Source organism: Acinetobacter sp. ANC 4558 (assembly GCF_002135375.1).
In the GTDB taxonomy this organism is placed as follows: domain Bacteria; phylum Pseudomonadota; class Gammaproteobacteria; order Pseudomonadales; family Moraxellaceae; genus Acinetobacter.
This window is the reverse complement of the sequence record NZ_NEGH01000008.1, coordinates 57,672-115,342: the sequence shown is the minus strand read 5'-3', so window position 1 is coordinate 115,342 and position 57,671 is coordinate 57,672. Positions and strand designations below refer to the sequence as shown.

The window sequence follows — 57,671 nt, the reverse complement described above, 5'->3', positions numbered from 1 at the left end:
GCCACCAGCTGTTTTTTCATTGCTTGCTAAAACAATACGTGTTGGAATTTGTGCTGATAAATCATAATATTGCATTAAGCAGCGAGCAAGGTTAGGTTGATCTAAGGGAACGATTCCTTGATAACGTTCACCAAACTCTGGTTCAATATTAATAAATAATACTGGACTAAGTAGCGTAGATAAAATCGTGCTACTGTCTTGTGCTTCATTAAAGCGTGTATCTAATTCATAGTCTGCTAGAGCACGAACTTCGCCTAAGTGGTTACATTCTGCCATTGCCCATTTAAAGCTGCCAGAGGCTTGAATTTGTAAACTAATTCGACCTTTAATTTTAAGTGTACTTGCAAGCAAGGCTGTCGCGCTCAGCATTTCACCTAATAGAATTTTTACAGCAGGAACATAATCTCGTTGTGCTAAAATAGTTTGTAAAGCTTCTTCTAAATGAACGACTTCACCACGAATAGGGCTATCTTCGATAAAAAAGCGTTGGCGTAAATCAGACATAAAATTCTCCATAACCCTGTATAAATGGTGGTAGTTTAATAAAACACAAGTTATTTTATTTCATCTTGTGCGATATCAACTCGTTGCGAGTTTAAATGACGTTTTAAATCTACTTCAGGGAGTATATCGCGTCGCTGGGCATCACTTTCAAAAAGATGTTCAAGTTCTGCGAGTGAATTGCGGTACGTGGTATAAACTTTTTGTTCATCTGTATAAACAAGCTGCTGTTCTGCCAGGAGTTTCTCATCATAATCTCGAAATAACTCAATACTTTTGTAGACATCTTCTGGGCTTATGCCTAACTGGCAAAGAGTTTGATATGCCATACCTAAAGATGATAGATAAGTTTCGCGCCAAATATATTCTATGCCAAGATCACGTAATAAGTGTACATGATGACGATCACGTGCTCGAACCAAAAGTTTGAGTTCTGGATAATTGAGTTTGATATGACGTGCAACATTCATACAATCTTCTATATCATCTATGGCTAGTACAAATAATTTAGCCTGTTGAATTCCAGCAGAACGTAGAATATCGGGATGTGTTGCATCACCATAGTAGACTTTCCCCCCATAATTTCGTACAAAATCGATTTTTTCTAAATTGTTATCTATTGCCGTAAATTTAAGATGTTGTAAATATGCAACGCGTGCGATAATTTGTCCAAAACGACCAAATCCTGCAATAATGAGCGGATAATGTGCTTCAGATTCGGGAATATCATCGTTATTTTTAGTTTTTTCTTGATTGAAAAAAATATGAATAAGTTTTGTGCTTATCCAATAGAGTAATGGAGTAAGCACCATGGAAAGTGTCACAATGAGAACCAATGGTTCAAGCATTGTTTGGCTAAGAATATTTTCACTTTTAGCAACGGCTAGAACGATAAAAGCGAATTCACCACCTTGAGCTAGACACGCGCCTAACAATAAGCTATTACGCCAAGAAAACTGCATATAGCGTGCAATAGCCGTCAGCACAAGCATTTTGATGGTGAGTAAAGCAAGTGTTCCTCCAATAATCAACCACGGTATTTCAATCAATAAATTCAATTGTGTGGTCATGCCCACAGCCATGAAAAATAAACCTAGTAATAAGCCTTTAAAGGGCGCAATGCTGGCTTCAAGTTCATGTCTAAATTCAGAATCAGCAAGAAGTACGCCTGTTAAAAATGCGCCAAGAGTTGTACTAATGCCAAGAATATCCATCAGCATGACAACACCAAGAACAATAAAGAGCCCAACGGCTGTAATAAGTTCATGCGCCCCACTTTTTGCGACAAAGCGAAAAAAAGGTCGTATCAGATAACGACTGAATAGAAAGAGCCCCGTAAATGCAGCGATAATTGCAGCAAAGTAAGCAATACCATGATGAGCAGATGCACCTCCAGCAAGTAAGGGGAGCATGGCAATGAGTGGGATAGCGGCAATGTCTTGGAACAGTAAAATAGAAAAAGACTGTTGCCCATAGTGCGTATTGAGTTCTTGTTTTTCGGTCAGTAGTTGTAATACAAATGCAGTGGAGGAAAGGGCCAGTGCACTTCCAATAACAATACTAGATGCAATGCTTTGTTGTAAGAGAATGAACACTAAAATAATGAGTAATAATGCTGTAATACCAACTTGTAGGCTACCCATTAGAAATATAGATTTTCGCATTTCCCATAAACGCTGTGGTCTGAGCTCTAAACCAATGAGAAACATTAATAAGATGACACCTAGTTCGGAAATTTTTTGAATTTCTATCGGATTGCTTGCAAAATTAAATACACTGGGACCCAGTAATATACCTGTGAATAAATAGCCTAATACTGTAGCAATTCCAAACCGCTTGAGTAGAGGAACAAGAAGCAAAGCAGCACCAAGAAAAATTGTGATTTGCAACAGTAAAGGCATGTACGGAGTCCTTAAAAATTTCCTTGTTATTTTGGAATATCAATTATTCAACTTAATTCTTGTGGATCTATGTCTAAACTTAGTTTCATATTAGATGGCTTTTGATGCAACATATTTAACCACCATTGTCGAATATAAAAATGTAATTTAGCTCTATCTTGTGATAATAAAACCATATGTGCTTGATATCGACCTGCTTTGCGTTCCATAGGTGCTGGAATTGGTCCCCAAATATCAATTAAATTTTCAGAGGAAAGACGTAAAGCATGTGCATGATGTTGTAAAAAATCTTGGTTTAATTGCTGATTTTTAGATTCACAACGAATCAGTGCAGTATAACGATAAGGGGGCAATAATGCTTCTTTGCGCTCTTTCAGTGTTTGTTTCGCAAAGGCACGATAATCATGATTGACTAAGGTGGTTAATAAGGGGTGATCTGGGCGTAATGTTTGCAGGTAGACATCCCCTTTTTTTTCACCACGACCTGCTCGTCCAGAGACTTGTACAATGAGCTGTGCTGTTCGTTCTGGTGCTCTGAAATCTACACTCAGTAAACCTGCATCTATATCTAAAATTGCGACTAAGGTGACATAAGGAAAATGATGCCCTTTGGCTAGCATTTGTGTACCAAGTAAAATAATTGGTTTGCTCGTTTGGATGCGATCATAAATTTTTTGCCAACTCCCCACTCGGCTTGTTGAATCTCGATCAACACGAACGATATCTACATTCGGAAATAATTCATTGAGATGTTCTTCGACTTTAGCTGTTCCCATTCCAATCGGTTTGAGTTCATGATGATGACACTGCGGGCAAGTTTCTGGTTTACGATGAATTGTTCCACAATGATGACAATTTAAATGAGGATAAGGTTGCTGATGCAGGGTAAAATTAGCATCACAATTTGGGCACTTTGCCTGCCATGCACAACTTTCACAGATCAAAACTGGTGAATAACCACGTCGATTTAAGAAAATTAAAACTTGTTCTTGATGTTCTAATCGTTTTTTAATCTCATTAATAAGCAGTTGACTGATTCCATATTGTTTTTGATTGGTTTTTAAATCTAAAACATGCATCTTCGGCATAACAGCTGAACCAGCGCGCTGATTGAGTTCCAAGCGGGTTAATTTTCCTTGTTCTACAAGCGCATAACAATCAATACTTGGGGTTGCTGAGCCTAGAATAATCGGACATTGCTCTAAATGTGCTCGATAAAGCGCAACATCTCGCGCATGATAACGAAAGCCTTCTTGTTGTTTAAACGAAAGATCATGTTCCTCATCTAAGATAATTAAACCTAGATGTGGAAGTGGTGTGTAAATTGCAGAACGCGTGCCTAAAATAATTGAAGCCTTACCAGATTTTGCATACTGCCAAGCTTGTAAACGCTTTGAATCATTCAAGCCAGAATGGAGCAGCACAATGTTGCAATGAAAGCGAGATTGAAATCGACTAATCGTTTGGGGGGTTAAGCCAATTTCAGGCACGAGAACCAAAACTTGTTTACCTTGTTTTAGTACCTGTTCCATCACTTGTAAATAGACTTCAGTTTTTCCACTGCCAGTTAATCCATCAAGTAGAAATGCTTGATATTTATTTCGAGCTTTTAAAATATGTTCAATGGCTTTTTTCTGATCTGTATTTGCTGTTAAGGGCATTTGAGCCAAAGTTACAGGGATGGGGGAAAGATCTTGTTTTTCTTGAACACATTTACAGATTTCTTTTTTTGCTAACGCTTTTAATGTTGCAGTTTCTATACCAGCTAAATTCAAAATATTTTCCGCTGTACCTTGAGGATGTAATTTTAAAATTTTATAGGCTTCTTGTTGTTTTTCAGATCTTGTGATTTTATTTTCAGCATGCTCATCAAGAAGAACCCACATTCTGGTGAGTAAATCTGCGGGCTTTCCTTGGCGCAGCAATGTGGGTAGGGCACTTTGCATGACTTCGCCAATTGGAAATTGGTAATACGAAGATGACCATGTCAACAAACTTAAAACTTTATGATCTAGAATCGCCTCGTGGTCTAACAACTCAGTAATATATTTGAGTTTAAAAGTACTATTAATGGGTGAGTGAAGCGAGAGTTTCTCGGCAACAATTCCCACTAAGTTCTGTCGACCAAAAGAGATCGCAACACGCGCACCAACATGAATTTGAGGATATTGATCTTCAGTGACTAAATAATCGAAGGTATCAAATAAATGTACAGGAACTGCAACACGAATGCGAAAATTTGTAGTGGGGAGTTCTTGGGTAGTTTGCATAGCGATGTGGGAACTCCTCGGCCTGTCTAAATATCGTCGTGCAATAGAATGCATTATGTTAGAGTGAGTAATATGAATGATTTTAGTGCTGCAGTGCAACTGTACTAAAATAATAATGAGGATGAAAAGAGCATAACAATGCCAGCATATCAATTTACAGCAATCAATGGATTAGGTAAGCAACAAAAAGGCGTACTTGAGGGAGATTCTGCACGTCAAATTCGACAACAATTGCGTGATCAAGAGTTAATTCCCATTTCCGTTGAACCAGTTGAGCAAAAAAATAGTCAGGCTTCACATGCATGGTTTCAAAAGAAACTGACTGCTTATGATTTGGCATTAATGACTCGACAGTTATCTGTGTTGATTGCAGCTGCTATTCCTTTAGAAGAGGCGGTGAAAGCTGTCGCAAAGCAAAGCGAAAAAGCACATGTACAAAAGATATTACTGTCTATTCGTTCTAAAGTGTTAGAAGGATATTCATTTGCCAATGCATTACAGCATTCGGGGCGGTTTCCAGATTTATATATTGCGACCATTGCAGCGGGAGAGCGTTCTGGACATTTAGATTTAATTTTAGATCAGCTTGCTGAATATACAGAAAATCGATTTGCCATGCAGAAAAAAATTCAAGGCGCAATGATTTATCCAATGATTTTATTGTTGATGTCATTTGCAATTGTGATGGGGCTCATGACCTATGTTGTACCAGATATTGTGAAAACGTTTGATCAAAATAAAGATGCATTGCCGTGGATTACAGTTGCCTTAATGAAGATGAGTGATTTTATTCGAGCAGCATGGCCTTACATGGCAGTCGGAGGAGTGTTGGGTATTATCCTCTTGATTAAGTTTTTAAGAACAACTGCTGGACATTACACATTTGATCGTTTAACACTCAAACTGCCATTATTTGGTAAACTATCACGTGGTATAAATGCAGCACGTTTTGCCAGTACTTTATCTATTTTGACGCAATCAGGTGTTCCTTTAGTCGATGCTTTGAAAATAGGTGCGGCTGTAAGTAACAATTGGGTTATTCGAGATGCTGTTAATCTTTCTGCTGAAAAAGTCATGGAAGGTGGCAACTTGTCTACTCAGTTAGAACGAAGTGGTTATTTTCCAGCAATGATGGTACAAATGATAAAAAGTGGAGAAGCTTCTGGTGAGCTAGATCGGATGCTGGATCGAGCATCGACAATGCAAGACAGAGAAGTAACAACCTTGATCTCAACATTATTGGCTCTTTTAGAACCATTAATGTTAGTTTTCATGGCAGGGATTGTTCTGGTTATTGTGATGGCTGTCATGCTACCAATTGTAAATATGAACAATATGATCTGATGATAAAAATAGGCGAGAAAGTGGAATGGAAATGAAAAGGCTACAGCAATCAGGTTTCACCCTCATTGAAGTCATGGTTGTGATTGTCATTTTAGGTGTGTTAGCGGCGTTAGTTGTTCCAAATGTGATGGGGAAAGTAGACTCATCTAAAATTAAAACAACAGAAATTACCTTAAATAGTGTGGCAAAAGAACTAGATGCATTTAAGATGGATAATAATCGATATCCGACTACTCAGGATGGTGGTTTAGAAGCTTTAGTTACTCAACCTGCGAATGTAAAAAATTATCCTATTGGTGGGTATTTAAAGAAATATCCGAAAGACAGTTGGGACAATGATTTACAGTATGTGAACCCAGGTTCAGAAGGTCGACCATTTGACTTATATTCATTGGGTGCAAATGGTAAAGAAGGCGGTGAAGGTGCAGATGCTGATATTTTTTATAAGCCATAATTTAACATAGATAAAAATGAAGATGACCAGTTTTTTAGAAACTGGTTTTTTTATATATTTGGGTTGATTTATGCTTGAAATAAAACTTTAAAATATGAAGAAGAAAATATTGTCATACATGAATTTAATAACCTTTCGCGATATTCTAGTGTAGTATTTAGCGATGAATTATTGATGTAATATTGAACTGATGTCTGAAATTAAGCCTACTTTATCTTTACGATATATTTTAACGCTTGAGGAATCTCAAGATGGTTTTGCTTTAGCAACATTTGGAAAAAAGCAATTTACACGTTTTATCACTCCCGTCATTAGTATTGGTATTATTATTTGGGGCTTTTATCTCGGCTTCGATGGTGTGGGGCGTTATTACATTGCGTTAGGAACATTTTTCTTTATTTTACAAATTTTAATGCGTTATTGGTTTTTACCACTCATGTTTAAACGCCAATTTGTCAAATACCAAATTGGAAAAAGTGAGCAAGGAATTGATTTATATCAGGCACATGCTGAAATTTTTAGCAATGGTCATAAAAAAGTATTTCAATATACAGATGTTCAAAAGTTTGCCATTGGTCGTGTAAGTTATATGCTGGAATTGAAGGTTGGACCAGCAAAAAGTCCAACAGCAGTGATTGTGCCTAAAAGTGCATTTAAAGATGTGGCAGATCAAACACTATTTGAAAATACATTTAAAAAGTAATGATTTAAATTATTTCGATCACAAAAGGAAATATGATGAGTACTCGTCCATCTAAAATAGTTTGCGTCGGTCGTAGTTATGCAGATCATGCAAAAGAATTGGGTAATGCTGTTCCTGATAGTCCTGTTCTTTTTATTAAACCGCCCAGTAGTTTAGTTTCTTTGACGGATGGGGTTTCTTGGAATGCAGATTGGGGAAATTGCCATTATGAATGTGAACTTACCTTACGAATTGATCAAACGCTAAAAGCAGAAACTGATCCACAGAAAGCGTTGGCAGCGATCGGTGCAGTGACTTTAGGTTTAGATTTAACACTTCGCGATTTACAAGATCAGTTAAAGACCAAAGGGCATCCGTGGGAGCGTGCAAAAGCATTTGATGGTTCTTGTATTATTGCGGACTGGGTTGATGTATCTGAAGTGCAAGCTTGGAACAAAATTAACTACACATTGCATGTAAATGATGAATTACGTCAACAGGGTGATACGGCATTTTTAATTTTCGAAATTGGTGCTTTATTAGCTGATATTAGTCAGGTTTTTACTTTAGAACCAGGTGATGTAGTCATGACAGGAACACCTGCTGGCGTTGCTGCACTTCATGCAGGTGATCAGTTGAAAATGACATTGCAAGGTCAGACAAAAGAACATATTTGGACGACATTTGTTAAAGCATAAATCCAAATAAAAAGGACTGCTTGTGCAGTCCTTTTTATTAATCTTTAAGAAGATGTTGAAATTTACTATGTAATTTTAACAACTTTGGCGGAATTGCAAAATTGCAATATCCTTGGGTTGGGTTTTTCGCAAAGAAGTTTTGATGATATTCTTCAGCAGGGAAAAAAGTAGGTACTGCTGATAGCTCAGTTACAATATTTAAATCATCTGCTTTTAGCGTATTAATGGTATTTTGAGCAGCTTGTTTCTGTTCATCATTAAAATAATAAATCACAGAACGGTACTGCGTTCCAATATCATTACCTTGGCGATTCAGTGTTGTAGGATCATGGGTTGCAAAGAAAATATCTAATAAATGCTCATATTGAATTTGTGATTCATCAAATTCAATTGCAATCACTTCCGCATGATTCGTTTCACCTTTACAAACTTCTTCGTAACTTGGATTAAGTGTATTTCCACCGGCATAACCACAAGTCACCTTTTGAACACCAATTAAACGTGAAAATATCGCTTCTGTACACCAGAAACATCCTCCACCAAATAGTGCTTGTTGCATGGCTATATCCTAAAAAATACTGGACCCTATATATATTGTAATTTAGCTTAAATTACAATTATCATGAACAAAAAGCTGACCTAAGTTTAGGCTGCTAAAAGCTTAACGTGGTTGAATGACGCTCTCAAACTCAATGACAGGGTTTCCTTGGCGATCAAGAAGTTTTAATGTTCGACCAAAAACTTGGTAATTTGTTACTTTTGCTAATGCTGTATTAAATTTTTGATCTAAATTGTCATTATTCATACACGCCATTCGTGTAGATGCAAGTTGATCAAGAACTAAAGTATCTTTACCTGCTTTATATGCACCTGTAAGTCGATTACAACCATCAGTTCCTGTTACACGTTGATTGGCTTCATCAAATTGAAGGCTTGCACGATTCGCTGCATCATTATTATAAACAATCGTTGAGTTTCCAATTTTTGTTGCAACCCACGTTGTATTTTGTAAAAGTGTTAAATTTGTTGTTGTCATATTTGTCGATGTACTAGGAGTAGATTGACAACCCACAATTGCCAATGTTGAGCTTAGAATTGAAATAGCGAATAATTTTTTTAACATTTTTAGGTCACTTTTAAGTTGATATATATCTAATATAAACAGAAAAATAGAAAACAGATAGCACTATTTGTATCGATAGATTATTGAATGATGAGTTTATTGTAGTTCGGCTTGAAATTATGGAAGTGGTATGAGTCCTTGACGAATTAAAGTTGAATATTCGTGACTATTTAAGTTCGTTTGATTTTCCATTTTGGGATTAATGTGAGCATGTTCATACCATTGTTGGATGGTCCACTGGTGACTGAATGCATGAAGATCATAAAGATAATTAGGTAAATATCCAGATAAAAGTAATCTATAATCAGATGGATATTGGTTTTGGCTAATGGCTTGTGCCATGTCAAATACGATGGTGGTACAGTTACTGGTCAATGTATTGTACCACTTTGGTTTTGTTTGTAAGTCTTTGGCTGTTAATAAATATTGTTCAAATAATGCACGTATTTCTGTTTTAGGCATATTGATTGGGAAAAAGTAGACTTGTTCCTTACGAATATTACTTCGAGTAAAAATAATATCTTTTTCATCTGCTGCAATGAGGCTTAATTCAAATTTTCTAAAAAAACCGCCTAATGCTGAAAATGATTCGCCTTTTTCTTTGCGAATTTCTATTGAAAATGTAATGGGCGAACTATTTTCAAAGTCAAAACTGACCAGCGTATGTGCAATTTGAGGACCCATCCAATAGGATGTGATGACATTCACACCCGTAATTTTACTTAAATCGACAGTCCGTGTTTCCCACTTTTCGTCATAGTCACTTTCGGTGCGCCAATTAAAATTTCGTACATTATATAAAGTGACTAAACTTCCATGCTGTTTATAGGTGAGGACATGGGAAACATCAGGTTCCCATTCACGGTCTTGCCGTGCTTCGATATTAAAATACCAAATGAGACTGCATACAAAAGCAAGACTATAGATTAGGCAGCTTTTATTAGAACTAAGAAAATGTTGGGTGAGATAAGTACATATGCATATAATTGAAAAGATCACCCACAGCGCGATAAACAGAATAGTTAAGCTATCGTTGATAGGTTGTTGAAACCATATAGCTAAGCATGCCCAAATAGAAGAGCAAACAACAAAAAAAACGAAAAGAAAAGGCTGAAGCTTTTTCCCCAATAAACGTATTTTAGCTGTTAATTTCTGCTTCACTGGCGCCATTATTAGCCTATGCCTATTGTCTTTTATTTTGTATAGGTTGCGAATTCAAACGCAATTCCTGTTTTTTCATCAACCTGTTGTTCAGATGCAACCTTTTTAAATGTATTTGGAATTTGAGGATAATAAGCATCTCCTTGGACATCAAGTTCTACGTGAGTGAGTTCAAGTCGATCTGCAATATCAAGGGTTTGCTTGAAGATTTCGCCACCACCAATAATAAAAATTGAAGTTGGTTTTTCGGATATCTCTACATCTACAATCGCTTGATTTAATGCATCTTCTATACTATATGCAACTTTAGTACCTTCAAATGTCCAGTTGGAATCACGTGTAATGACCCAATTGACACGTTTAGGTAAAGTTCTACCCATAGATTCAAGTGTTTTACGTCCCATAATGACCACACCGCCTTGGGTAATTTCTTTAAAATGTTTGAGGTCAGCAGAAATATGCCAGGGTAAATCATTCGCTTTACCAATACAGTGTTGTTGATCCATCGCAACAACGTGCACAACTTCTAAATTTTGAAAGGTCATAAAAAACTCAAATTACTTATTTTTGCATATTTAATTTTACTCATCTCTTGCTTATTTGAAAGGAGATGAGCAAAACGCTTTAAAATTAAATTGCTACAGGGGCTTTAATAGCAGGATGAGATTCATAATTTACAATTTCAATATCTTCAAATTTAAAAGCGAAAATATCTTTGACCTCTGGGTTTAATTTTAATTGGCAAAGTGATAATGGATTGCGTGTCAATTGTAGCTGTGCTTGTTCAAAATGATTGGCATATAAGTGTGTATCACCACCCGTCCAAACAAAATCTCCAACTTCTAAATTGCAAACTTGAGCGATCATATGTGTTAATAATGCATAGCTGGCAATATTAAATGGCACACCGAGAAATACATCTGCACTACGTTGATAGAGCTGACATGATAATTTTCCATTTTGTACAAAGAATTGGAATAATGTGTGACAAGGAGGGAGTGCAACTTGCCCAGCTTCTTGAGGATTCCAACCCGATACAATGAGTCGACGTGAGTTGGGATTGGTTTTAATTTCATTAATCAGCCATTGAATTTGATCAAAACCATCTTGTTCATATAAACCATTTTCTTTTTTAGTCGCACCAAAGTTTCGCCATTGATGTCCATAAACGGGTCCAAGTTCACCTTCAGGACGACCAAAACGAGCAGTTTGTTCAGCCGTTGCCCATTCATCCCAAATAGTGACTTTATTGTCTTGAAGGTATTTTACATTTGTGTCACCTTTTAAAAACCATAAAAGTTCGACTACAATTGAGCGAAAATGTACTTTTTTAGTGGTTAAAATTGGAAAACCTTTGGATAGGTCAAAACGCATTTGATGACCAAATACAGACCGAGTACCAGTTCCCGTACGGTCACCTTTATCTCCGCCGTGATCAAGAATGTGTTGTAAAAGGTCTAAATACGCTTTCATAAATATCCTATTATTTTTCCATATCGCAAATTGATTTTTCTATCAATGTGGGAAATGAAGTAAATTAACTAATGACGATGAGTTTATACCAAACTGACGTTATATTTAAGTGAAAGGCAAGGAAAAGTTATGGGGGAAATACAGCATCGTATCTTAAAAACATTGTATTATTTAATATAAAACAAAGTTTTATGTTTTTGTTTTGTAGGCATTATCATTTGCTTTGACTAAAAATAAATTAGTCTTTGTTCAATGCATTGTGAGAAAGGAAATTTTAAATATTAACTTATTCTATAAAGTTACTTATTTTATAAAAATGATAAATTAGATTTATATGATATTGGCGGTATAATGAATCAATGAAATAGAAATTACCCAGTCCAGTGGAGCAAATCGACATGGCAGGCGAAACCCAAAAAGCAAAAACATTGTATGATAAATTATGGGATGACCATTTAGTAAAACAACGAGATGATGGTTCTGCATTACTTTATATTGATCGTCATTTATTACATGAAGTGACTTCACCACAAGCCTTTGAAGGATTACAACTTGCGGGTCGCAAGCCTTGGCGCTTAAGTGCAAATATAGCCACACCTGATCATAACGTACCGACGTCTAAAAATGAACGTGCACAGGGTGTTGCAGGTATTGAAGATGATGTATCTCGTATCCAAGTACAAACTTTAGATGATAATTGTAAAACATTTAATGTTGTACAGTTTGATATTAATGATATTCGTCAAGGTATTGCACATGTTGTCGGGCCTGAGCAAGGCTTAACATTACCAGGTATGACAGTGGTTTGTGGTGATTCTCATACCGCGACACATGGTGCTTTTGGTTGTTTAGCGCATGGTATTGGTACGTCTGAAGTTGAACATGTATTGGCAACACAATGCTTAGTACAAAAGAAAATGAAAAACATGTTGGTACGTGTCGATGGTCAATTAGGTCAAGGCGTAACCCCTAAAGATGTTGTTTTAGCAATTATTGGTAAAATTGGAACCGCAGGGGGAACAGGTCACGCCATTGAGTTTGGCGGTCAGGTATTCCGTGATATGTCAATTGAAGGTCGTATGACTGTATGTAATATGGCAATTGAAGGCGGTGCACGTGTAGGAATGGTTGCTGTTGATGATAAGACCATTGAGTATGTTAAAAATCGCCCATATGCACCAACTGGCGAGCAGTGGGATGCTGCAGTAGCGTATTGGAATACTTTGCATTCAGATGATGATGCACATTTTGATACGGTTGTTGTATTACAAGGTGAAGAAATTGAGCCACAAGTTTCTTGGGGAACTTCGCCAGAAATGGTGATTCCAGTGTCTCAAGCTGTTCCAACATTAGAACAAGCAAAAGATGATGTACAACGTAATGATTGGACGCGTGCGTATCATTATATGGGTTTAACGGGCGGTCAAGCATTGGCTGATATTCAATTAGACCGTGTATTTATTGGTTCGTGCACAAACTCTCGTATTGAAGATATTCGTGCTGCTGCTGAAATTGCCAAAGGCAAAAAAGTAGCAAGTACCATTAAACAAGCAATGGTGGTTCCTGGTTCTGGTTTAGTCAAAGCACAAGCTGAAGCTGAAGGTTTGGATAAGGTTTTGATTGACGCAGGTTTTGAATGGCGTGAACCTGGTTGTTCAATGTGTTTAGCAATGAATGCTGATAAATTACAACCTGGTGAGCATTGTGCATCAACCTCAAATCGTAATTTTGAAGGGCGACAAGGTAATGGTGGACGTACGCATTTAGTTAGTCCAGCGATGGCTGCTGCTGCTGCAATTGCAGGTCATTTTGTTGACGTACGTTCATTTTAATGGGAGCAAGAAGATGAAAAAATATACCACTGAACAAGGTATCGTTGCGCCATTAGATCGTGCCAATGTGGATACAGATTTAATTATTCCAAAACAATTTTTGAAATCGATTAAGCGTACAGGTTTTGGTGATAACTTATTTGATGAATTGCGTTATTTAGATGAAGGTTATCCTGGTCAAGATAATTCTATTCGACCTAAAAATCCTGACTTTGTTTTAAATCAAGAGCGTTATCAAGGTGCGACAGTACTAATTTCACGTGCGAATTTCGGTTGTGGATCTAGTCGTGAACATGCGCCATGGGCATTAAGTGAGTATGGTTTTCGCACAGTAATTGCACCAAGTTATGCTGATATTTTCTTTAATAATAGTTTTAAAAATGGCATGTTACCTGTCATTTTATCTGAAGAAATTGTGGATCAACTATTTAAAGAATGTACTGAGACTGAGGGTTATCAATTAACCATTGATCTTGAGGCTCAGGAAGTCAAAACACCTTCTGGTGAGCGGTTTAAATTTGAAGTTGATCCATTTCGTAAACATTGTCTATTAAATGGTTTTGATGATATTGGATTAACTTTGGAAGTTGCAGAAGATATTCATGCTTTTGAAGAACGAACCAAGCAAACTCGTCCTTGGGTATTTAGTGAAATAAAAGCATAAGTTCTGCACGATTCAGTCATAGATATACGACTAATCTCCTGATAATATCAAAGCATAATAATATTGATTGCTCTGTAAAGTCTAAGGTTGGGCTGCTCCATGACTAAATCTGTGTATAAAATCGGGATTTTTAGTCTGGTTGTATCTGTATTGACGGGTTGTCAAGTATGGGATACAGCCCGAATTAAAAATGTAAAAGAAACTGAAAGCACTCAACAGAATGCTTTAGTTTTTTGTACAGGAACTGAGACTTGTGAATTTGAGCGTTTAGATTTAATCAAAATTGTTGATGAAAATCGGCATCAGATTGGTCACGAAGCAATTGAACAAGGCGTTGTTCGATTAAAAGGGACTTCATTAAATAAGCCAAATACACTATATCTTTCGGTTTCTCCTCAACAACATGAAATTGTTATTCGCTTTTATCCAATTTCTAAAGAACGCGCAGAAAAGCTGTTTGTCATTCATAAGTTTGAAGCCAAACGAAATTATACCTTTAAAATGTATCGCAACCGTGGAGTGGGTACAGGCTCATTATTAAATGTGTCAGCGCCAGAACCATTATGTGTCGATTTAATAGAAGGTCAAAAGACAATACGTCGTTTTTGCAAACCCTATAATGTCCTCAATGGTTTGGGTGAGTTTGTGGAAATGAAACTTAACAAACGTCAGTAATGTTACTGATTTAAAAATGGAAAAATTCATGTCTAAGCATATTTTGATTTTACCTGGTGATGGTATTGGCCCTGAAATTATTAAAGCAGCGGAACAAGTGCTAACACGAGTAAACGAAAAATTTAATTTAGGCTTGACGTGGGAACATGGCTTATTAGGTGGCGCAGCAATTGATACACATGGTGAGCCGTATCCTGCAGTGACTGCCGCTCAAGCACAAAAGGCAGATGCAATATTATTGGGCGCAGTTGGTGGTCCTAAATGGGATTCCATTGAGCGTTCAATTCGACCAGAGCGTGGTTTGTTAAAAATTCGTAGTGAACTAAATTTATTCGCTAATTTACGCCCTGCAATCCTTTACCCTCAGTTGGCAGATGCATCTAGTTTGAAACCAGAAGTAGTCGCTGGCTTAGATATTCTCATTGTACGTGAACTCACTGGGGGGATTTATTTTGGTCAACCACGTGGTATTCGTGAACTTGAGAATGGTGAAAAGCAAGGCTTTAATACAGATGTTTATGCTGAATCTGAAATTAAACGTATTGCAAAAGTTGCATTTGAATTGGCAAGCTTACGTGGCTCTAAGGTGTGTTCAGTGGATAAAGCCAATGTCTTAGAAGTGACAGAGCTTTGGAAACAAACGGTCACTGCACTAAAAGAAGAACAATATCCGAATATTCAGTTATCACATATGTATGTCGATAATGCAGCAATGCAATTGGTGCGTGCGCCAAAACAATTTGATGTGATTGTTACGGGTAATTTGTTTGGCGACATTTTATCGGATGAAGCAGCAATGCTTACAGGTTCTATTGGCATGTTACCTTCTGCATCTTTAGATGAAAATGGTAAAGGAATGTATGAGCCATGTCATGGTTCAGCACCAGATATTGCAGGGCAGAATATAGCAAACCCATTAGCAACAATTCTTTCGGTTGCCATGATGCTCCGTTATACATTCCGTGAAGAAGTTGCTGCAAAAACAATTGAAGATGCAGTTGGTATTGTACTTGATCAAGGTTTACGTACAGCAGATATTTTCTCTACAGACTTAACTCGAGTTGGTACGATTGAAATGGGACAAGCGGTTGTCGCTGCATTGAACTAAAAATACTTCACGCTAGACTGGAAAACGCAGCAATTATGCTGCGTTTTTTAATTTTGTTTGAAAAGATCAGTTCATGTATAAAATTCAATATAATAATATTACCGTAATATAATATGAAGAGGGCTAAAATGAAAAAATGGTCAATGATTTGTTTGTTGGGTTTATGGACGACAATGAGTTATGCGGGTAGTTGTGAAAACCCAAGAAATACATATGATGATATTTATTGTACAAATAAAGTTTTTGAAAGTGCTGATCGTGATTTAAATAAGAGTTATGGCGAACTTCGAAAGTATCTCAATAGTGAACAAAAAACGATATTGAAACGCTCCCAAATTGCATGGATTAAGTCACGTGACGAAAGTTGTTCTAGCGAAGAGCGAGGTACAGTCTACGTAAATTGTAATACGCAGAAGACAATTGAGCGTAATTTTTGGTTAGGTGAGCGTATCCGCGAATGTAAAACAATCGGATGTAAAACGAACAGTCTAAGATAGTAATGAGCAGAAAAGCCACTTATTTAGTGGCTTTTGCTTACTAACACTTAGCGTGCACGATAAGTAATACGACCTTTAGTCAAGTCATAAGGTGTCATTTCTACTTTTACACTATCGCCTGTTAAAATACGAATATAGTGTTTACGCATTTTACCAGAAATGTGTGCAATAACTTCGTGACCGTTTTCTAAACGTACACGGAACATAGTATTAGGAAGCGTTTCGGTGACAACGCCTTCGAACTCGATGAGTTCCTCTTTATTGGCCATAGCCTACCTGAGTATCAAATTGGAAAGGCGCAAATTATAGTCAATTTTTTTGTAAATTACAAGATTAGAGGGCTTCTCTAATGATCATCTGTCAGTCAAATAGGCAGATTTAAGCGTTAAATAATTTAAACAAATAAATGATGTATTTTGTTGTCAGTTCGGTCAATCGCAGTTAATCTAAATTTGGAATATAAATTCAATTGCGCAAGGAAGGTTTTGAGTGGGTCAGCTAACAGATGCATCCGTTGTTTTACGACTTGGTTATCAAGCTATTCGACGTTCAGGCTTGCCGACAGAAGAAATTCTAACTAAAGCAGGCGTTGCCTTGACTCAAGTTGAAACCAATGATCGAACTCCATTGAGTGCACAATACGCATTTTGGATTGCTGCCGAAGAAGTGAGTAAAGACCCAGATATTGGCCTGCATTTAGGTGAGTATTTACCTCTTTTTAGAGGACAGGTCATCGAGCATTTATTTGTATCTTCTGAAAACTTTGGTGAAGGATTAAAAAGAGCGCTAGCATATCAACGTTTAATTAGTGATGCTTTTTCAGCTAAATTGGTGATTGAAGATGATCGTTGCTATTTAACAAATGGTCTTCAACATGCATCAGAAAATATTGTGAATCGACATTTTTCTGAATGTGCAATGTCCGGCATTATTCGTTTTTTTAAGTTTATTACAGAAGGTCATTTTCAACCGCTTTATATTGATTTTAATTTTAATATAGGTGCGCCAGATGAAGAATATCTTCGTATTTATGAATGTCCAGTGAGTTTAGGGCAAAAAGAAACGCGCTTATATTTCGAGCCTGCAATTTTAGAACACCCACTTTGGCAAGCTGAACCAGAGTTATTGCATTTGCACGAACAATTGGCATTAGAGAAGCTCCAAGAGCTTGCTCGCTATGATTTGGTCGGAGAGGTGCGTCGAGCAATTGGAGCAACGCTAGAGAGCGGAGAAACGACTCTTGATACAGTTGCATCACAGTTGAATATCACACCTAGGCGTCTGAGAACACAATTGAGTGAAGCACATACGAGCTTTCAACAAATTCTATCAGACTATCGTTGTCGATTAGCCAAACGATTACTTGCCAGTACCACAGAAAGTGTAGAACGAGTCGTATATTTAACTGGATTTTCTGAACCAAGTACCTTTTATCGTGCATTCAGACGTTGGACAAATGAAACACCAGTCGAATATAGAAAAAGAAAACAGCGCTAAGATGATTCTTTTAAATATTTCTATTTAATTCATCAACGTTGTCATTATGATGAAAAGATAATTACTCCGGCATGTTCAACCAATGTGGGCCAAGTGGTACTTGTGGTAAATTAAAGTGCTCTGGATAGTGTGCTTGAATAAAATATAAACCATCTGGTGGGGCAGTGATTCCTGCAGCTTTTCGGTCTTCGGCTGCAAAAATTTTGTCAATATGATCAATTTCATACATTCCTTGACCAATTTCAAGTAAGCATCCCACAATATTCCTCACCATATGGTGTAAAAAGCCATCTGCTTGAATATCTAAAACCAAATAACAACCATGTTGAATTAATCGACAATGACTCACATGACGCACAGGCTGATTCGACTGGCATGCAGCAGCTCGGAAACTTTCAAAATTATGTGTTCCTTCAAATTTTTGTGCTGCAGCAATCATTTTATCGATATCGAGCGGATAGAAGGCATGTGTCACTTGCTTATGTAAAAGCGCTGGGCGTTGAGGGTTACTATAAATTACATAGCGATAACGTCGTGCTTGGGCTTTAAAGCGAGCATGAAACTCCGAGCTTGTTTCTTTGATCCATTGAATTGAAATGTCTTTAGGTAGTGTACTATTCGATCCCATTAGCCATCCTCGTATAGGACGAACGGCATGTGTGTCGAAATGAGCGACCATATTGGTTGCATGGACTCCTGCATCTGTTCGACCTGCACCATGTAAAATAATAGGTTCATCTGCAATTTTTGAGAGAACTCTTTCAATGGTTTCTTGCACGCTTGGCACGCCATGTTGTTGAGTTTGCCAACCTTTATAGCGAATACCACAGAACTCAATGCCGACTGCAAAACGTTGCATATTCACCTCAAATTAAAAATCACTGCCCCAATGTGTATGCCATTGGTCTATAGCATCGTATTTTAAATACATTTTAAGGGTTTTTGCATAAAGATCAGCATGACTTTTGGTATTACTGACTAAAATTTTTGCGGTCTGTACCCAATCACTAATCGCATATCGCTGATCGATTTCTCCAAAAGGCACTTGTGTGGTGAGAATGACGGCACAATTCTTAGCTTGTAAACTGTGTATTATTGAAAGTATTTCGGAATTAATTGCAAGATTCCCGATACCAAAGCCTTGAAGAATTAAACAGTGTGGAGGTGCTTCTAATATATTTTTTAAATTCAACGAGAGTAAGTATTGTTCAATGGGTTGCATCATCCAGTTGACACAGTTAAATTGTGCAGCTTTTTCAATATGTATGTTTTCAATGAGAAATGCGTTTGAAGCTTGTTGGATATCTTGTGATACAGAAATGCCATGAAAAGCATTTAAATCTGTTGTATGTATTTTTAAGGCTGTTTGTGCGTGAATAAGTTGATAATGAAATGCGAGATAAACTCCAGCAGAACACTGATTAATCGCATTGAGTGCAAAATTTAAATTTTCTAAAGCATCTGTGAATTCACGAGTATCCCCTCCAGTTACTGTGAGTAAAGGATATTGGCTGCCTGTTAAAATAACATGGGCAGATTTTGCCATAAATTGAGCAAGTACAGCACTTGCATAGCTGAGAGTATCTGTACCATGAATAATCACAAAGTGTTGAAAACCATCGCGTTGTAATACTTGCAAATATTGAACGAGTTTTAGCCAGTCTTTGGCGGTACAGGCACTACTATCTTTAATTACAGGTGCGATAAAACATTCAATATTTAGGTGAAGAGGTAAAACTTTTTTGAGCTGTGGAATAAATGCTTCTGCGGGCATTGGGCTTAAAGAATCACCAATACATCCGAATGTTCCTCCCATATAAATGAGTCCAATTTTTTTCATGATTGCGCTTATCCTTAAAATCATTCGATAATGGTTAAATCATAGATCTAAAAAAGTTAAGAAGCGATTTTTTTTAAAATTTGATCAGCGCGTAAACGCTGTTCAGTTGTATATATTTTTTCGAATTCTGTCAGTAATTCCCTGACTTTATCATAAGTGCCTAATTCGATATATTTTTCAGCAAGTTCAAAATTCAAAGTAATTTCATCTGTTTGAATGTCATCAGCATCAGGGGGGGGAATGATGGGGTGCGTGGAAGTAGAAAGAAATACCTCAAGATGATCCATTGTTTCTTCTGGGGTATCAAAATTTATTGAATATTCATCTAAATTGACAGTCGTCTCTGATGTTGTTGGTTGATGTACTGAATTTGTGGGTCGGTTGATAGCATGTGAAGATTGTTGGGGGGTAAACTCAATGGTATCTACATGATTGAGATGCTCTTGGAGTTTACTCTTTACTTGATTTAAAATTTCTTCTTGGTCTAATGTACGTAGCAGTTGAAGTAACTGATCACTTGCAAATGTATCATTTTTAAAGATATAAATGTCTAATAGAAGAAGATAGAGCTCATGCTGCGATTTATCTTGTTTGAGGGCATGATGAATTTGTGCTTCAGCAGCAAAAAAATTGCGATCATTAATTAATGCAGTAATATTTTGATAAATTTCACGTGTAGATGATCGATTATTTTCTTGTTTTAGTGTTTTGTATGTACGATTAAATTTACGTGATTTTAAATGGTTTTTTTTAAATTTGATGAAATAGATTAAAACCATGGTTAATATCAGAATAAGTAGAAAAATATACTTCAACATAGTGGCATTCACTCCGAGATTTTATGATGGCTTTTTTTTGTTTAGCAAATTAACTCGATTTTAAAAATTACGAATCTCATTCATTCATTTAATTTTTTGCAGAGCTGTCATGTTGAATATGTCTCTTGTGTCAACATTTGAAAATGATAAGAAGCATTTCGAGTCATTAAATTAAGTTGAGATAAATGCCCTGAATATTTGATTTCACTTTTTAAGTAGTTTTTAATATTTTTTTGTGCAAGTACATTATTTTCAGTAGTTTTTATATTTTGATATGACGTATTAATCGCCAAAATAGCACCTTTTTTAAGTTTATGAATATCTCCATGAATGAACGCATGTTGATTATCCACTTTAATTTGGGTCATGATTTTATGAATCGAGTGATTTTTTTTCGTTAAGATTTGAGATGCTATTTTCCACAGAGAGTCATTTTTTTGAACCGTATATTGTACTGTTGTGTGGGTTAAAGGGCTTTCTACATTGAGATGTGTCAAAGAAGTTTGTATGTGACTGGAAATAGAAGGATTACTCGTGAGTAGGTCAAAAGGATCGATGATTGGCTCAATATACGGTACTGTCGAAATATTATTTAAGGTAGGTGGTGGATTATTCGAGATTTTCAATGAGCGTTCAGTTGTTAATTGAGTTAAGAGCATTTGATTTTGTAACTGAGAAATGCGTGGTATGGTTTGTTGGTCTTTAGATGAAGAGAATTTGAGTGGTTGAGATGGATTTCTATTTCCTATCGCTAGAATTTTTATCTGATTTGTCTTTGGTTCTGTAGGTTCTCTTTGTAACTCACTGTTGAGTACGGGTGGGAGAGCCTTTGAAATAACTAAACTTTGTTCTGGAAAATGTACAGATGCTATTTCATGATTAGAGGTGGTTGAGAGTTCATTATTTTGATTTGATCTCGGTAGATTTAGGGCAATGTCTTGTTCATTAATCACAAACATCGGAGAGAGTAGTTTTTCCTGATTAGACTGAGTAAGTTGATTCTTGTTTTCAAGAGAATACTTTGATAGAGCGAGTAAGAGGTGTTGTAAGCGTATATTTGAGCCCTCTTTAATTTTAATGACGATGTTAAGATGAGAAGATGTCATCGGTTTAGAAGAGGTGATGGTAATCACACCAGTGCCATCATTAAGTTTGCGTACAAAAAAATTTAAATCATTGAGTGGAGCATGTTGTATTCCAATAAATTGTAAATCTTCAGGTTGGGCTAGACTGACATTAATGGGCATATTGATATTGGCTTGTTGGAAATTAATTTCCGCATACAAAAGCTCTCCTATGGAAGAATGTAATTGTATTGGCTCTATAGAGATAGAGTGCGAGTGCTGTGTACAGATTACAGTCATGATTGCAAAGTAAAGTTTATTATATAATTTCATTTTACTTTTTCTCTGAATTTTAAATTATTATTAATCTAGAGAGTATCTTTTTGTTAGTTATTTGTAAATATATTGTAATTAATCAAAATAAAAAAAACCGATCAAATTTGATCGGTTTTAATTTTAAAAATAAGGACTAGCTATTTTTAAATTCAATCAGAATGCGTAACATGCGACGTAAAGGTTCTGCTGCACCCCATAATAACTGGTCACCTACGGTAAATGCACCTAAGTACTCTTTACCCATGTTTAACTTACGTAAACGACCAACAGGAACCGTTAATGTACCAGTGACTGCAACAGGTGTTAAATCAGTCATTGATGCTTCACGTGTATTTGGAATTACTTTTGCCCATGGATTTGCATTTCTAAGCAAATCTTCAATCTCATCAAGCGGTATATCTTTTTTCAATTTCAAGGTTAATGCTTGAGAGTGGCAACGCATTGCACCAATACGGACACAATGCCCATCAATAGGTACAATTTGCTGATTACCTAAGATTTTATTGGTTTCAACTTGACCTTTCCATTCTTCTTTAGACTGACCACTGTCCAATTGTTTATCAATATAAGGAATTAAAGAGCCTGCTAAAGGAACACCAAAGTTTGCAGAAGGAAAGCCTTCGCTACGCTGTAATGCAGCAATTTGAGCATCAATATCTAAGATCGGAGATTTAGGATCATCAAGTAAATCTTTGGTATTGTTATATAAATAACCCATTCCATTGATGAGTTCACGCATATTCTGCGCGCCAGCGCCAGACGCTGCTTGATAGGTCATCGATGTTGCCCATTCCACTAAATTATTTTGGAATAAACCACCTAAGCCCATCAGCATGAGTGAAACTGTACAGTTACCGCCAACGTATGTTTTAGTACCTTTGACTAAGCCATCTTTGATCACATTCATGTTGACTGGATCAAGTACAATGATTGCTTCATCATCCATACGTAATGTAGATGCTGCATCAATCCAGTAACCATTCCAATTTTCAGCTTTTAACTTAGGAAAAACATCAGATGTGTAATCGCCACCTTGACAGGTAATAATGACATCCATTTGCTTCAGACTGGTAATGTCTGTTGCATCCATAAGTGCTGGGGCAGTTTTACCGCCAAATACAGGAGATTCACCGCCTGCATTACTGGTAGAAAAATAAAATGGCTCAAAGTGAGCAAAATCATTTTCTTCAACCATTCGTTGCATAAGGACGGAACCGACCATCCCGCGCCAACCGACCAGACCTACTTTCATGTCATTTTGCCTCGGTGCGTAAAATAAAAAGGGGACTTGAGTGTATCAAAAGGGTAATTATCTGCAAGTATTACACGATGAAAACATCAAGAATATTATGCAATATATCTTGTTTGCCTTAGATACAAAACTGATATAAATTTATGAGTAGATAAAAAAATAAGAATATAAAGAGCTATATGTAGCTAGCGTGAATATAAAAATGATTATTTAAGCAGTTGTAGTTTAATGCTTACAACATAATCAGTTTACGGAACTATATCGATACAAAAATGTAATGTACATTGATTTAGTCAGCTTTGAAGGTGGAAAGGAGTTCTACGCCAGAGTTGGTCAAAAGAAAAAAGGAAAGGAAGGTCCGAGAAAAAAAGTTTGAAAAGCACAACCATATAAGCCCGATTTATGTAGGATGCAAATTTCGGGCTTAGCTTTTTTATGATCACTTGTGATGTATTTAATAAATGCTATTCCAGCCATTTGGACGTGTTTTAAATCGTCTGTGAAACCACATATATTGAGTCGGTGCAATACGTAATTGACGTTCAATAATGAGGTTCGTTAATGTGGCATCTGCTAATTCATCATCACTTGGGAAGCTTTGGAGTACAGGTTCGATTAAAATTTTATATTTTGGATTACGAATATCACCATCACGATAAAAATAAAGTGGAATAGCATCCGCTTTTGTCATTTTGAGCAAACGTCTATGTGCGGTTACCGTGGCAGCAGGAACACCAAAAAATGGAGCCATTACTCCTTGTTTTAAGCCGAAGTCTTGATCTGGACTATACCAAATCGCACGACCATTTTTTAAATGACGAATCAAACCTCGCATATCATCATGATCGATTTGATGAGTATAAATTGTTGCACGACAACGATAGATAAGCATATCGAGTAAAGGGTTGTTTTGCGGACGATAGACAACATCTGGATCAAAATATTGTGCGCAGGCATATCCTCCAGCATCAAGTAATGTGGAATGTGTACCTAATAGTAAGACACCTTTACCTTGCGCTTGTGCTTTTTGAAGATGTGCTAAGCCTTCAATTTCCACACGTCCTTTAAACCACTTTGGGCAATACCATGCATTTAATGTTTCAAATACACCCAGTATTTGATCAATAAATACGTGTTCGGCATTTTGATAGATTTGTTCTTGAGACCATTCAGGAAAACAAACTTCTAAATTACGTAATGTTGTTTTTCGTCGAGACTTTAAACGTTTAAAAGAGAAACGACCCAATGATGTTGCAAGACGATATTGAACGCACCAAGGTAATATTGCCAGAATCATCAGGAAGATAATGCCAATCCAGATCCCCCAGTATTGAGGTAGCAAAAAAGACCATTGAAACTCACCGGGTTGATATTCTGGTTTTTGACTCATAGGGTTTGTTCATTCCTTAATTATTATCAGTTTATCAGTATTTTTTATGAAATAAAAAGCATCTACATATGAGTATGTAGATGCTTTTTAAAAGGTTTATGCTTTTGTTAGATTCTCTAAGGTATCCCAACGATCTAACTTTTCAAGTAAAAGCTCTTCAATTTCTAAAAGGCGTTCGGATGCTTTTGTCGCTGCATCCGCATTTTGAATAAACCATGAACCATCAGCAAGTTTGTTGGTTAGCTCAGTTTGTTCAGCTTCTAAAGATTCAATTTCAGCAGGTAAACTATCTAACTCACGTTGATCTTTATAACTTAACTTGGCTTTTTTTGGCACAATAGCAGCCTCAGCTTTCGCGAGTGCTTTTTTAACATCACTTTTTTGATCTACAACAGTTTGGTCTGGACGTTGTTCTAAATAGTCTTGGTATCCACCAATATATTCATCAATATTGCCTTTTCCATCAAAGACCCAAGTTGATGTGACGACATTATCCATAAATGCACGGTCATGTGAAATCAAAAGTAATGTACCTTTGTAGCCGCCAAGCATCTCTTCAAGTAACTCTAAGGTCACCATATCTAGATCATTCGTTGGCTCATCCATGACAATTAAGTTAGATGGTTTCAGTAATAGTTTTGCCAATAGAATACGATTACGTTCACCACCAGATAATGCTTTTACAGGTGTTCGAGCACGTTCTGGTGAAAACAAGAAATCTTGTAAATAGCTATAAATATGACGACGGTGACCATTTACATCAACATGATCTGAACCTTCTGAAACGTTATCTTTTACCGTTTTTTCAAGATCAAGTGCATTGCGCAACTGATCAAAATAGGCAACTTCGAGTTGTGTTCCTGTTTTGACTGAACCAGTATGTTCAAGTTCACCAAGAATAGCTTTAATTAGGGTAGTTTTTCCTACGCCATTATCACCGACTAAACCAATACGGTCACCACGAAGGACTAAGGCAGAGAAATCTTTAATGATTGGTGCATTGTCACCAAAAGCAACACTGAGGTTTTCAATGTCAAAGACTAATTTGCCTGAGCGATTGGCATCTTGAGTTGCCATGCTTACTTTACCTTGTTGTGAACGACGTGCTTTAGATTGTTCACGTAACTCTTTAAGTGCTCGAACTCGTCCTTCATTACGGGTACGACGCGCTTTAATTCCTTGGCGAATCCAGACTTCTTCCTCAGCTAAACGCTTATCGAATAAAGCATTTTGCTTTTCTTCAGCTTCCATTTGTTGTGCTTTAAGGTCTAAATAGCGTGAATAGTTACCCTCGTAACTTCGTAAAGTTCCACGATCTAGTTCAACAATACGAGTGGCAATGCTATCTACAAATGAACGGTCATGAGAAATAAATAAAAGTGTTAAATTATTTTGATCGAGCAAGAACTTTTCAAGCCATTCAATACTTTCAACATCTAAGTGGTTAGTTGGTTCATCCAGAAGTAATACATCAGGTTGAGTAAGAAGCGCACGAGCCAAAAGTACACGGCGTTTACGACCACCAGATAAGTCGGCTAAATCTGCATCTGGATCTAAGCTCATTTTACTAAGAATAGAGTTAACTTTGGTTTCTAATGCCCAACCATCAAACTGATCCATTTTATGCTGCAAGTGACCCATACGATCACATGCTTCCATATCACCAAGCACACAGGCATCGCTTGCTTCATGATAAGCGCGTAATACTTCAGCTGCTTCTCCCGCACCATCTGCTACAATATCAGAAACTTTTCCTGAATCCATGGGTACATCTTGTGCAAGCATGGAGATTGTGATGCCATTTTGTAGTGAAACTTCACCTGCATCTGGCAGTAAACTACCGTCAATGAGTTTAAGTAAGGTAGACTTACCTTCACCATTTCGGCCGATTAAACACACTCTTTCGCCACGTTCTAAGTTAAAATTCGCGCCGTCGAGTAAGGCAGGTCCGCCAAAAGCAAGTTGGACATCCCTTAACGTAATATAGGCCATATTGGTTTCCTAAAATCTCAAGTGAGGACTTAAAATGACTAAACAAAATATAAATGATCAGGCGTCATTTTCCGCACCTATTGAAGATTTGCAAGTGCGAATTGCTTTTTTAGATGAATTAGTTGATCAATTAAATATACAAGTGGTTCAGCAAAGTGTGGAAATAGCTGATTTAAAAAGACAAATGCAGTTTTTGTATCAACGCGTAGATTCTGCAGATTTATCGGAGGGAATTGAAGTATTTGATCCGTTGACAAATATTCCACCACATTATTAAAAGTTAAATACCCCAAACCTAGCTGTTTAATGTATTTTTACTGCCACTTTATTGAAATAGTCATTCTATGTATCCCAAAGTTATTTTATTTGATTTAGAAAAAAATGTTCCAACGGCTCAATTTTTTCGAGAAATATTGGAACATTATTCAGTTATTTATTTATTTAATTGTTCTGGAAAGTTTGAATATAACTTAGAAGATTTAACTGAGTTTTCGAGTTGGATGAGTAGTGGACAAATCACTATTTTGGAAACACCTAAAATTGCTCAAAAAGAATATGAGTATGCGATGCTTGTAGGTCAATTATTGGCTTTACTTGAGCCAACTACGCATGTTGAAGTTATTTCTGCGATGGAAAGTAGTTTGATGCTTGTTTCTATGTTACAGGAGTCAAATATTTCGAGTCACTTAATTCAAACAGATATTTTAAGTGAAAAGCGATCAGCGAAAATTAAAATTCCAAATGTTGAAAAAATTATAAATAGTCCAGACTTACGACATGTTAAGCAGTATTGTGATACTTTGATTCATATGAAAGGAAAGCCTAATAAGCTAGAAAAATTAAAAAACTCTATCGGGAATATTTTAAAATTAGATGCAAGAGAAGTACAAAAAATTGTTGGGATGTTAATTAATTTAGGAATAATTAAAAAACTTGATCAGCAAATTATCATCCGTAAAAAAGTATTGAAACAATGGCAGGAACTTGATTTAACGCATCCAAAACAACTTGATAACAAAACGCCCTATTTTTCAATACATGAAAGTTTAAAAATACAAAGCCATAATAGTGAAAAAATAGTACAGCAAAATGATCATGACGATGCATTATTAAAAAATTTTGCGTTAATTGATCCAGTTCAAATGGAAGTGATTAAAAAGCTCCATAGCTTAAAGTCTGAAAAACCCAAAGATATTTATGCTTTGCGAGATTTATTAGAGCAAATGTTTCCTAAATCAGATGTGCGTTTATTACTCAAAGAATTGATCGAAAAAGGATATATTTATTGGAATGGACATGAAATTTTGTATAGTCATGAAATGTTTTTGAATTAATTTTATTATTCAAACTTGCGTTTTATATTCAGCTTATGCAACTCTAATATAAGAAAAGATAGGTTGTACTATGGAAAATACTGGAATTTGGGTTGCAGTCATCATTGTAATTTTTGTTTTAGGCTCAATCTTTGGTTTGCGTGTCAGTCCAAGAGAAAAAGCGTTAGGACTTATGCGTGATAAAGCAAGAAAGATTGGATTGCATCCAAGATTGGTAAAAGCACCAGATTGGACAAAAATTCCAATGGCATCTGAAGACCGTGCCAGTATGGTTGCGTATTATAGTATTTTATTGCCAAATGCTCAGCTTCCATTAATGCGAACGCTGGTCATCGATCAAAAACTACAATTGGTACATGGTAATGAGAAATTTAACAATTTGCCGATTGAGTTAAAAGGTATATATGCTATTGATATGCAAGCAAACTGTGTTGGGCTTTATTGGGATGAAGGGGTAGATTTAAGAGCATCTCAGTTAGACGACATGAAAGCATTTTTGAATTCATTGGCTAAAATTTAATTTACACAGGATTAATAGTTAATTATGGCGAACGCTCCTCGATCCACATCCAAAAGCACTACAGCAAATTCCTCAGATGCTGGAAATAAGCGTGCCCTAGTGATTGTGGAGTCGCCTGCAAAAGCGAAAACGATCAACAAATATCTAGGTTCGCAGTATATTGTAAAATCTTCGGTGGGTCATGTTCGTGATTTACCAACAGGTGGCTCCAAGAATGCAGAAAAAAAACCTGCAACTCGTACTAAACTGACGGAAGAACAAAAAGCAGAAAAAGCACAATCGGCACTAATTAATCGGATGGGCGTTGATCCAGAACATGATTGGAAAGCAAAGTACGAAGTGCTACCTGGTAAAGAAAACGTTGTTGCAGAACTGAAAAAGCTTGCTTCGCAGGTAGATGAAGTCTATCTCGCAACGGATTTAGACCGTGAAGGAGAAGCGATTGCTTGGCACTTAAAAGAAGTGATTGGTGGTGATGATTCACGCTATCAACGCGTTGTTTTTAATGAAATTACTAAAAATGCAATTCAAGAAGCATTTAAACATCCTGCACGTTTAGATACCAATAAAGTTAATGCACAACAAGCACGTCGATTTTTAGATCGTGTGGTTGGGTTTATGATTTCCCCTTTGCTGTGGGAAAAAATTGCACGAGGCTTATCGGCAGGGCGTGTCCAGTCTGTTGCCGTTAAACTTGTGGTAGAGCGTGAACGTGACATTCGTGCCTTTGTTCCTGAAGAATATTGGCAGGTTTTTGCAGATACTCAAGCCACAAAAGAAGAAATTCGCTTAGAGGCAGTCAAGCAAAATGGTAAGACGTTAAAGCTTCGGAATAAAGCGGAAACAGATGCTTTATTAAAACTGATTCAAGATACTGAATATAAAGTTTCAGCACGTGAAGATAAGCCCACAAAGGTCAATCCAAGTGCTCCGTACATTACTTCAACCTTGCAACAAGCAGCCAGTACACGATTGGGTTTTTCTGTAAAGAAAACAATGATGTTGGCACAGCGACTGTATGAAGCAGGTTATATTACCTATATGCGTACAGACTCAACTTTTTTAAGTGATGATGCAGTCAATATGGTACGTCATCATATTGAAGAAGAATTTGGTTCAAAATATTTACCTGCAAAACCAAATCGTTATGGAAATAAAGCTGGTGCACAAGAAGCCCATGAAGCGATTCGCCCATCTAATGTTGCATTAAAAGGCGATAGCTTGGTTGGAGCGGAACGTGATGCACAGCGTTTATATGATCTTATTTGGCGTCAATTTGTCGCATGTCAAATGACCTCTGCAGAATATTTATCTTCAACAATTTTAGTAAATGCTAATGGGGTAGAGCTAAAAGCAAAAGGTCGAACGTTAGTTTTTGATGGTTTTACACGTGTACGTGGACAAAATAAGTCTGATGATGATGTATTATTACCTGCAGTCAAAGTTGGTGAAGTGCTTCAGTTGATCAAATTAGATCCATCTCAACATTTTACTAAGCCGCCAGCACGTTTTACCGAAGCATCGTTAGTGAAAGAATTAGAAAAGCGTGGAATTGGTCGACCATCTACCTATGCAGCTATTATTTCAACGATTCAAGATCGAGGTTATGTAAAGCTTGAAAACCGTCGTCTTTTTGCAGAAAAGATGGGCGAAATTGTGACCGATCGATTAGATGAAAGTTTCAGTAATCTCATGAATTATGATTTTACTGCAGATCTTGAAGGACAGTTAGATAAAGTTGCAGAAGGTGAGCGAAACTGGAAAGAATTACTCGATAGTTTCTATGGTGATTTTAAAAAACGTTTAACAAATGCACAAGGCGAACACGGCATGCGTCGTAATCAGCCAGTGGAAGTTGATGCTGTACATTGTAAAGAATGTGAGCGTCCAATGCAGATTAGAACAGGGACAACAGGCGTATTTTTAGGATGTTCAGGTTATAACTTGCCACCGAAAGAACGCTGTAAAGGCACGTTAAACTTAACACCAGTAGAATCACTGGCAGTATTATCGGATGATGATGGTGCAGAAACAGCTGATTTGATGTCGAAAAAACGTTGTCCAATTTGTGAAACTGCAATGGATAGCTATGTCATTGATGGTGGACGTAAATTACATATTTGTGGAAATAACCCAGATTGTCATGGTTTTGAATTAGAAGAAGGTGAGTTCAAAATCAAAGGGTATGATGGGCCAACCATTCCATGTGATAAATGTGATGGTGAAATGCAACTAAAAACAGGTCGTTTTGGTCCATATTTCGCTTGTTCAAATTGTGATAATACTCGTAAAGTTTTGAAAAATGGTCAACCTGCGCCGCCACGAGTAGAACCTATTAAAATGGAACATTTACGCTCTACTAAGCATGATGACTTCTTTGTACTTCGTGATGGTGCTGCTGGTTTATTTTTAGCTGCAAGTAAATTTCCTAAAGTCCGTGAGACACGTGCACCTAAAGTTGCCGAACTACGTTCTGTTGCAGATCAAATTGATCCGAAATATCAATTTATTTTGCAAGCACCAGATGCCGATCCAGAAGGAAATCCAACCTTAGTGAAGTTTAGTCGCAAGAATCAAACTCAATATATTGGCTCTGAAACACCTGAAGGTAAGCAAACAAAATGGAGTTTGCATTATCAAGATGGAAAATGGACTGATGCGTAAATAATGTAATTTCATACTTTAAAAAATGCTCACTTTGGTGAGCATTTTTTATATGATGAGCTATTATTTCTTATTCATATAAATCGAAATTTTATGCATGATTACTATTCTCTCTGTGGTTGTCCCTTGTGTTTTCCTGTTTAAAATAAATGCTTGAAAATCAAGCAGTCATTTTAAATCATGAATATACTGAATTTAAATGGTGTTGTTTGGTGTGGAGGTCAATAAGTTGGTTATTTTTTCGAATCAGAGACAAGTTTATGATTTTGTTTCGAAAAACTTTATTATGCATAAGCCTGAGAGTTTATTAATTGTAAATAAATATAGAGAAATATCTAGTTGGGAAAACTGTGAAATATATTTTTATTTAAATTTAAGATATTAAATTCCCCTAATTGAGTTATGCTTAAGATAGAGTAAAGCTTCAACTCAATAATATATAAATAAAGCAACATAAAATTTTGATTTATATATTAATATGAAAGAAATAGCGAGATAAAGTGAGAACAAAATGAAAACTGTGGGGAATGATTTAGTTCGTCATCAATTACATGAAAATCGTAAATGGTACTTAGCATTAGGAATATTATTAACGTTATTTGGTATCATTTTACTGGTTTCATTACCTTTAGCTACATTATCAGCCATTCTTATTTTTGGTGTGTTAATGATGGTTGGTGGTGTAATACATGTCATCGCAGGCTTTAAAATATTTTCAGGTGGCTTCCGATTATTATGGTTACTTTTTGGTATTTTATATTTTATCGCAGGTTATTATGCCTTTGCTACGCCAGTTAAAACGGCTGTGGTATTAACGGATATCTTGGCGATATTTTTAGTGATTGCTGGTTTTGTTAGAATTATTAATGCTGTGATGTTTAGAGCTATACAAGGCTGGGGTTGGACTTTATTTTCTGGAATTTTGACTTTAATTGCAGGGATTGTCATTTTGCAAACACCAGATGCGCCTTTTTGGGTGTTGGGTCTATTTCTGGCAATGGATATTTTATTTCAGGGTATTAACTATTTATCTTTAGCATCATATATTAAACGTGATGTTCCAAAAAGTTCTGCAGATTAAGAGCAATTAAAAAGGGGCTATTTAGCCTCTTTTTTATGTAAAAAATAAGTGAAAACATTGAAAAGTACGATGAATAAAATATTTATACTTGCGCCAGATTCCTTTAAAGAAAGTATGAGTGCTGAACAAGCCTGTTTTGCTATGCAGCGCGGTATACAGCGAGTTTTTCCAACAGCAATGTGTATGCATGTTCCAATGGCTGACGGGGGAGAGGGAACAGTCGATGCTTTGGTTCATATATTAGATGGAAAAAAAATAGCATGTGTGGTTGAAGGACCATTACCCGATCAAAGCGTTAAAACTTATTTTGGTTTATTTGATAATGGGCGAACCGCAGTTATTGAGATGGCAAAAGCCAATGGCATTCATTTGATTGAAAAATCTCAAAGAAATCCATTGCATACCTCAACCTATGGCACAGGGCAAATGATCAAAGCTGCCTTAGACTTGGGGGTAGATAAAATTATCATGGGTTTGGGTGGGAGTGTAACGAATGATGCGGGTAGTGGGATGGCGCAAGCATTAGGTGTTAAGTTTTTAAATGCTAATGGTTCTGAACTTAAAGTGTGCGGTGGAAATTTAAATCACATTCAGCGGATTGACATGTCGGGTTTAGATGTGCGTTTAAATGACGTAGAAATTTTAGTTGCATCTGATGTCATAAATCCTTTATGTGGTAAAAATGGGGCTTCGGCCATTTTTGGACCTCAAAAAGGGGCAACCCCTGAAATGGTTAAACTGCTAGATGACAACTTAAGTTATTTTGCAAACTTAGTTCACAATATAATCAATATTGATTATCAAAATAGGATGGGTGCTGGCGCTGCAGGTGGTTTGGGCTTTGCTTTAATGGCATTTATTCATGCAACAATTCAATCAGGCGCAAAATTAATGATTGAATTAACACAGTTGAATCAAAAAGTGTCCCAAGCTGATTATGTATTTACAGGAGAAGGTTGTATTGATTTTCAAACAAAATTGGGTAAGACTCCATGGGCTGTAGCACAAGTGGCAAAACAATTTAATAAGCCTGTCATTGCTTTTGCAGGACATATTGGAAATGAGATTGAGCCTTTATATGATGAGGGATTTACTCAAATTATTTCGATTAATGAAGGGTTTTATGATTTAGAAAAAGCACTTAAAAATGCTGAAGAAAACTTGGAAAAAAGCGTGTATTCTTTTTTAAGAACAATTAAATAAAAATGAGAACAGGTTTATGGAAGATGCAATTCATTTTAATGGTCTTTTTATTTTTCTAAGTATTTTAATCCTCTTATTCTGTGCTTTTTGTTTATTTATCTTTATAACATTTAAAAATAAAAAAATAGACAATTTTGAAATCACCAAACATAAAAAAATGATGGTGCAATTTGGATTCTGATCATGCTGATTGGTGGAATGGTGTACTGTTTATATAAAATAGCAGAATATTCATCATAGAAAAATTCAACGCTACGAAAGAATGGTAGCTCTGTTAAAATAGTTCTTCCATATGAATGATGAGATGTTATGAGTTTAGCCAGCCTAATTGATGAATTGAACCCTCAACAACAACAAGCAGCCACAACAGAAGTAAAACATAGTTTGGTACTTGCTGGGGCAGGCTGTGGTAAAACAAAAACCATTGTGGCGCGTGCCGCATATTTAATTGAACAAGGCATTCCTGCCAATCAAATACAAATTTTAACTTTCACTCGCCGTGCTGCAAGTGAAATTGTGGCACGTGTTGAGCTTGCATTGGGTGAACAAGCCAAAGGTTTACGTGCATCTACTTTTCATACATTTTGTATGTATTTGCTACGTCGTATTCCAAAGGCATTCGGTTTGGAACAATTTTCAATTATTGATCGAGACGACCAACTCATGATGTTTCGTCTGATACGTGGTAAGGACGATAAAAAGAACCCAAGTCAATTACCAAAGCCACAAGAATTATGTGATTTATATTCTTTTGCAAGAAATACACGACAAAATTTGAGTCGTGCTTTAGAAAAACAAATGCCAGAATTTTTAGCAATGAAAGATCTTATTGCTGAGATGATGAAAGAATATGAAGTACGAAAAAAAGCACGTAGTTTTTTAGATTATGATGATATTTTGGCAATTGTTGCTCAGGCTTTAGCGGAGTCTGAAGGGCTAGTTGACTACGTAGCAGGTATTTGTCAACATATGTTGGTGGATGAAATGCAAGATACTAATCCGCTACAATGGGCATTATTAGAGCCATTGAAAGATCGAATTCATTTATTTTGTGTTGGCGATGATGCGCAATCGATTTATGGATTTCGTGGTGCAGATTTTGAGAATATTCATCATTTTAAAGAGCGTGTACCAGAGGCTCAGATCTTTAAATTAGAAAAAAATTATCGCTCTACGCAAGAAATTTTAGATTTATCGAATTGGTTGTTAGATGAAAGTGAAATTAAATACGATAAAAAATTAGAAGCTTATCGTGGTGAAGGAATTAAACCTAAGCTTCATATTTTTCCAAATGAATTTGATGAAGCAAAGTGGATTGCCATTGATATTAAGGAGCGACATTTTCTAGCAGGAGACAAATGGAATGATCATATGGTGCTAGTACGCTCAAGCTTTGCAGCACGACATATTGAAGCTGCATTTATTCAGGCAAGCGTCCCTTATCGGTTTATTGGTGGCTTAAAATTGCTTGAAACTGCTCATGTAAAGGATTTAGTGAGCTTATTACGTGTGATTGCCAATCCGCTCGATGATATTGCTTGGATGCGCTTTCTAACACTATGGAATGGTGTAGGTGATGTCGGTGCAAGTCGCTTAGCACAGCAATTATTACTTGAATCGGATATGGACAAAATTGCAGAAAAGTTGGAACAATTTGGTAAAATTCCACAACAAGCAATTTTAATGATGAAACAGATGATGGTTATTCGTCATGAAGTTAAAGCATGTGTAAGCTTGGCAATTCAGTCGATTTCAGACCAGTTGGCTGAAAATTACAAAAAAGATTGGCATAGACGTCAGCATGATTTTGAGTTGGTCAAACAATTGGCAAGTAAACATGATCAGCTTAGTGAGTTTTTGGAAGCATATGTATTAGATCCTGTATCTATTTCGGAAATAGAACGTCAGACCGATACAGACATTGTAACAATTATTACCATTCATTCAGCGAAAGGCACAGAGCAAAAAGTATGTTATGTGGCGAATGTTTCAGCAGGACAATATCCACATGCACGTGCACAGGGTAATTTTGACGAAGTTGAGGAAGAGCGGCGCGTTTTATATGTTGCTCTTACTCGTGCGAAGAATGAACTTATTTTAACCAAGCAAAACCTAAACATTTGGGCACAAAATATTGTTGATGAGCAAGGTCGTAAGGTAGAGAGTTATTTTTTGAATCATCTCACACGTGATTTATGTACATCAGAAACGCATTATAAAACTCGACAACAAACAGTCAAAAGCGCTTTAATTGAACGGAAGTCGATAAATTTAGATTTTGGTATCGATCTCGATTAAACTAGCCACTAAGATGTTGATGTGCAAAAAGTAGTGTAGGCAAGTGCTTTTTGATGTGTTTTGCCTATTTTAAGGTTAGAAAATGAAAATTTTAGTTCGTAATTTAGAACGTACAGTGACTGAAGCTGAATTACTGGAATTATTTAAGCAATATGGAACAGTCGAGTCATGCACTTTGGTGTTAGATGTAGAAACTGGAAAATCGAAAGGTTTTTGCTTTGTAGAAATGCCACATGGGCGTGAAGCAGTAAAGGCGATTAAAGGTTTAAATACACTTCGTTTGCATGGTACTGGTATTCGTGTCAAGCAGGTTGAAAATAAACCAGAAGCATAATAAAAAGGAGCATTTGCTCCTTTTTATTTTTTAAATTGATGCAGTTTATGATGATGGCACTATTCAGATAGTGTTTATTGGCTTATTGGTATGATCGCAAGAAGAAAAATTTATATTATTGATCCTGATTATTTATAAATATGATTGCGTATTCAAAGGGAATCAGTTTACGCTGTAGAGATTCATGCTGAGGAAATTTTTCATGTCACGTGTTGCACGCTTTCATGCAGATCGCACCAATCAAAAATTATATTTTGCACGCTTATCTTGTCAACAAGCTGAGCAAGCAGAGCATCTTCAACAAGTGCAAGCACACCGTGAGGCAGCAGTATTTCATCTGAATGGTGCTATATTGGCTTTTTTACAGGAATTAGTGCGTTATTATCGTTTAAATGACAGTACTCCAACCTTAAAGTCGATTGAAGAATTAATGACACAAAAGGGACAGGTTTCTCCTGAAATTTCAATTTTACAACAATTGGCGAAAGAGGGGTTTATTGCAGAACTAAAGCGTGCATATCGACTGTGTCAATATACACCAGAACCAAGTTCGCCCGAACCAGAAGATGAAACTTCATCTCATTTAATTATTAAAGTGACCCAAACTCCACAGGCATGGTTGCCTGACGTGAAAATAATACGTGAGTGGCACCATGATTTAACGCAATTGATTGATGGTTTTAGAAATGAAATGGTTGAGTTTTAACCATTATGTTTGAAGGCTTGAAATTTTTATTTTAAACCTCATTTACTTAAAGGTAAGCAATACAAAGTGCAAAAGCCTTTGTTATCATGTTTGACATGGAGGACTTATGTCAATCGAGCGGTTAAAAGAACTATTTGGTAATCAAGAAGCAATTTTAGAATTGGTTCAACTTGAAAGTGGAGAACTGGCTTTGCGTAATGCTGGGTCTGAAACAGAACCTTTAGTTACTATCCAGTTTAATGAGGAAGTTCGTACCTTACTCGGTGAAAATACACCTCTAGTTGCGCAAAGTATGATTCAAGCAGCACTTGTTGGATTGCTAGAAAAACAAGTGAATGAGTGGCAAGCGGAAGTTGTAGATGAAAAGCCAAAATTTATGAGTTGATTCTTTAGAATTTAATAAAAAACGCACCTAATGTGCGTTTTTTATTTTTAAATAGTTTGTTTGAAACCATTAGTGAGTTGGTGATTGGTGATGTGCAATTTGAATTTGGTTCAAAATATGATTTGACATATTTTTTGCCATTTCTTCTTTGGCGTAATAAACATCACCCACTTGTTCACTGCGAATAATTTCAGCCTCTTCTTTGCTTTCAGCACAGACAAGCACTTGAATTTCTGGATTTAAAGTTTTTGCAGTATCGACAATCTTGTGAATATCTAGAATATCCATAGGTGATAATACCAATAAGCGTGCATGTTGTATGTGAGCTTGAATGAGAACACCAGGTTCAGTTGCAATTCCAGACACTGCGGCAATACCATTTTCACGAAGACGTTCTACAATTTCACGATTTTCTTCAGCAATAACCACCTTAATGCCATCAGCCATGAGCGCATTTGTAATGCGACGTCCGACTTCACCATGCCCGACAATAACAACCTGATCACGTAAATAATCTTGTGACACTTCATCAGGTAACATAGCAAGAGGGTCGCCACTACGTTCCAGTAAGCGAGCCAAGTAAGAGCGTTCTCTAATCCAGACTTGAATAGGTTCAATCGCTGAGAAAATGAAAGTATTGAGTGTGATTGATATTAAAGCACCCGCGAGAATGAGATTTTGACCTTCAATAGAAAGAAGATTCAACGACACACCAAGTGTTGCGAGAATAAAGGAAAATTCTCCAATTTGTGCCAAACTCGCACCCACTGTTAATGCAGTATTGAGTGGATATCGGAAGAAAAGTACCAATGCGATAGCAGCAAGTGTTTTACCAATCATAATAATGGCGACAACTGCCAAGACATGTAAAGGTTCTTCAATCAATATAATTGGATCAAAGAGCATCCCGACAGCGACGAAAAATAAGATTGAAAAAATTTCGCGTAAAGGAAGGGTTTCTTCTTCTGCTCGATGACTAAAATCAGATTCTTTGACCACCATGCCAGCAAAGAATGCACCTAAAGCCATCGATACGCCAAAAACTTTATAGGCGCCAAAAGCAATAGAAACAGCCGCAGCAACAACCGTTAGTGTGAAAAGCTCACGAGAACCTAAGCGAGCAACAATCTGCATAATTTTTGGAACTAAGCGTTTTCCAATAATAAGCATAAATGCAATGAAGCCTGCTACTTTGAGTAGTGTCATACCTAAAGTCAGCCAGATATTTTCATCCCCACTACTGTCACTCAGTGCTGTACCACCGAGTAACACTGCGGTGGCAGGTAGTAAGACTAGAACCAAGACCATAACAAGATCTTCAACAAGCAACCAACCTACAGCAATTTTACCGTTAACTGAGTCAAGTAACCCTCGGTCACCTAAAGCTTTGAGTAAGACAACAGTACTAGCACAAGAAAGGCTTAAACCAAAAACCAGCGCTGAACCAAAACTCCAGCCCCACATCATCGTGACACCAACCCCGAGTAAGGTTGCTACAGCAATTTGTAGAATAGCGCCAGGTAACGCAATGCGGCGAACTTGCATTAAATCACCTAGTGAAAAATGCATCCCCACGCCAAACATTAAGAACATAACACCTAATTCAGCAAGTTGATTGGCAAGATGAATATCTCCAACAACACCTGGGGTATTAGGGCTAATGAGCATGCCTGCAACTAAATAACCAATTAAGGGGGGGAGACGTAAGCGTGCAGCAATATAGCCAAAAATAAGGGCTAATCCGAAACCAACAGCAAGCAATATAATGAGTTCTACATCATGCGGCACTAAAAACTCCTTAAGCATGAGTTAAGGGTGAAAATAAGCACAGAACGTGCTAAGAAAAGAGAAAATGGGTCATAAAAATCTACCCTTATATGATTTAAATAGATAAGGGATAAAAATGACTGTTTGATGACCTGTAATTAGAGATTTTAACAAGTCATCAAAAAAAATGTAAAAAAAAACGACCAAAAGGTCGTGTTTTTTCAAAAAACTAAAATTATTTAATTTTAGCTTCTTTAAAGATTACGTGCTGGCGAATTTTTGGATCAAATTTTTTGATTTCCATTTTTTCCGGCATAGTACGTTTGTTCTTAGTAGTGGTATAGAAATAACCTGTACCAGCTGAAGAAACTAAGCGAATCTTATCACGCATTGTCCTGACTCCTTACTTAGATCTTTTGACCTTGAGCACGAAGGTCAGCAACAACCTTTTCAATGCCCAATTTGTCAATAATACGCATACCTTTAGTGGTTAGGCGAAGACGTACGAAACGTTTTTCGCTTTCTAACCAGAAACGGTGGTGATGCAGGTTCGGCTCGAACCGGCGCTTAGTTTTGTTGTTGGCGTGTGAGACGTTGTTACCAACGACTGGACGCTTGCCGGTAACTTGGCAAACCTTAGACATGGTGTAACTCCATTGATTTAGCCAACAGCAAATCTGTATGGCCAGTCAAAAATAAACGGATTGAATTCATTCAAGGGGCGTTTTATATCAAAAATACGCTTAAAAGACAAGCGATTTTACATAAAACAAGACATGAAGCTGTGCGATAGATCATGCCTTGATCAGTTATCGAAGTAGAGTCTTAGAAATGAATCGATGTATTGGCTTATCAAACGGTGGGAGAATGAACTTTAGGCTATATAGCTTAGGATTCGACATCATAGACCGTTCATGAGACAAACTAAAGAAACCTTCTGGACCATGGTATTTCCCCATGCCTGATGCTCCAATGCCACCAAAAGGTAAATCATCTTGAGCGACATGCGTCAATACTGTATTTATTCCGAAATGTCCTGAATGGGTACGCTGTGCAATATAATCTGCACGCGCCTGATCAAAGTCGAAGTAGTATAATGCAAGTGGACGTGGACGGCTATTAATAAAGTCGATGACATCGTCTATTTGATTATATTCTATTATCGGCAGGAGAGGACCAAAGATCTCATTTTGCATAATATCCATATCAGGTGTTATGCCTGTTAAGACTGTTGGTGCAATTTTACGATTCAAAGAGACATCTTCATTGAGTGGATTAAACTCAATAATTTTTGCACCTTGTTCTCTTGCATTATCGAGATAACCTTGTAAACGACGATATTGTTTGTCATTAACAATAGACGTGTAATCTTGATTATTTAAGAGGCTTGGATACATTTCATGCACAAAGAAATCGTAATGTTCTAAAAATTCTTGTGTGCGACCTTTGGGCAAGAACATGTAGTCAGGAGCCACACAGGTTTGACCAGCATTCCATAATTTGCCGACAGCAATACGCTGGGCAACATCTTGCATATCACTTGATTCATGAACCAGCACTGGAGATTTACCTCCCAATTCTAAAATCACAGGAACCAAGTTTTCTGCTGCCGCAGCCATGACTGTCTTGCCAACATTTGTTGACCCAGTGAAAATCATTTTATCAAAAGCTAAATGCGAAAAGTCATCTGAAATTTTACCGCCACCATTAATCACAGTGACTAATTCTTGTGGGAAGGCTTCTGCAATGACATTTTCAAGGACACGACCAAAATGAGCAGATGCACTTGATATTTTAATCATGGCATGGTTTCCTGCCGCAAGTGCACAAATCAATGGCCCCACTGAAAGTAATAGTGGATAATTCCATGGAGCAATAATACCAATCACGCCTAAAGGTTGATATTCGACCCATCCTTTAGCAGGTTGATGAATCATACCAATATGACGTTTAGAGGGTTTCATCCAGTTGGTAATATTTTTACTATAATATTTGATATGCTCAAGGCAGGTGAGTAGTTCACCTATTTTAGTTTCACTGATCGAACGATTTCCATAATCTTGATTAATTGCTTCGGCCATTTCATCTTGATATTTAACTAAAACACGTTTTAATCGTGCTAATCGGTCAATACGTTCTTTTGCAGTGGGTGTTGGATAGCGTTGGTAGGCAAATTTTTGTAATGTTAAAATTTCGTGCAACCGTTGCTCATTTGTCGAAGCGAAAGTCATAGAATTCATATTTGTTTGAATATTCATGGCATATTACCATTTAATACATGCTAATATATCTTTTTTTAGAGTATTTACTCTAACTAGTCAAGTTGCTTTATTTATTCGGTGTGCTAACACTTTTAAAGAATGGTTCATTCATGTCACATTCAAAGACGGTTAAAACGAAAGAGCGAATCTTACAGTTGAGTTTGCAATTGTTTAATGAACGGGGGGAGCGTGCCGTAACCACCAATCATATTGCAGCAGAACTTGGGATGAGTCCTGGAAACCTATATTATCATTTTCGCAATAAAAATGAGATCATTAAAGAGCTCATGGAGCAGTACCAGCATGAAACGTTAAACATGCTTGAATTGCCAGAAGATCGGTCACTCGATGCTAATGATAAAATTCGATATTTTCAGGTACTGAGTAGTCAACTATGGGCATATCGGTTTTTACATAGAGATGTGTATCATTTGGTTGAAAATAATGAAGATTTTCGGAAAATGTACCCAAAGTTTTCTGCTCAGGTAATGAAGCAAGGGCAAAAAATTTATAAAGCATTTGTCAATGCTGGCTTAATGCAAATGACCGATTCAGAAATTGAAGCCTTAACAATTAATTTATGGATTGTATTAACCAATTGGACCAACTTTCTATATATGTCGGGGCATATTACAGACTCGAACACTTTAGAAGATAAATGGTTGTGGCAAGCTTTACGTCAAATGGTGTTTTTAGAAGGGGCTTATTTACGAGGTACGAGTCGACAGACTTACGAAGAATTATTAGCGAGTTTTGGTCCGTCCGAATTATTTACTCGAATTTCTCCATCGAAAATCAATAGTTCTGAATAAGACTATTTAGAAAGCGAATAAAACCAGTTAGAATGTTCGGCTTATTTTAAATGAATAGATTAGTGACATTAACAAAATGAATATGACGACTGCAAATACTGCGCGCTTACTCATTACTTGTGAAGATCGACCAGGTATTGTGCAAGCTGTATCGAGCTTTTTGTATCATCAAGGGGCAAATATTACTGCACTTGATCAATATGCAACGGAAGCTCAGGGCGGGCGTTATTTCATGCGTGTTGAGTTTGAGTTAGATAACCTTCAAAGCCGCAAAGAAAACTTAACGCAAACATTTTCTTCGAATGTTGCTGAGCGCTATGAGATGACTTGGCGTTTGGCGTTAGTGAGTGACGTTAAAAAAGTTGGAATTTTAGTTTCTAAGGTGGATCATGCACTTTTGGAGCTCTTGTGGCGTCATGCACGGGGTGGATTGCCATGTGAAATTACCAAAGTGATTTCTAATCATGAGACATTGCGTGAATCTGTAGAAAACTTTGGCATTCCATTTGAAGTGGTTGCGGTCAATAAAGACAATAAACGTGAAGCTTATGCAAAAATTGATGAAATGATGCAAGGAAGCGATTTGTTGGTACTTGCTCGTTATATGCAAATTCTAGATGAAGAGTTTGTCGCAAAATGGGAAATGAAAGTCATCAATATTCATCATTCCTTCTTACCTGCTTTTGTTGGTGCAAATCCTTATAAGCAAGCGTATGAAAAAGGCGTTAAATTGATTGGTGCCACTGCACATTATGTCACCGCAGATTTAGACCAAGGGCCAATTATTGAGCAAGATGTAGAGCGTGTAAATCATGATTTCACGGTTGATCAATTAAGAGAGTTGGGTCAAGACGTAGAAAGAAATGTTTTAGCTCGTGCTGTAAAATGGCATTTAGAAGACCGTATTATTGTGGATGGCAATAAAACAGTAGTCTTTCAGTAAATTTATTGACTAAAGAAAAAGCATACTTCAAGTATGCTTTTTTTATGTTCATTCAAAAAAGCCATAAAAATATCATAATTAATAGTTGCAAATGAAAACACTTCTCATTTATCATTGCGCATACTTTAATAGTACGAACCGATGCATTTAATTGTTTATTCTATACGAGCGTAGACGATAAATTTATCAAGGTAATAGATTTTAATGAGCATATCTTCAGCCCCAATGATGCCGAATTTTACACCAATGAAAAAGAAAGTTATTGCCGTCATTGCCGCAGTAATCATTGGGCATACTGGTGTGATGTGGGCGCTTAATCATATGAAAGCTCCCGAATTAAGACCTATTGAAAAAGAACCGCTTAAAGTTCGGTTTGTAAAAATTCAGGAGCCACCTAAACCTGCGCCACCTGAACCTAAGGCTGAACCAAAGAAAGAAAAGCCAAAACCGAAAGAAGTTCAGATTGTAGAAAAACCATTACCGCCACCCCCTAAAAAGGTTGAAAAGGTTCAGCAAGTTAAAAAAGCTGAGGCGCCAAAACCTGTGGTGAAACCGGTCGATACTCCTGTTCAAACACCTGTAGTGACCACAACAGTATCTGAAACTAAAGTTCCAAAAGTAGAACCAACACCAGTAGCGGCACCTCCTGCACCAGAAGTACCTGCTGCACCTGCATCGCCTAAGACAGTTTCAGTTGGCGGTTCTGGTGTGCAATGGAGTCGTTCACCAAAACCAACATATACCAATAATGACTTACAAGGTCAGAACCGTACAGTTGTTATTTTGATAGAAGCAGATGAAAAAGGTTCGATTACAAGTGCTCGAATTACACGTTCGAGTGGTGTATCTACTTTAGATGAAAAGATTTTACGCGCAGTGCGTAGTGCAAAATTCAAACCATATAAAGAAAATGGCATTGCTTACGCTATTAAAGCAGAACAACCATTTGATTTAACGTTGAATAAATAACGGCTAATTTTTATTTAGGAGTTCGAGTATGAACTTTTCAGTTTATTGGCAACATGCTGATGCAGTCAGTAAAACACTGTATTTCGTGTTATTAGCAATGTCGATTGCAACTTGGACAATCGTAATCTTGCGATTAATAGGCACACGCCAACTGAAACAACAAGCTTATGCTCAATTATCAACAGCATTGCAAACTTTAAAAGCAAAATTAACCCCTTTGTCTTTTGAACAACGTAAGGCTGTTGCTGAGCAGGCACTTTTGCGTCAAATTGCGCTTGAAAAATCTTCAGCAGAAAAAGGTGTATCTGTTCTGGGTACAATTGCATCTCTTGCACCTTTTGTGGGTTTATTTGGTACGGTCTGGGGGATTTTCCATGCACTGGTTGCTGTTGGGAAGAGTGGACAAGCTGGTTTAGCACAAGTTGCAACACCTGTTGGTGAAGCACTTATCATGACAGGGTTTGGTTTGGCGGTCGCAATTCCTGCGGTTATTGCTTATAACATTTGTATGCGTTATAACCGAACTTTATCAAATGAACTGCAAGATCATGCGCATAGCTTGTTAATTGATACGATGTTACAGCAAGATTCATCTGTTCAAAAATCGGATGTTAAATCGACTCAAGAAGGTTTAGTTGGAGGTCAAGCTTAATGGCTTTTCAATTGGGTGAAGACAACGATAGTGGTATGAATGAGATGAATCTCATTCCTCTTATCGACATTATGTTGGTATTGATGATCATCTTTTTGGTGACTGCAACCGTTGCCAACCCATCGATTCCATTAACATTGCCACAAACTGCTGCTGAAATTATTGACCAACCACCCAAGGTGATTACTGTCAGTATCAATGCGAATAATGAAGTCGCTTGGGATGATAAAATGATTACTCTTGATGAGTTAAGAACTCAGCTTAAAGAAGCGGGTCAAGAATCACAAAAACCAACCATACAGCTTCGTGCAGATAAAGAAGCAAAATATGATACTGTTGCACAAGTGATGTCACATGCGAGTGAAGCCGGACTCAGTGATATTGCATTTGTGAGCGATAATTAAAATTTAAAAAATATTAAAGCGACTCAAAAGAGTCGCTTTTTTTCGCTCATTTTTTAGTGTTTGCGAAATTGATCAGGGGTCATATGCATCCAACGTTTAAACATATTAATAAATGCCGAAGCATTTGCATAACCTAAATCGAGTGCAATACTTTCAATTTTTCGACCTTCATTGAGCATCGAAATTGCCTTGATGACTTTTAAACGCTGACGCCATTCATGTAAAGACATGCCGAGTTCCTTTTGGCAATACCTTGCTAAGGTGCGCTCTGTCATATTGTTGAGAAATGCCAATTGAGCTAAAGAGCTTTGATCTGCGGGATATTGATGTAGATAATCTAATATTTTTTTAAGTCTTTCATGATTGGAATGCGGTAAATAGCTACGGATCAATGGTGCTGTATGTAATTGATCAAGTAATACCTGTAGGAGACGTAGATATTCAGGTTCATTTGTTGACTCTAAGTCACGCTTAAGGTGGATTAATATGGCATTTACTAGAGGGGAAGTGAGGAGAGTGCCTGCGTGTTGAGGAAGTCGAGTGCATAAGCTTTCATGTACATAAAAAGTGACGGATGAAACGCAAGTTCGGTTAAATCCACTATGTTTTAAGTGAGGCGGTAACCAAATGCCATAGGGCGGAGGTGTGAGGTAATTATGCTGCTCTATATTAATTTCCATTACGCCATTAAAGGCGTAAATAAACTCACCCCATGCATGTCCATGTATTGGATAAAGGGAAAGTGCGGGTGCATCTCTGAAGGTAATGTGTAGAGGTGCAACCAACTGATTTGTCGTAGGAAGCTGTTGGAGCTGGCTTTGATCGTAACTGCGGTTTTTCCCCATCGTGAAAATGCCTGAATTTAATCATGATTTGTCTGTTTTGAAGTATATATTTTATTTATGCCACTATTATAGTAAATATTAAATTAATGATTGAGTAAATAGTGTGGAATTACGCAAACCGCTGGATATACAAGCATCAAGTTTGATGATTGTATTGTGCATGATTTGGGGAATACAGCAGGTCGTGATTAAAATAGCGGCCACGGATATTTCTCCAATGATGCAAATTGCAATACGTTCAGGCTTGGCGGCTCTATTGGTATTTCCACTAATACAAAGAAATCAATGGAAAAACTTATATGCGAAAGAATATTTATTACCAGGAATGGGCTTAGCCACTTTTTTTGCCATTGAATATGTGTTTGTGGCGGAAGCATTGCGTTATACATCAGCCGCTCATACCGTAGTTTTACTTTACACCGCACCTATTTTTGTTGCTTTAGGGCTAAACTGGAAATTACCTTCAGAAAAATTAACATATATTCAGTGGGGTGGAATTTTTATTGCCTTTTTAGGGATAGTTTTGTCTTTTGTACGGTCAGATCATGTATCTAATGCTGGATTTGATCAAATGCTCCTCGGTGATTTTTTCGCACTTTTGGGCGGTGTGATGTGGGCATTTACCACCATTACGTTACGTCTAACTCGGCTTTCGGAAGTTGCACCGACTCAAATTCTATTTTATCAATTATTGGGTGCATTTATTATTTTACTTCCAATGACTTATGTTTTAGAGCAAACCGTGATTCATTGGTCAAATACGGCAATTTGGAGTATGGTTTTTCAGGTTGTTGTAATCTCATTGTTGAGTTTGATGGCATGGTTCTGGTTGCTAAAAAACTATTTGGCTAATTCTCTGGGAGTATTTTCATTTCTTACCCCAGTTTTTGGTGTACTTTTCGGTATTATATTTTTGGGTGAGAAAATTGAACTTAACTTTATTTTTGGCTCTATGATGGTGATGTTGGGGATTTTGATTATGAGTTTACATAAATGGATTAGACGAATATTTCGTTTTTCTAAGCCTGTATGTTAGGTCTAATAGATGGTGATACGTAAAAAATATACAGGACTGGGGCTCTTATCAATTTTAATTTGGGCAAGCTTGGTTTCTATTGTCAAACTTGTGACTGATATGCTGACACCATTATCGGGTATTGCACTTATTTATAGTTTTAGTGCCTTTACAATACTGGTAATTAATCAATTTCCCACGATTTCAGAAATCCCTAAAGCATATTTATACGGCTGTGGTGCTTTATTTGTTGCATATGAAGTTTTATTTTTAATTGCTATCGCACTTTCGCATAACTATGAAGATGTACTGATCATTGCCATGATTAATTATCTTTGGCCACCAATTACCATTTTATTTGCAATTTTAGCAAGACAATTGACCTTTCATTGGATGGTTATTTTAGGATTCTTTATCTCGGTAGTGGGCTTATTGCTGGTTGTAAATCCAAGAATTTTAGAAATAAGTACATTTATTGATATTCTTTTACGTAATCCAAAAGCCTATGGTTTTGCTTTTTTAGGCGCATTGCTTTGGCCTTGTTATAGTGTATTAACAAAGAAATATGCTCAGGGTTTTAATGCAGTTCCCTTATTTTTTCTTATTACAGCACTTACTCTATGGTGTTTGCATTTTATTTTTGATGATGTCTTTATTATGCCAAGTTGGCGTTTATGGATCGTAATTATTGTAGTAGGAGGGTTAATTGGAATTGCCTACAATAATTGGAATCAGAGTATTCAATTTGGGAATATACAAATACTTATTTTAGCAACGTATTTTATGCCCATTTTGTCATCATTTATGACGATGTTAATTTTAAATGTAATACCTTCCGTCTATTTTTGGTTCGGTAGTCTTTTGGTATCAATTGGAGCACTTATTTGTTGGAAGTTTACGCGTGTAAATAATCAAGCCCTATAAGAAGGGCTTGAAATTTATTTTCTTTCAAAAATAGTCGAAAGCGGAATGGACAATTTAGCAGCAAGATATTGGTCTGATTCCACAAGATTGGGAATGATCTTTTCCATCCACTCTTCACGCAAAATAATATTTTCAATATCATTTTGATTTGGAAGTGGATAAGGGAGTTGTTCGTAAAACGACCAAAAATTCACTTGGGATAAATTACGAATCAGTGCATATTTATTATCATCTGTTCGTCTGATTAAGTTTTGCTGTTCTAGGGTTAAAATATAGGTTGGTAGGGCACCTGCTTCATCACAACCTAAAACATTCAGTGCTTCTAATTCCGTTACACCTTCTCCTGTTTGTTGTCTTTGGTAAAATAACTCTAGGAGACTCAGTAGCATAATAACAGGATGGCGCTTGGTATTTTTACCAGCATGAAAGGCTGTAATGGCATAACTAATTTCGACACCAAGTAAAATAATATTCCAAGTGAGGAATACCCACAATAAGAAAATGGGAATGGCTGCAAAAGCACCATAGATGATTTGATAACTGGTAAAATTTGTCATGATATTGCCGAACAAATTTTTCAACAATTCAAAAATAACGGATGCGAAAATTCCTGAAATAAATGCAGCCTTAATGGGAACATTACGATTAGGAATAGTCCAATATAAAATAAAAAAGCCTAAAACGGTTAAAGCAAATGAAATACTCCATAACACGAAAGCACCATCAAGCTCATATCCTGCAAAGTTATTGCTGAGTACATTGAGTGAAGCGAGTGTAGATGAAATAACAAAAGCACTTCCTAGTAGAATTGGACCTAAAGAAATGATTGTCCAGTAGCGCATAAAGCCTAAAATACCGCCTCGTGTTTCTTTGACACGCCAAATGCGATTAAACACAGTTTCAATACTGGTGAGCATCATGACCGTTGTAAAGAATAAAAAAAGTACCCCTATAATGGTCAAATTACTAGATTTATCTGTAAATGCACTCAAAGCTTTATCAAAAGCAATAGTTGTTTTTGGTAGAAAGTTACTATAAATCAATTGCTGTAATTGTTGTCTAGCAGGCTCTAATGCTTTTATGGAAGAGATAATGACCAAAAAAACGGTTAGCATTGGAACTACTGCAAAAAGTGTCGTATAGGTTAAAGACCCCGACATTTCTCTACAACGGTCAGCCTCAAAACGTCGTAAGACAAATAAAACAAACTGAAACCAAGTTTGATTATAAAATGGAAGTTTTTTTAAATACTCAGCGATCATGCTTTATTTCATCTCAATTGTTTTCATGATGTTTCTATAAATTACTTATAAAGTTTAGCAAAAAAATCAAAATGCCGTATAGTTTTGATTTTTAGACCTGTTTATATCAATATGCAACCTTATATTTTAGTTCTATATTACAGCAAATATGGTTCAACAAAAGAAATGGCACATTTAGTTGCAAATGGTGTTGAGTCAACTGGAATGGCAGTGAAAATTCGCACCGTCCCACATCTTTCTACTGCCGTTCAGCAAGCGGAGGCAAGTATTCCGAAAGAAGGTGATATTTATTGTACCTTAGAGGACTTGGCAAATTGCGCTGGTTTGGCATTAGGTTCACCAACTCGATTTGGTAATATGGCTTCTGAGATGAAGTATTTTTTAGATCAAACAACAAGTTTGTGGCTTAATGGGGCATTACATAATAAACCAGCTTGTGTTTTCACTTCCTCGGGCTCTATGCATGGTGGACAAGAAAGTACATTATTAACGATGTTTCCACCCTTGTTACATCATGGCATGATTATTTTAGGATTGAATAATGCTCATCCCGCTTTATCTAATACTAAGACCGGTGGTACACCATATGGAGCAAGTCATGTGAGTGGCGCTAAGCATGATCATGTAGTAAGCCAAGATGAGCGTTTATTGTGTGAGGTACAAGGAAAGCGATTGGCACAGGTTGCTGCTCAATTATTAAAGTGATGGTATATGTTTAATAAATTTAAATTCTGAATAAAAAATGCTGCAATATTGGGGGGATTGCAGCAAAAGAGATAATTCGGTGTTCGAAATCAAAATTAGTTATGATGTTTATTTTAAAGCATCATCATTTACAGTCCGTATAGGGTGTTGATAGTCTTGAGTTATTTTTGGAGTAGTCTTGTGTTTAGGGATGATGAGCCATAGGATCAAATAAACTAAAATTCCAGGAAAACCAGAAAATAAGCACGATACCAGTATAAAAATAATACGTAGTAAGTTTGCATTCCAGCCAAAGCGTTCAGCAATACCACCCATGACTCCAGCAATCATTTTTGAGTGATTAGAGCGATATAAGCCAGTATTGCTCATGAAGATCTCCTTTATTCTTGCTATTCATCAATGTTGATCAATATAAATAAAATGGTGTTTAACGCTAAAATTTAAAGTGTTTAAAGTTATGAATACGTTACGATATGTAAAAATGTGAATAATGGAACTTTATTCTGAATATTGGATTAAAGTATAGTGCAGTATGTATTTGAAATTTTAAAAAATCATTTATTAAGGCAATGATAAGCTTGTAAAATATCATGATGTAAATATCTCAATTACAGCTGTATATAGGGTGCTTAAATGCAAAATCGAATGTCATATAGCTTGATTTTTATTATAGGTAGTTTATTAACTTTAACTGCTTGTGATGATAAATCTCCCCTTGAAGAGGTAGAAACAGCTAAAGAAAGTATTTCAGTGCAGATGGAAGATGGTGTTCCTGCAGCAAAAAGATTGAGGGATGTTGTTGGTCATGTCAATCATACACATTTTTCACATGATGACCATTCAAAAGAAGTCACACTTTCAGACGATGCTAAACCGTATATAGGAAGATATCTCATTAAGGTTGATTGTACGGATAAAATAGTCAATTGTGAGGGCGGGAGTGCAGATATTATTTTAAATTTATTGGCGGATGGTACTGCACACAGAACTATTATTCATTTGGGGAAAATTACCTACGCATCAAATCTACAATATAGTGAAGATAAATGGTTTTTTGATTCAAAAACGAAGGAGGTCGTTTTAGAAAGAGCTAATGGGGTGACATTCTTCTTTAATACAGATCATCCTAATCAATTGATTATGAATGCTAAAAAAGTGATATCTGGTACAGAGAAAAATCGAAAATATTTTGCGAATGGTTATCCAAAACCATTGCGTAATTATGTTTTAACGAAAGAAGATGATAAATAATGATTTAGAATGAAAGAAAATTAGAAGATTAGTAAAAGTTAAGATAATAAGAAAAAATAATATTAATAATTTAAATTATATGATGAAATATAAAGGTTTATATGAGGAATGGTGGGTCGTCCGCGACTCGAACGCGGGACCAACGGATTAAAAGTCCGCTGCTCTACCAACTGAGCTAACGACCCATTCAAAGAGATGTTTATTCTTTTGCAGCGAAGCGCTTAAGAATGATGGTGGGTCGTCCGCGACTCGAACGCGGGACCAACGGATTAAAAGTCCGCTGCTCTACCAACTGAGCTAACGACCCATCAAAGTGGTCAAATAAATGGTGGGTCGTCCGCGACTCGAACGCGGGACCAACGGATTAAAAGTCCGCTGCTCTACCAACTGAGCTAACGACCCATATCATTTGATGGAGCGTATTGTAGCAAGTTATCAGTCAAGCGCAAGTAAAAATTAAAAAAGTTGTTTATGTTTGATTATAAATGAAACAATTTAATATTATATACTCAAAAAATAAACAACTTTAGGCATTAAAAGCGATATTGATACGTTTGAATATTATTATAAATTTCAAGGGTGAGTGGGCGATAGCTATTTTCACCTGGAAGGAGAATTAAAATAGGCTCATCTGTTTCACTTAAATTAAAAGCTTGTGCTTTTAATTTATTTTTTTGGGGTTTAAATGTTCCTGTCATTTCAACTTGTTGCTGAATTCTTAAAAAAACTGGAATGGCGTATGACGGTAAAGACTTTTGAAATAAGTCATACATATTTTTAAAATCGACATGATCGAGTTGCATATTATGAATAAGCGTAATTGCTGCCATACCTGCACGGCCATTGGTATGTGGAATTTCAACACCATAAACTACTGCAGCTGCAATTTTGAAATATTCACCCATGATATTTTCAACTTGGGTGGTCGAAACATTTTCGCCTTTCCAGCGAAATGTATCACCTAGGCGATCAACAAACTGCGTATGTCGATAGCCAAGATCACGCATTAAGTCGCCTGTATTGAAATATGCATCTCCTTGTTTAAAAACATGATGCATCATGACCGCTTGATTTTTTTCAGCGTCTGTATAGCCATCAAAAGGAGATCTGCGCGTTATTTTACCAATGAGTAGACCGATCTCCCCTTTTTTTACTTTTTTACACCGGCCATGTTCATCCAAAATAGGTAAATTACGTTCTTTGTCAAATTCAATCACGGCATAAGGAGTAGGTGAAAAGCCGACGGTATTATCAAAATTAAAAATATTGCTGAAACCCACATTACCTTCACTTGAAGCATAAAGTTCGAGTATTTCTTTTACACCAAAACGGGCTTTAAATTTATTCCAAATATTCGGTCGCATACCATTACCAATCATTTTGGTAACACGGTGGGTTTTTTCTAATGCAGAGGGAGGTACATCCATTAAATATCGGCAAAGCTCTCCAACATAAGCGATAGCAGAAGCATCAAACTTTTGAACATCTTTCCAGAATGAAGTCGTTGAATATTTTCGTCTCAAAGCGAGCGTTGCATTACCTGCAATCACACCACACCAACATACAACAATACCAGTGGCATGATAAAGCGGAAGGGTGCAATACATCACATCGGTTTGATTTAAGTCTAAAACGTGCCCATATGTCCCATATGCGAGCATCCAGCGACTATTGGTAAAAATAACGGCTTTGGGAAGACCTGTCGTTCCAGAGGTATAGATATAAAATAAGCCATCTTTTCCTTGCACAGAGTTTGTGGTTGCAGGATTAAAGTGAGGAAAACTTTGTATGCAATGTGCAAGATTGATAAAGCGATCTGGTACATTTCCTGAAAATTTGAGTGTTTCTAAATTGGCAAACCAAAAAAAATGATGCGCCTGAATATTTATGTCATCTTGGATTTCAGCAATCGCATCTTGACACTCCTCACCAATAATAACTGCAAATGGTTTGACCAGATTGATACTGTGACTCAGTACTTGACCTGTTTGTGAGGTATTGACAAGTGCGGAGCTAACTCCAATTTTTGCAAGTGCAATGATCGTAACAATCAGCTCAGGACGGTTTTCCATCATGACTGCAATCACATCTCCTTTTTTCACCCCTAAGGAGAGATAGTAGTGTGCAATTTGATTGGCCCATTCATTGATTTCTTTATAGGTAAATTGTTGATCTTCAAATTTTAAAGCACAACCTTCAGGATGGCGTCTAACGGCTTTTTCAAAGGCAATGCCTAAACCTGTTGGTGTACGAGCAGTACGCAAATAAGCTTGCTTTAATCCCCCAAGTAAGTGGAGTAGTTTAGGCATTAGCTGAGGAAGTTTCGTCATCACTTGAGTAAAACTAATGACGTTCTTATCTTGTGCTTGATTCATAAGATTCCTATTTGGGTACTGTCATACACTTTTGAGTAGATGAAAATTTACAGATATCTTTTAATCTTTTAAATCTAGTGCAATCAACCTAATTTGCAGAAATAAAAAAACCAGTCATCGAAATGACTGGTTTTTTATGCAAATTAAAGTTGTATTTAATCTGTTGATGGATCTACTTTTTTAGGTGGACGACCACGAGGGCGACGAGGTCTAACTGCTTTATCTTTAGTTTGCTTCTCTGCTGTTTCTGTTGTTGTTGCTTCTTGAGTTGCATCAACATTTAATTCAGCTTGAACAGGTGTTTCAGAAGTAATTTCTGGAACAGTTTGTTCTAATTCCGTAGGCACTTCTGCTTGCGTTTCTACGTGTGAGTCACTTGTTGCAGCCGTTGCTTCTATTAAAACCTCAGCAGCAGGTGTTTCCACAATTTCACTCGCTACAGCCTCTGTTGTTACAGCTACTTCAACAAGCTCAGGTTCAACATTGTTAACGACAGGTTCTTGTACATTAGTTTCAACTGGTGAATCTACATGTTGTACTTTTTCCGCATCAAGATGTGCTTGTTTTGCTTGAACAAGTGCTTGTTCAGCTGAGAGTTTAGCCAAACGACGACGTTCACGAGGGTCATTTGCGACACGTTTCTCTGACTCTGGTTTTGGTGGCGTAAGGTCTAAAACAGGAGCAGGCTCTGCCTCTACTGCTGCTTTAGAGATTTTTACATCTCTGGTTACTGGTTTTTTATCATCATTCTCTACAACAGGTTGAGCAGAGGTTTGTGACAAACTATATTGTTCTACAAACTTTTGTAGAGCACGATTGAAGGTTGGAATTAAACCAAATTGTTCAATCAGCACAGCACAGTCATCACCATAGATATGGCGAATTAAGCTACCAATCGTATATTGACCTAAATTCGGTACTTGCGATGCACTTAACTTAGGAGGACGAGGAGCTTGCTGTACTTTTGTGTCACGTTGTTGGCGACGACGTTGACGAGGATCATTACTTGCTCGTTTTGCAGGCTGTTGTTGAGCAACAGCAGATGGTTCTTCTTTTTCAGAAAGAGCTTGATCTGCGATAGATGTTTCTACAACAGCAGGAGTATGAACATTTTCAACAATTGGTGCAGCCTCAGCGGTTGGGCGTGCATGATTATTGAGCGCAATGATTTCAGTTTGAGCATGATCTACATTCACCACTAATGCAGTTGGAATAACTTCTGCTTTAGGTGCATTGATCAGTTCAACGTGTGGTTGCTTGATTGATGTTTCATTTTTCACTTCAGCAGCGATTGCTTCAGGAACAACATTTTGTTCATTTAACACACTTGCATCGCGTTGGCGATTTGGTCTGTTTGGTCGCTGTTGATTGTTACGATCACGACGAGGCACAGCATTTTGCTCAGTATTTTGAGCATCTTGATGTTGATCCTGTTGATGTGGTTGGCGACGAGAGGTACGTTTATTTTCACGTGCTTCTTGGCGCTGTTCTTGACGCGTGACTTGAATAATCTCTTCATGCACTTGATTTTGTTGAGTGTCATGTAGAGTATTTTGTTCACGTTGCTCTTTGTTTTTGTTGTTATTGTTATTGCGTTTCTTATTTGGACGCTTTTCTTCACGTTCAGCTCTTTCTAGGCTATCACGATCAGACTTTAAAGTGACCGTTGAAGGTGCTAAATAAGCGTTGTTATGGTCACTTGAATACGTTGGTGCAGCTGCTGTTGCTGGGGCAGCAGTATGAAGTTGTCCAAATTGACCACGGCTTACAGCACCCCCATTGACCATTTGTTCAATTGACGCAGCAGCATTGTTTGCAGTGCGAGACTGATCAATTGTTGCAGCTTGTTTTTGAACAAAGAGATTTTCTAACCAAGCACACGGGCTATTAGATGGTGTTGCAACAGCAGCTTGAGTTGCTGTTTGATTTTGCGGACGAGGTTTTTTAGCTGCTTTATCCTGCGATTGCTGTGCAGGTTGAGAGGCGACTTGATGTTCTTCATCTAAATGCCATTCAGATGATTCATAACCTAATTCTTTTTCACTATTACGCGTTGCTTCCGTACGCTCATAACTTGTTGGTGCAAAACCTTCAGGGTTATACGAAATTTCGTAATGAGGTGTTTCTAAATGTGGGTGAGGAAGAACAGTTACACGAACATTTGAAGTCTGTTCTAAGTATACCAAGCTATGACGCTTCTCATTCAATAAGAATGCCGCAATTTCAACTGGAACTTGTACCTGTACTTCACCATGACGTTCACGAAGAGCAATTTCTTCAACTTTACGCATAATTGAAAGTGAAAGAGAGCGAAGATCACGGACCATACCTGTACCGTGACAGCGTGGACAAACATAACCGGTAGCTTCTTCTAAAGAAGGGCGTAAACGCTGACGGCTCATTTCCATGAGTCCAAAGCGAGACAATTGACCGAACTGAATTCGCGCACGATCACTTTGGGTCGCTTCACGTAGTTTCGCTTCAACCATGCGTTGATTACGGTCTTTGGTCATATCAATGAAATCAATAACGACTAAGCCACCAATATCACGTAGACGAAGTTGACGAGCAATCTCTTCAGCTGCTTCTAAATTTGTATTTAAAGCAGTTTCCTCAACATCATGACCTCGAGTTGATTTTGCAGAGTTGATATCGATAGAAACTAAAGCTTCCGTTTGATCAATGACAATTGATCCGCCTGAAGGTAGTTTAACTTCACGTTCATATGCGGTTTGAATCTGGCTTTCAATACCAAAGTGAGCAAAAAGAGGCTCATTTAAGGTATATGTTTTGAGTTTTTCAAGTTGGCGTGGCATAACGGCTTTTACAAAATTGTAAGCTTCGTTATACGCTTGTTCGGAATCGATTAAAATTTCAGAAACATCATCACGCAGATAATCGCGAATTGCACGTGTCACAACGCCAGCTTCTTGATGAACAAGCATGGGTGAAGGACCAGAGCTTGCAGTATTTTGTATTTGAGCCCAAAGATCAAGTAAGTGTTGTAAATCGAGTTGTAATTCTTCTTGAGAGCGCCCAATACCAGCAGTACGTACAATGACACTCATACCACGAGGAACATTTAATGATGCTAATGTTTCTTTAAGTTCTTCACGTACAGCACCTGAAATTTGACGACTGATACCGCCACCTTTAGGGTTGTTCGGCATAAGAACTAAATAACGACCTGCTAACGAAATAAAAGTAGAAAGCGCAGCCCCTTTATTGCCGCGTTCTTCTTTTTCGACTTGAACTAATAGCTCTGTTCCTTCAGAAATCAACTCTCTAATATTTGAGGTTTGACGTGGATCAGCTTGGTAATAAGAATTTGCGATTTCGCGCATGGATAAAAAGCCTTGGCGACCTGCTCCATATTCAACGAATACAGCTTCTAAAGAAGGTTCAACGCGAGTGACGTGACCTTTGTATATATTAGACTTTTTTTGCTCACGAGTGCGGTTTTCTAAGTCAAAATCGTAAAGACGCTGACCAGTGACAAGTGCAACGCGAATCTCTTCTGCATGTGTTGCATTAATCAACATACGTTTCATGGGTGTAACACCTTATTGTGATACACAGCAAACATCGCAATACGTATAACGAACATCAAACATTACGGATCAATGCTCAGATCTCAAATAAACCGATTGTGGTCTGAGTTTTACTACCGGCCTTTTATCATAGGCTACGGTGTTGATTTACGTATTGATGATAGCAATACGGCTTCAATCTCCAAACGATTAAAGTCACCTGAGTCATTCACTGGTCGATAAGCGGTGTATTGGATGTATGTCACTTTAACTGTTTTATTGCTCAAGATCATCTCTTCATACATGAGAGGATGTCTATGCGGAATTCATCATCGCACTGCAATTTATACAGATCCAATACATCAACGCTGTAGCCTGAATTTTCAATCAGGGAGCGATTAATCTGATGTGTATCAGTTAATATTTAAAAACCAACGGATATGTTGGCGACATATTTTTTGAGCAAACGGTTTGTACCTAAAGTACAATTAAATGTAACAGTCTGCAGTTTTGCCGATATAATAAGCCTTCGGCGTCGGCATAATTCTTTTAGGACCTGTGCGCTGAAAGAGTTTTCATTGCTTCTTTAAGCCTAGTATAAACTGACTTAAATCAATTTTTACTCTTTTACGATGGTTTCCGTGCGCTGACTATATCAAACCTTACATCATCTGCCTATGGGCTAAACTAATGTTTCTTGTGAAAAGTATAGCTCAACAGGTCGTTTTTTAATCATATATAATATTTTCTAGGTTATATAACAGTATGAATTCTACGCAACAATGGCAAAGTGTAACTTGGTTTGAAGTGGACGAACATCAATCAGGCCAGCGAATTGATAATTTTTTATTTAGTCGAC

56 protein-coding genes and 3 tRNA genes (2 of these 59 cut by a window edge) are annotated in these 57,671 nt (G+C 37.0%); 30 read left to right on the top strand and 29 right to left on the bottom strand.

The annotated features are described in order from the left end of the window. The 3 genes in view from B9T31_RS10995 to B9T31_RS10985 are tightly spaced (at most 50 nt apart) and all read right to left on the bottom strand, a layout consistent with a single transcriptional unit that may run on beyond the window. Window positions 1-504: the 5' portion of an Hsp33 family molecular chaperone HslO gene (locus tag B9T31_RS10995; RefSeq protein ID WP_086182007.1), read on the bottom strand. The gene continues 372 nt to the left of window position 1, outside the view; the window shows 504 of its 876 coding nt (coding positions 1-504); it begins with the start codon at window positions 502-504; its stop codon lies beyond the left edge, outside the window. Window positions 505-554: 50 nt separating this feature from the next. Next, a complete protein-coding gene (locus B9T31_RS10990) occupies window positions 555-2,402 on the bottom strand; it encodes a monovalent cation:proton antiporter-2 (CPA2) family protein (protein ID WP_086182006.1) in 1,848 nt (615 codons plus the stop codon). 47 nt (window positions 2,403-2,449) lie between these two features. Then, entirely contained in the window at window positions 2,450-4,672 is a 2,223-nt protein-coding gene (locus tag B9T31_RS10985) for a primosomal protein N' (RefSeq protein WP_086182005.1), read from the bottom strand. 138 nt (window positions 4,673-4,810) lie between these two features. On the opposite strand from B9T31_RS10985, the gene gspF reads away from it, so the two are divergent. The 4 genes from gspF (at window position 4,811) to B9T31_RS10965 (ending at window position 7,850) form a co-directional block, all read left to right on the top strand. Then, on the top strand, window positions 4,811-6,016 hold the full coding sequence (gene gspF / locus B9T31_RS10980; protein WP_086182004.1) for a type II secretion system inner membrane protein GspF: 1,206 nt from the start codon (window positions 4,811-4,813) through the stop codon (window positions 6,014-6,016). A gap of 31 nt (window positions 6,017-6,047) precedes the next feature. Next, window positions 6,048-6,470: a type II secretion system major pseudopilin GspG gene (gene gspG / locus B9T31_RS10975; RefSeq protein ID WP_086182069.1), complete on the top strand. Its 423-nt coding sequence runs from the start codon at window positions 6,048-6,050 to the stop codon at window positions 6,468-6,470. Between the two features lie 190 nt (window positions 6,471-6,660). Beyond that, window positions 6,661-7,173 carry a hypothetical protein gene (locus tag B9T31_RS10970; RefSeq protein ID WP_086182003.1) on the top strand — a complete coding sequence of 171 codons (513 nt, stop codon included), beginning with the start codon at window positions 6,661-6,663 and terminating at the stop codon, window positions 7,171-7,173. 35 nt (window positions 7,174-7,208) lie between these two features. Continuing rightward, window positions 7,209-7,850, top strand: coding sequence for a fumarylacetoacetate hydrolase family protein (locus B9T31_RS10965; protein ID WP_086182002.1), 642 nt, complete (start codon window positions 7,209-7,211; stop codon window positions 7,848-7,850). A 37-nt stretch (window positions 7,851-7,887) separates the two neighbouring features. On the opposite strand, the gene msrA is transcribed toward B9T31_RS10965, so the two are convergent. From msrA to thyA, 5 genes are all read right to left on the bottom strand, one after another. After that, window positions 7,888-8,409, bottom strand: a complete 522-nt coding sequence (msrA, locus tag B9T31_RS10960; RefSeq protein WP_086182001.1) for a peptide-methionine (S)-S-oxide reductase MsrA — start codon at window positions 8,407-8,409, stop codon at window positions 7,888-7,890. Between the two features lie 102 nt (window positions 8,410-8,511). Further along, on the bottom strand, window positions 8,512-8,973 hold the full coding sequence (locus B9T31_RS10955) for an META domain-containing protein (RefSeq protein WP_086182000.1): 462 nt from the start codon (window positions 8,971-8,973) through the stop codon (window positions 8,512-8,514). A 117-nt stretch (window positions 8,974-9,090) separates the two neighbouring features. Beyond that, window positions 9,091-10,143, bottom strand: coding sequence for a DUF4105 domain-containing protein (locus B9T31_RS10950; protein WP_086181999.1), 1,053 nt, complete (start codon window positions 10,141-10,143; stop codon window positions 9,091-9,093). 23 nt (window positions 10,144-10,166) lie between these two features. Continuing rightward, window positions 10,167-10,679: a dihydrofolate reductase gene (locus B9T31_RS10945; RefSeq protein ID WP_086181998.1), complete on the bottom strand. Its 513-nt coding sequence runs from the start codon at window positions 10,677-10,679 to the stop codon at window positions 10,167-10,169. An 85-nt stretch (window positions 10,680-10,764) separates the two neighbouring features. Beyond that, window positions 10,765-11,607 carry a thymidylate synthase gene (gene thyA / locus B9T31_RS10940; RefSeq protein ID WP_086181997.1) on the bottom strand — a complete coding sequence of 281 codons (843 nt, stop codon included), beginning with the start codon at window positions 11,605-11,607 and terminating at the stop codon, window positions 10,765-10,767. Between the two features lie 398 nt (window positions 11,608-12,005). Between thyA and leuC the strand changes: the two genes are divergently transcribed. The 5 genes from leuC (at window position 12,006) to B9T31_RS10915 (ending at window position 16,383) form a co-directional block, all read left to right on the top strand. Then, the gene (gene leuC / locus B9T31_RS10935) at window positions 12,006-13,439 is read left to right on the top strand and encodes a 3-isopropylmalate dehydratase large subunit (protein ID WP_086181996.1); all 1,434 of its coding nucleotides are present in this window, start codon (window positions 12,006-12,008) and stop codon (window positions 13,437-13,439) included. A 13-nt stretch (window positions 13,440-13,452) separates the two neighbouring features. Beyond that, a complete protein-coding gene (gene leuD, locus B9T31_RS10930) occupies window positions 13,453-14,103 on the top strand; it encodes a 3-isopropylmalate dehydratase small subunit (protein ID WP_086181995.1) in 651 nt (216 codons plus the stop codon). Between the two features lie 99 nt (window positions 14,104-14,202). Next, window positions 14,203-14,778, top strand: a complete 576-nt coding sequence (locus B9T31_RS10925; protein ID WP_086181994.1) for a hypothetical protein — start codon at window positions 14,203-14,205, stop codon at window positions 14,776-14,778. 28 nt (window positions 14,779-14,806) lie between these two features. Next, a complete protein-coding gene (gene leuB / locus B9T31_RS10920) occupies window positions 14,807-15,886 on the top strand; it encodes a 3-isopropylmalate dehydrogenase (RefSeq protein WP_086181993.1) in 1,080 nt (359 codons plus the stop codon). A gap of 128 nt (window positions 15,887-16,014) precedes the next feature. After that, complete coding sequence (locus B9T31_RS10915; protein WP_086181992.1) at window positions 16,015-16,383, top strand: lysozyme inhibitor LprI family protein; 369 nt, start codon at window positions 16,015-16,017, stop codon at window positions 16,381-16,383. A 47-nt stretch (window positions 16,384-16,430) separates the two neighbouring features. Here the strand turns inward: B9T31_RS10915 and infA are convergent, their stop codons facing one another. After that, window positions 16,431-16,652, bottom strand: coding sequence for a translation initiation factor IF-1 (infA, locus tag B9T31_RS10910; RefSeq protein WP_001284370.1), 222 nt, complete (start codon window positions 16,650-16,652; stop codon window positions 16,431-16,433). 220 nt (window positions 16,653-16,872) lie between these two features. On the opposite strand from infA, the gene B9T31_RS10905 reads away from it, so the two are divergent. Then, complete coding sequence (locus B9T31_RS10905) at window positions 16,873-17,880, top strand: AraC family transcriptional regulator (RefSeq protein ID WP_086181991.1); 1,008 nt, start codon at window positions 16,873-16,875, stop codon at window positions 17,878-17,880. Between the two features lie 61 nt (window positions 17,881-17,941). Here B9T31_RS10905 and truA read toward each other — a convergent pair whose 3' ends face one another. The 7 genes from truA to B9T31_RS10870 all read right to left on the bottom strand — a co-directional run bounded on the left by truA (window position 17,942) and on the right by B9T31_RS10870 (window position 26,572). Further along, window positions 17,942-18,739, bottom strand: coding sequence for a tRNA pseudouridine(38-40) synthase TruA (gene truA, locus B9T31_RS10900; RefSeq protein ID WP_086181990.1), 798 nt, complete (start codon window positions 18,737-18,739; stop codon window positions 17,942-17,944). Window positions 18,740-18,751: 12 nt separating this feature from the next. Beyond that, window positions 18,752-19,720, bottom strand: a complete 969-nt coding sequence (locus B9T31_RS10895; protein ID WP_086181989.1) for an asparaginase domain-containing protein — start codon at window positions 19,718-19,720, stop codon at window positions 18,752-18,754. A gap of 56 nt (window positions 19,721-19,776) precedes the next feature. Further along, entirely contained in the window at window positions 19,777-20,538 is a 762-nt protein-coding gene (locus tag B9T31_RS10890) for a hypothetical protein (protein WP_139840919.1), read from the bottom strand. A 107-nt stretch (window positions 20,539-20,645) separates the two neighbouring features. After that, window positions 20,646-21,935: a FimV family protein gene (locus B9T31_RS10885; RefSeq protein ID WP_139840918.1), complete on the bottom strand. Its 1,290-nt coding sequence runs from the start codon at window positions 21,933-21,935 to the stop codon at window positions 20,646-20,648. Between the two features lie 136 nt (window positions 21,936-22,071). Beyond that, complete coding sequence (gene asd, locus B9T31_RS10880; RefSeq protein ID WP_086181986.1) at window positions 22,072-23,190, bottom strand: aspartate-semialdehyde dehydrogenase; 1,119 nt, start codon at window positions 23,188-23,190, stop codon at window positions 22,072-22,074. A gap of 454 nt (window positions 23,191-23,644) precedes the next feature. Next, window positions 23,645-24,580: a lauroyl acyltransferase gene (locus tag B9T31_RS10875; protein ID WP_086181985.1), complete on the bottom strand. Its 936-nt coding sequence runs from the start codon at window positions 24,578-24,580 to the stop codon at window positions 23,645-23,647. 96 nt (window positions 24,581-24,676) lie between these two features. Next, window positions 24,677-26,572 carry an ATP-binding cassette domain-containing protein gene (locus B9T31_RS10870; protein WP_086181984.1) on the bottom strand — a complete coding sequence of 632 codons (1,896 nt, stop codon included), beginning with the start codon at window positions 26,570-26,572 and terminating at the stop codon, window positions 24,677-24,679. 34 nt (window positions 26,573-26,606) lie between these two features. On the opposite strand from B9T31_RS10870, the gene B9T31_RS10865 reads away from it, so the two are divergent. The 10 genes from B9T31_RS10865 (at window position 26,607) to B9T31_RS10820 (ending at window position 37,097) form a co-directional block, all read left to right on the top strand. Then, window positions 26,607-26,849 carry a SlyX family protein gene (locus B9T31_RS10865; protein WP_086181983.1) on the top strand — a complete coding sequence of 81 codons (243 nt, stop codon included), beginning with the start codon at window positions 26,607-26,609 and terminating at the stop codon, window positions 26,847-26,849. Window positions 26,850-26,916: 67 nt separating this feature from the next. Continuing rightward, on the top strand, window positions 26,917-27,906 hold the full coding sequence (locus tag B9T31_RS10860; protein ID WP_086181982.1) for a hypothetical protein: 990 nt from the start codon (window positions 26,917-26,919) through the stop codon (window positions 27,904-27,906). A gap of 70 nt (window positions 27,907-27,976) precedes the next feature. Further along, window positions 27,977-28,426: an ammonium transporter gene (locus B9T31_RS10855; RefSeq protein ID WP_086181981.1), complete on the top strand. Its 450-nt coding sequence runs from the start codon at window positions 27,977-27,979 to the stop codon at window positions 28,424-28,426. Window positions 28,427-28,450: 24 nt separating this feature from the next. After that, window positions 28,451-31,090 carry a type I DNA topoisomerase gene (gene topA, locus B9T31_RS10850; RefSeq protein WP_086181980.1) on the top strand — a complete coding sequence of 880 codons (2,640 nt, stop codon included), beginning with the start codon at window positions 28,451-28,453 and terminating at the stop codon, window positions 31,088-31,090. Between the two features lie 511 nt (window positions 31,091-31,601). After that, window positions 31,602-32,171 carry an HdeD family acid-resistance protein gene (locus tag B9T31_RS10845; RefSeq protein WP_086181979.1) on the top strand — a complete coding sequence of 190 codons (570 nt, stop codon included), beginning with the start codon at window positions 31,602-31,604 and terminating at the stop codon, window positions 32,169-32,171. A gap of 69 nt (window positions 32,172-32,240) precedes the next feature. Beyond that, window positions 32,241-33,374, top strand: coding sequence for a glycerate kinase (locus B9T31_RS10840; RefSeq protein ID WP_086181978.1), 1,134 nt, complete (start codon window positions 32,241-32,243; stop codon window positions 33,372-33,374). Window positions 33,375-33,683: 309 nt separating this feature from the next. Further along, window positions 33,684-35,672 carry an ATP-dependent helicase gene (locus tag B9T31_RS10835; protein WP_086181977.1) on the top strand — a complete coding sequence of 663 codons (1,989 nt, stop codon included), beginning with the start codon at window positions 33,684-33,686 and terminating at the stop codon, window positions 35,670-35,672. Between the two features lie 82 nt (window positions 35,673-35,754). Then, window positions 35,755-36,006 carry an RNA recognition motif domain-containing protein gene (locus tag B9T31_RS10830; protein ID WP_086181976.1) on the top strand — a complete coding sequence of 84 codons (252 nt, stop codon included), beginning with the start codon at window positions 35,755-35,757 and terminating at the stop codon, window positions 36,004-36,006. Between the two features lie 202 nt (window positions 36,007-36,208). Beyond that, entirely contained in the window at window positions 36,209-36,712 is a 504-nt protein-coding gene (locus B9T31_RS10825) for a DUF6586 family protein (RefSeq protein WP_086181975.1), read from the top strand. A 106-nt stretch (window positions 36,713-36,818) separates the two neighbouring features. Beyond that, entirely contained in the window at window positions 36,819-37,097 is a 279-nt protein-coding gene (locus B9T31_RS10820) for a hypothetical protein (RefSeq protein ID WP_086181974.1), read from the top strand. 69 nt (window positions 37,098-37,166) lie between these two features. Here the strand turns inward: B9T31_RS10820 and B9T31_RS10815 are convergent, their stop codons facing one another. The 4 genes from B9T31_RS10815 to B9T31_RS10800 all read right to left on the bottom strand — a co-directional run bounded on the left by B9T31_RS10815 (window position 37,167) and on the right by B9T31_RS10800 (window position 41,122). Continuing rightward, window positions 37,167-38,885 carry a cation:proton antiporter gene (locus B9T31_RS10815; RefSeq protein ID WP_086181973.1) on the bottom strand — a complete coding sequence of 573 codons (1,719 nt, stop codon included), beginning with the start codon at window positions 38,883-38,885 and terminating at the stop codon, window positions 37,167-37,169. A 214-nt stretch (window positions 38,886-39,099) separates the two neighbouring features. Then, window positions 39,100-39,255, bottom strand: coding sequence for a 50S ribosomal protein L33 (gene rpmG, locus B9T31_RS10810; protein WP_001205031.1), 156 nt, complete (start codon window positions 39,253-39,255; stop codon window positions 39,100-39,102). A gap of 16 nt (window positions 39,256-39,271) precedes the next feature. Further along, window positions 39,272-39,508 (bottom strand): 50S ribosomal protein L28, encoded by a 237-nt coding sequence (gene rpmB / locus B9T31_RS10805; RefSeq protein WP_000048256.1) that lies wholly within the window; start codon window positions 39,506-39,508, stop codon window positions 39,272-39,274. A gap of 165 nt (window positions 39,509-39,673) precedes the next feature. Continuing rightward, window positions 39,674-41,122, bottom strand: a complete 1,449-nt coding sequence (locus tag B9T31_RS10800) for a coniferyl aldehyde dehydrogenase (protein WP_086181972.1) — start codon at window positions 41,120-41,122, stop codon at window positions 39,674-39,676. 113 nt (window positions 41,123-41,235) lie between these two features. Between B9T31_RS10800 and B9T31_RS10795 the strand changes: the two genes are divergently transcribed. From B9T31_RS10795 to B9T31_RS10775, 5 genes are all read left to right on the top strand, one after another. Further along, window positions 41,236-41,937, top strand: coding sequence for a TetR/AcrR family transcriptional regulator (locus tag B9T31_RS10795; protein ID WP_086181971.1), 702 nt, complete (start codon window positions 41,236-41,238; stop codon window positions 41,935-41,937). Window positions 41,938-42,013: 76 nt separating this feature from the next. Continuing rightward, a complete protein-coding gene (purU, locus tag B9T31_RS10790; protein ID WP_086181970.1) occupies window positions 42,014-42,880 on the top strand; it encodes a formyltetrahydrofolate deformylase in 867 nt (288 codons plus the stop codon). Window positions 42,881-43,084: 204 nt separating this feature from the next. Then, window positions 43,085-43,849, top strand: a complete 765-nt coding sequence (locus tag B9T31_RS10785; RefSeq protein ID WP_086181969.1) for an energy transducer TonB — start codon at window positions 43,085-43,087, stop codon at window positions 43,847-43,849. A gap of 28 nt (window positions 43,850-43,877) precedes the next feature. Beyond that, window positions 43,878-44,501 (top strand): MotA/TolQ/ExbB proton channel family protein, encoded by a 624-nt coding sequence (locus B9T31_RS10780; RefSeq protein WP_086181968.1) that lies wholly within the window; start codon window positions 43,878-43,880, stop codon window positions 44,499-44,501. Next, window positions 44,501-44,905 (top strand): ExbD/TolR family protein, encoded by a 405-nt coding sequence (locus B9T31_RS10775; protein WP_086181967.1) that lies wholly within the window; start codon window positions 44,501-44,503, stop codon window positions 44,903-44,905. The genes B9T31_RS10780 and B9T31_RS10775 overlap by 1 nt, the downstream gene beginning before the upstream one ends. Window positions 44,906-44,958: 53 nt before the next feature. Here the strand turns inward: B9T31_RS10775 and B9T31_RS10770 are convergent, their stop codons facing one another. Continuing rightward, the gene (locus B9T31_RS10770) at window positions 44,959-45,750 is read right to left on the bottom strand and encodes an AraC family transcriptional regulator (protein WP_086181966.1); all 792 of its coding nucleotides are present in this window, start codon (window positions 45,748-45,750) and stop codon (window positions 44,959-44,961) included. Between the two features lie 103 nt (window positions 45,751-45,853). Between B9T31_RS10770 and B9T31_RS10765 the strand changes: the two genes are divergently transcribed. After that, window positions 45,854-46,786 (top strand): DMT family transporter, encoded by a 933-nt coding sequence (locus B9T31_RS10765; protein WP_171264740.1) that lies wholly within the window; start codon window positions 45,854-45,856, stop codon window positions 46,784-46,786. A 9-nt stretch (window positions 46,787-46,795) separates the two neighbouring features. Continuing rightward, window positions 46,796-47,689: an aromatic amino acid DMT transporter YddG gene (yddG, locus tag B9T31_RS10760; RefSeq protein ID WP_086181965.1), complete on the top strand. Its 894-nt coding sequence runs from the start codon at window positions 46,796-46,798 to the stop codon at window positions 47,687-47,689. A 14-nt stretch (window positions 47,690-47,703) separates the two neighbouring features. Here yddG and B9T31_RS10755 read toward each other — a convergent pair whose 3' ends face one another. Next, window positions 47,704-48,951 (bottom strand): YhjD/YihY/BrkB family envelope integrity protein, encoded by a 1,248-nt coding sequence (locus B9T31_RS10755; RefSeq protein WP_086181964.1) that lies wholly within the window; start codon window positions 48,949-48,951, stop codon window positions 47,704-47,706. A 111-nt stretch (window positions 48,952-49,062) separates the two neighbouring features. Between B9T31_RS10755 and wrbA the strand changes: the two genes are divergently transcribed. Continuing rightward, a complete protein-coding gene (gene wrbA, locus B9T31_RS10750) occupies window positions 49,063-49,656 on the top strand; it encodes an NAD(P)H:quinone oxidoreductase (protein WP_086181963.1) in 594 nt (197 codons plus the stop codon). Between the two features lie 108 nt (window positions 49,657-49,764). On the opposite strand, the gene B9T31_RS10745 is transcribed toward wrbA, so the two are convergent. Then, window positions 49,765-50,025, bottom strand: a complete 261-nt coding sequence (locus B9T31_RS10745; RefSeq protein ID WP_086181962.1) for a PspC domain-containing protein — start codon at window positions 50,023-50,025, stop codon at window positions 49,765-49,767. 264 nt (window positions 50,026-50,289) lie between these two features. Here B9T31_RS10745 and B9T31_RS10740 point away from each other — a divergent pair, with 264 nt between their 5' ends. Further along, window positions 50,290-50,907 carry a hypothetical protein gene (locus B9T31_RS10740; protein ID WP_086181961.1) on the top strand — a complete coding sequence of 206 codons (618 nt, stop codon included), beginning with the start codon at window positions 50,290-50,292 and terminating at the stop codon, window positions 50,905-50,907. Window positions 50,908-51,016: 109 nt separating this feature from the next. Here B9T31_RS10740 and B9T31_RS10735 read toward each other — a convergent pair. From B9T31_RS10735 to B9T31_RS18125, 6 genes are all read right to left on the bottom strand, one after another. Then, window positions 51,017-51,092: transfer RNA gene (locus B9T31_RS10735), tRNA-Lys, on the bottom strand. 46 nt (window positions 51,093-51,138) lie between these two features. Continuing rightward, window positions 51,139-51,214 (bottom strand) — tRNA-Lys (locus tag B9T31_RS10730). A gap of 19 nt (window positions 51,215-51,233) precedes the next feature. Beyond that, a tRNA-Lys gene (locus B9T31_RS10725) sits at window positions 51,234-51,309 on the bottom strand. A 131-nt stretch (window positions 51,310-51,440) separates the two neighbouring features. Beyond that, a complete protein-coding gene (locus B9T31_RS10720; protein ID WP_086181960.1) occupies window positions 51,441-53,282 on the bottom strand; it encodes a long-chain-acyl-CoA synthetase in 1,842 nt (613 codons plus the stop codon). Between the two features lie 155 nt (window positions 53,283-53,437). Continuing rightward, on the bottom strand, window positions 53,438-56,833 hold the full coding sequence (locus B9T31_RS10715) for an Rne/Rng family ribonuclease (protein ID WP_086181959.1): 3,396 nt from the start codon (window positions 56,831-56,833) through the stop codon (window positions 53,438-53,440). 134 nt (window positions 56,834-56,967) lie between these two features. Further along, window positions 56,968-57,099 (bottom strand): hypothetical protein, encoded by a 132-nt coding sequence (locus B9T31_RS18125; protein WP_265733384.1) that lies wholly within the window; start codon window positions 57,097-57,099, stop codon window positions 56,968-56,970. A gap of 478 nt (window positions 57,100-57,577) precedes the next feature. Between B9T31_RS18125 and B9T31_RS10705 the strand changes: the two genes are divergently transcribed. Beyond that, window positions 57,578-57,671: the start of an RluA family pseudouridine synthase gene (locus B9T31_RS10705; RefSeq protein WP_086181958.1), read on the top strand. It continues 845 nt past the right edge of the window; only the first 94 of its 939 coding nucleotides appear in the window; it begins with the start codon at window positions 57,578-57,580; its stop codon lies off the right edge, out of view.

What these genes read in the sequence shown, in the direction of transcription:
- B9T31_RS10990 (WP_086182006.1), bottom strand. Translation starts at nt 2,402, where the DNA reads ATGCCTTTACTGTTGCAAATCACAATTTTTCTTGGTGCTGCTTTGCTT.
- B9T31_RS10985 (WP_086182005.1), bottom strand. Translation starts at nt 4,672, where the DNA reads ATGCAAACTACCCAAGAACTCCCCACTACAAATTTTCGCATTCGTGTT.
- gspF (WP_086182004.1), top strand. Translation starts at nt 4,811, where the DNA reads ATGCCAGCATATCAATTTACAGCAATCAATGGATTAGGTAAGCAACAA.
- gspG (WP_086182069.1), top strand. Translation starts at nt 6,048, where the DNA reads ATGAAAAGGCTACAGCAATCAGGTTTCACCCTCATTGAAGTCATGGTT.
- B9T31_RS10970 (WP_086182003.1), top strand. Translation starts at nt 6,661, where the DNA reads ATGTCTGAAATTAAGCCTACTTTATCTTTACGATATATTTTAACGCTT.
- B9T31_RS10965 (WP_086182002.1), top strand. Translation starts at nt 7,209, where the DNA reads ATGAGTACTCGTCCATCTAAAATAGTTTGCGTCGGTCGTAGTTATGCA.
- msrA (WP_086182001.1), bottom strand. Translation starts at nt 8,409, where the DNA reads ATGCAACAAGCACTATTTGGTGGAGGATGTTTCTGGTGTACAGAAGCG.
- B9T31_RS10955 (WP_086182000.1), bottom strand. Translation starts at nt 8,973, where the DNA reads ATGTTAAAAAAATTATTCGCTATTTCAATTCTAAGCTCAACATTGGCA.
- B9T31_RS10950 (WP_086181999.1), bottom strand. Translation starts at nt 10,143, where the DNA reads ATGGCGCCAGTGAAGCAGAAATTAACAGCTAAAATACGTTTATTGGGG.
- B9T31_RS10945 (WP_086181998.1), bottom strand. Translation starts at nt 10,679, where the DNA reads ATGACCTTTCAAAATTTAGAAGTTGTGCACGTTGTTGCGATGGATCAA.
- thyA (WP_086181997.1), bottom strand. Translation starts at nt 11,607, where the DNA reads ATGAAAGCGTATTTAGACCTTTTACAACACATTCTTGATCACGGCGGA.
- leuC (WP_086181996.1), top strand. Translation starts at nt 12,006, where the DNA reads ATGGCAGGCGAAACCCAAAAAGCAAAAACATTGTATGATAAATTATGG.
- leuD (WP_086181995.1), top strand. Translation starts at nt 13,453, where the DNA reads ATGAAAAAATATACCACTGAACAAGGTATCGTTGCGCCATTAGATCGT.
- B9T31_RS10925 (WP_086181994.1), top strand. Translation starts at nt 14,203, where the DNA reads ATGACTAAATCTGTGTATAAAATCGGGATTTTTAGTCTGGTTGTATCT.
- leuB (WP_086181993.1), top strand. Translation starts at nt 14,807, where the DNA reads ATGTCTAAGCATATTTTGATTTTACCTGGTGATGGTATTGGCCCTGAA.
- B9T31_RS10915 (WP_086181992.1), top strand. Translation starts at nt 16,015, where the DNA reads ATGAAAAAATGGTCAATGATTTGTTTGTTGGGTTTATGGACGACAATG.
- infA (WP_001284370.1), bottom strand. Translation starts at nt 16,652, where the DNA reads ATGGCCAATAAAGAGGAACTCATCGAGTTCGAAGGCGTTGTCACCGAA.
- truA (WP_086181990.1), bottom strand. Translation starts at nt 18,739, where the DNA reads ATGCAACGTTTTGCAGTCGGCATTGAGTTCTGTGGTATTCGCTATAAA.
- B9T31_RS10895 (WP_086181989.1), bottom strand. Translation starts at nt 19,720, where the DNA reads ATGAAAAAAATTGGACTCATTTATATGGGAGGAACATTCGGATGTATT.
- B9T31_RS10890 (WP_139840919.1), bottom strand. Translation starts at nt 20,538, where the DNA reads ATGTTGAAGTATATTTTTCTACTTATTCTGATATTAACCATGGTTTTA.
- B9T31_RS10885 (WP_139840918.1), bottom strand. Translation starts at nt 21,935, where the DNA reads ATGAAATTATATAATAAACTTTACTTTGCAATCATGACTGTAATCTGT.
- asd (WP_086181986.1), bottom strand. Translation starts at nt 23,190, where the DNA reads ATGAAAGTAGGTCTGGTCGGTTGGCGCGGGATGGTCGGTTCCGTCCTT.
- B9T31_RS10875 (WP_086181985.1), bottom strand. Translation starts at nt 24,580, where the DNA reads ATGAGTCAAAAACCAGAATATCAACCCGGTGAGTTTCAATGGTCTTTT.
- B9T31_RS10870 (WP_086181984.1), bottom strand. Translation starts at nt 26,572, where the DNA reads ATGGCCTATATTACGTTAAGGGATGTCCAACTTGCTTTTGGCGGACCT.
- B9T31_RS10865 (WP_086181983.1), top strand. Translation starts at nt 26,607, where the DNA reads ATGACTAAACAAAATATAAATGATCAGGCGTCATTTTCCGCACCTATT.
- B9T31_RS10860 (WP_086181982.1), top strand. Translation starts at nt 26,917, where the DNA reads ATGTATCCCAAAGTTATTTTATTTGATTTAGAAAAAAATGTTCCAACG.
- B9T31_RS10855 (WP_086181981.1), top strand. Translation starts at nt 27,977, where the DNA reads ATGGAAAATACTGGAATTTGGGTTGCAGTCATCATTGTAATTTTTGTT.
- topA (WP_086181980.1), top strand. Translation starts at nt 28,451, where the DNA reads ATGGCGAACGCTCCTCGATCCACATCCAAAAGCACTACAGCAAATTCC.
- B9T31_RS10845 (WP_086181979.1), top strand. Translation starts at nt 31,602, where the DNA reads ATGAAAACTGTGGGGAATGATTTAGTTCGTCATCAATTACATGAAAAT.
- B9T31_RS10840 (WP_086181978.1), top strand. Translation starts at nt 32,241, where the DNA reads ATGAATAAAATATTTATACTTGCGCCAGATTCCTTTAAAGAAAGTATG.
- B9T31_RS10835 (WP_086181977.1), top strand. Translation starts at nt 33,684, where the DNA reads ATGAGTTTAGCCAGCCTAATTGATGAATTGAACCCTCAACAACAACAA.
- B9T31_RS10830 (WP_086181976.1), top strand. Translation starts at nt 35,755, where the DNA reads ATGAAAATTTTAGTTCGTAATTTAGAACGTACAGTGACTGAAGCTGAA.
- B9T31_RS10825 (WP_086181975.1), top strand. Translation starts at nt 36,209, where the DNA reads ATGTCACGTGTTGCACGCTTTCATGCAGATCGCACCAATCAAAAATTA.
- B9T31_RS10820 (WP_086181974.1), top strand. Translation starts at nt 36,819, where the DNA reads ATGTCAATCGAGCGGTTAAAAGAACTATTTGGTAATCAAGAAGCAATT.
- rpmG (WP_001205031.1), bottom strand. Translation starts at nt 39,255, where the DNA reads ATGCGTGATAAGATTCGCTTAGTTTCTTCAGCTGGTACAGGTTATTTC.
- rpmB (WP_000048256.1), bottom strand. Translation starts at nt 39,508, where the DNA reads ATGTCTAAGGTTTGCCAAGTTACCGGCAAGCGTCCAGTCGTTGGTAAC.
- B9T31_RS10800 (WP_086181972.1), bottom strand. Translation starts at nt 41,122, where the DNA reads ATGAATATTCAAACAAATATGAATTCTATGACTTTCGCTTCGACAAAT.
- B9T31_RS10795 (WP_086181971.1), top strand. Translation starts at nt 41,236, where the DNA reads ATGTCACATTCAAAGACGGTTAAAACGAAAGAGCGAATCTTACAGTTG.
- purU (WP_086181970.1), top strand. Translation starts at nt 42,014, where the DNA reads ATGAATATGACGACTGCAAATACTGCGCGCTTACTCATTACTTGTGAA.
- B9T31_RS10785 (WP_086181969.1), top strand. Translation starts at nt 43,085, where the DNA reads ATGAGCATATCTTCAGCCCCAATGATGCCGAATTTTACACCAATGAAA.
- B9T31_RS10780 (WP_086181968.1), top strand. Translation starts at nt 43,878, where the DNA reads ATGAACTTTTCAGTTTATTGGCAACATGCTGATGCAGTCAGTAAAACA.
- B9T31_RS10775 (WP_086181967.1), top strand. Translation starts at nt 44,501, where the DNA reads ATGGCTTTTCAATTGGGTGAAGACAACGATAGTGGTATGAATGAGATG.
- B9T31_RS10770 (WP_086181966.1), bottom strand. Translation starts at nt 45,750, where the DNA reads ATGGGGAAAAACCGCAGTTACGATCAAAGCCAGCTCCAACAGCTTCCT.
- yddG (WP_086181965.1), top strand. Translation starts at nt 46,796, where the DNA reads ATGGTGATACGTAAAAAATATACAGGACTGGGGCTCTTATCAATTTTA.
- B9T31_RS10755 (WP_086181964.1), bottom strand. Translation starts at nt 48,951, where the DNA reads ATGATCGCTGAGTATTTAAAAAAACTTCCATTTTATAATCAAACTTGG.
- wrbA (WP_086181963.1), top strand. Translation starts at nt 49,063, where the DNA reads ATGCAACCTTATATTTTAGTTCTATATTACAGCAAATATGGTTCAACA.
- B9T31_RS10745 (WP_086181962.1), bottom strand. Translation starts at nt 50,025, where the DNA reads ATGAGCAATACTGGCTTATATCGCTCTAATCACTCAAAAATGATTGCT.
- B9T31_RS10740 (WP_086181961.1), top strand. Translation starts at nt 50,290, where the DNA reads ATGCAAAATCGAATGTCATATAGCTTGATTTTTATTATAGGTAGTTTA.
- B9T31_RS10720 (WP_086181960.1), bottom strand. Translation starts at nt 53,282, where the DNA reads ATGAATCAAGCACAAGATAAGAACGTCATTAGTTTTACTCAAGTGATG.
- B9T31_RS10715 (WP_086181959.1), bottom strand. Translation starts at nt 56,833, where the DNA reads ATGAAACGTATGTTGATTAATGCAACACATGCAGAAGAGATTCGCGTT.